Genomic DNA, 51,145 nt, shown 5'->3' on the forward strand with positions numbered 1-51,145 from the left:
GGGAAGTGTGTTCACATGGGTCAATTCTCAGTGACAATTTATGGGGCTACCGGGTCAGTTCTCAGTGACAATCAACAACCAAGAGCGAAGCGATACTCTCGCCAAACAACAAGCGCTATTTGACACCTCATTTGAGGCTTTTAAGAAATCGGCTGGAAGCGCCAAAAAAGACATTCACGCAAAGCAGGAAGCTATTCGAAAGTTGCATGATTTGGTGACTGATGAAACGGTCACGGGTGGATACCATAAGAGCGCAAAGGATGAAGGAAGGGCTGCAAACTTTTGGCGGATTACTTCCATCGGGTGCCTTGTGATTACGGCAGTATGGCTCGGGATCAAGATTAAGTCTGGGTTTGTCCCTTTAGCGGATGGTGGGGTGAATTGGCCCGACGTAATTTCTGCGTCTTCGCTCACAGCCATCTTTCTCTATGCAGCGGGATATACGTCCCGCCAATCGAAAATGCACCGCGACAACGAAACGTTGCTTCGGTCTTACGCACTTGAAACGCAAGCCTTGGACCCGTTCATTGCAAGCTTGGCTTCAAAGGAACAGCAGGCGATCAAAGCAGAACTGGTGCGGCGCATGTTTGGACAACAGAATGCGAAGGGCACTGTAGAGCCAACAAAGTTGGACGATGGGACAGTAAAGACATTAGTGGATAAAGTTTCGGATACCGTCAGTGATGTAGTGGGTAAGGTCGTCGATAAAGGATGATTTATGTGGGTGTAGGTTACCTACACCCTTCAACTTTCTTAGGAACAACCCTCTAACCCAAAAGGGGGTTTGAAGAATTTTTCAAAGATCGCCCGCTGGAACGCAAAGGCCGCGTCATGCACATTGCTGACAGTTGTGCGGCTTGCATTATTGGCCGATGAGGGCTCTAACCGGAACTACGCCGCGCATGGGACGGACGGCAGTATTCAGTTCAAGCGAAGCGGCTCCGTCACAAATGCGGCGGAGCCAACTATTATCAACATTTACAGCATGAGCTGGCCCCCGGCCGACGGGGGTTTCGACTGAAGTTTCAATCAAAAAATAAACCCGCCCACGCATTTGAAAGGCGGTGGCGGGTTTATAGTGGTCACAGTTGCAATCTAAGCTGGTCGAGTTGCAAACTGTTGTTGGTTTTCACAACACACACTTCATAAGGCGCATTTAATCACCCACACTTACTATGCCCGCAGCTCCCGCAGGTCATGCAGCCCTCGACCATCCGCATGTCGAACTGACCGCAAGACGGGCAGGATTTGCCGCGCGGGGCGTCGAGGCCGACGACCTTCGCCTGCGGGTCGGTCTTCAGCCCCATGCCCTCGCCCGCGATGAAGCCGGTGGCGATCATGTGGCGCTCGATCACGCCGCCGATGGCCGCGAGGATCGAGGGGATGTATTTACCCTGCATCCAAGCCCCGCCGCGCGGGTCGAAGACGGCTTTCAGTTCTTCCACCACGAAGGACACGTCACCGCCACGGCGGAACACGGCCGAGACCATGCGGGTCAGCGCCACGGTCCAGGCGAAATGCTCCATGTTCTTGGAGTTGATGAAGACCTCGAAGGGGCGACGATGGCCGTTCAGCACGATGTCGTTGATGGTGATGTAGAGCGCGTGCTCGCTATCCGGCCATTTGACCTTATAGGTGTTGCCCTCCAACTCGGCGGGGCGGTCCAGCGGGTCGGACATATAGACGATCTCGCCGCCTTCGCTGACCTGATCGGGGCTGTCGGCGGGGGCCTTGTCGCTCTTCTCGGAAGAGACGCTCAGAACCGAACCGGTCACATCGTTGGGGCGATAGGTGGTGCAGCCTTTGCAGCCCGTGTCCCACGCCTGCATGTAGACGTCCTTAAAGGCATCAAAGGAGATGTCCTCGGGGCAGTTGATGGTCTTGGAGATCGAACTGTCGATCCATTTCTGCGCCGCAGCCTGCATCTTGACGTGATCGGCGGGCGGCAGGGTCTGGGCGTTGACGAAATAGTCGGGCAGCGGTGCATCGCCCTTCAGCTCGCGCCACATCTGCACGGCGTAGTCGACGACCTCTTCCTCGGTCCGGCTGCCGTCTTTTTGCAGCACCTTGCGGGTGTAGGCATAGGCAAAGACCGGCTCGATCCCCGAGGACACGTTGCCCGCGTAGAGGCTGATCGTCCCGGTCGGCGCGATGGAGGTCAAAAGCGCGTTGCGGATACCGTGTTCGCGGATCGCTTCGCGCACGTCATCGTCCATCTGCTGCATGGTGCCGGAGGCGAGGAATTTCTCAGCATCGAACAGCGGGAAGGCCCCCTTCTCTTTCGCCAGGTCCACGCTCGCCAGATAGGAGGCGCGGGCGATGGCTTTGAGCCATGCCTCGGTCTGCGCCGCCGCCTCGTCAGAGCCGTAGCGCAAGCCGACCATCAACAGCGCATCGGCAAGGCCGGTGACGCCCAGACCGATGCGGCGCTTGTTCTGCGCCTCGGCAGCCTGCTCGGGCAGCGGGAAGTTCGACACGTCGACCACGTTGTCCATCATGCGAACGGCGGTGGCGACCAACTCGCTCATCGCGTCTTGGTCGAGATGGGCGTCGTCCGCGAAAGGCTGGGCGACCAGACGGGCAAGGTTGATCGAGCCCAGAAGGCAGGCGCCATAGGGCGGCAGGGGCTGCTCGCCACAGGGGTTGGTGGCGGCGATGGTCTCGCAATAGTTCAGGTTGTTCGCGGCGTTGATGCGGTCGATGAAGATCACGCCCGGCTCGGCGTAATCATAGGTCGCCTGCATGATCTTGTTCCACAGATCGCGCGCCTGCACGGTTTTATAGACCTTGTCGCCAAAGACGAGGTCCCAAGACCCGTCGGCCTTCACGGCCTCCATGAAGGGGTCGGTGACCAGCACGGACATGTTGAACATGCGCAGGCGCGCGGGGTCGGACTTGGCGGCGATGAAATCCTCCACATCCGGATGGTCGCAACGCATGGTCGCCATCATCGCGCCGCGGCGCGAGCCTGCGGACATGATGGTGCGGCACATGGCGTCCCAGACGTCCATGAAGGACAGCGGGCCGGAGGCATCCGCAGAGACGCCCAGCACATCCGCGCCGCGCGGGCGGATGGTGGAGAAGTCATAGCCGATTCCCCCGCCCTGCTGCATGGTGAGTGCCGCCTCCTTCAACATGTCGAAGATGCCGGACATGCTGTCGGGCACGGTGCCCATGACAAAGCAGTTGAACAGCGTCACGCGGCGCGCGGTGCCGGCGCCTGCGGTGATGCGGCCCGCGGGGAGGTATTTAAAATCCTCCAGCGCGTTGAAAAACTTGTCTTCCCAAACATCCGCCTTCGATTCGACCTGCGCGAGATCGCGGGCGATACGGCGCCATGTGTCCTCGACCGTGACGTCCTTCGGGGTGCCATCGGCCCCTTTAAAACGGTATTTCATATCCCAGATTTGTTCGGCGATCGGGGCGGTAAAGCGGGACATACAACGGTTCCTTTGAGTCGTGAGGGCGGCACGAATGCGACTTAAGAGTTGGCATCGATACAACAGGCCGGGCTGATTTCTCAACGCCGAAAATGCAGATCGGCCGGAATTTATTCTTCAGCCTACCACAATACCTTGCTAGCTCCGAAGGAGAAACTACTATATAAAGGCTCATTCTCAGGCAGCGCTCCGGGGGAACTTTTGGATAACTACATCAATCTAATCAAACTTTCGGTCGGCACCGAAGGCGTCGAAAGCCTTGCCAAATGGCAGGCGCGCAAGGACGTGCGCACGCATGACGGGCTGCCGCGCCATGTGACCCGCATGTGGCCCAAGCGCGAGGCCGAGATTCTCAACGGCGGCTCGATCTACTGGGTCATCAAGGGCGTGATCCAAGCCCGCCAGCGCATCGTCCGGCTGGAAGAGGTCACCCGCGCCGACGGCATCCGCCGCTGCGCCATCGTGCTGGACCCCGAGATCATCCGCACCCAGAACAGCCTGCGCCGGGCCTTCCAAGGCTGGCGCTACCTCAAGCCCGAGGATGCCCCGCCCGACCTGCCCGAGGGCCGCGAGGCCGAGGCGGAACTGCCCGTGGAATTGAACCGCGCGCTGGCCGAGATCGGCGTGCTCTGAGCCTCAGTCGGCGTAGAGCGCCTCGATCTGATCCCCATAGAGTTCGTAGACTTTGGCTCGGCGCACCTTCATCGTCGCGGTCACCTCGCCATCGTCGTGGTCGAGCTCCTTGCGCATCAGCCAGACCTTCTTGACCTGCTCGACTCGCGCCAGATCGCGGTTCTGCTTGGCCACCTCCGCGTCGATCAATTCCTGCACCTTGGGGTGCTCGGCGAGCGAACGGAAGGTCGTATAGGCGATCCCCTGCCCTTCGGCCCAGAGCCGGACCGTATCCATGTCGATCTGCACCAGTGCTGTCACATAGGGCCGCTTGTCGGCCACCGCGACGACCTCCTTGATGTAGGGACTGGCCTTGATGACATTCTCGATATGCGCAGGCGCGAGGTTCTTGCCCGCCGCGTTGATCATGATGTCCTTCTTGCGGTCGATCAGCGTGATCGAACCGTCGGCCTCCTCGCGGCCCACATCGCCGGTATGCAGCCAGCCGTCACGGAGCGTCTCGGCGGTGGCCTTGGGGTTCTTGTAGTACCCTTTGAAGATCGTCCCGCCCGAGAACAGCACCTCGCCATCCTCGGCGATCTTGGTGCGCACGCCGCTGACCGGAAAGCCGATGCGCCCGTTGCATTGGCCCCATGAGCGCTGGATCGTGCCCACGCCCGAGGTCTCGGACATGCCCCAAGCTTCGCGGATATTCACGCCGATCCCGCGCATGAACCCCAGAAGCTCGGCGCTGATCGGCGCGGCGGCGGAGATCGCGAAGGTAGTCCGACCGAGGCCCAGATAGCTACGGATATGGCGGTAGATCAGCGCGTCCCAGAAGGCGTGGGCCAGCCGGTCCCCGGCGCTCCACTTGTCGCGCCGGATCATGCCGCGCCGCTGCGCGCCCTTCAGCGCCATCAGCGTCATCGGCCCCTTGATGCGCCCGGCGGTCTGCGTCTGCACCAGCACGCCCGCCTGCATCTTTTCCCAGATCCGCGGCACGCCGAAGAACACCTGCGGCGCGACCTCCCGCAGGTCGAGCGTGATGGTCCGAAGGCTCTCGCCGAAGTTCATCACAAACTGCTGCGCCAGCCCGTTAATCACCGTCACCGCCTGTTCCGCGATATGGCACAGAGGCAGGTAGCTCAGCACGTCCGTCCCCGGCGGATAGGCCCCGAAAACACCGCGCGCCACGCCCACGCCGGCGTGGATGTTGCCATAGGAAATCTCTGCCGCCTTGGGCAGCCCGGTGGAGCCCGAGGTGAAGACCATCATGGCGGTGTCGTCAGGCTCAATCCCCGCCTGCCGCGCACGCAGATCATCGGCAAGATCCGCCAGCCGCGCCCGGCCCCGTTCCAGAAGCTCATCGAAGCTGATTAGCCCCAGCACGTCCTCGCCCCGCGTGCCCTTGGGGTTGAAGATCACCAACTGGCGCAGCTGCGGCACCCGGTCGCCCAATTCCTTGATCTTGTCGAGCTGTTCCTGATCCTCAATGAAGAGCACCGTGCTGTCCGAGGCGTTGATCAGATGCTCCAGCTCCGCCGCCGGGCTGGTGGGATACATGCCCACGACCACGCCCGCCGCCGCGTTGATGCCGAATTGCGCCTGCACCCATTCGCTGCGGTTCTCGCTCAGGATGCCGACGTGATCGCCTGCCTTCAGACCCAGATCGACAAGGCCTGCGGCGGCGGCCTGCATGATCTCCTGCAGCCCGGCCCAGGTGATCTCGTTCCAGATCCCGAATTCCTTTTGCCGCATCGCCACGCCGGTGGGGCGGTTCTTGGCATGGTTGTGCACCATGCGCACCAGCGGCGCGAAGTCGCCCTTGAACTCGTCGAATGCCATCACGGGCCTCCCTAGCTGAGCCAGCGTTTGCGGCGCTTGTAATGTTTCACGTCGCGGAAGGACTGCCGCGCGCCGCCCTCCTCGCCCATCCCGAGGTAGAAGGACTGGATGTCCTTGTCGCCGCGCAGCTTCTCCACATCGCCTTCCATGACGATCTGGCCGCTTTCCATGATATAGCCGTAGTCGGCGACCGAAAACGCCACCCCGGCGTTCTGCTCCACCAGCAGGATCGCGGTGCCGTCCTCTTGGTTCAGCCGCTTGATCGTGTCGAAGATCTCCGCCACCACCTTGGGCGCCAACCCCAGCGACGGCTCATCCATCAGGATGAGCTCGGGCCGCGCGATCATCGCCCGGCCAAAGGCCAGCATCTGCTGCTCCCCGCCCGACAGATAGCCCGCGATCTGCCGCCGCCGCTCCTTCAGCCGCGGGAAGAAGGCATAGACCTTGTCGTAATCCGCCTTCGCCTGCCGCCGGTCCAATGCGTATGAGGCGGCGATCAGATTGTCCTCCACCGTCATCTCGCTGAAGATCCGCCGCCCCTCACGCACGTGAAACAGCCCCTGCTGCACCAGACGGTCGGGCTGGATCGACATGATCGACTGGCCCTTGAACGAAATCCGCCCCTCGCCCACCTCGCCGTTCTCCAACGCCAGCAGGTTGCTCGCCGCCTTCAGCGTCGTGGTCTTGCCCGCGCCATTGGTGCCCAGAAGCGTGACGATCTTGCCGTCCGGCACCTCGAGCGACAGCCCGCGCAGCGCCTGCACCGTGTGGTGATAGGTCACTTCGATGTTCTCGATGGTCAGCACGCGAGGCCCTCTCTCTTTTTGGCCAAAAATACTTCGGGGGTCCGGGGGCCGCGCCCCCGAACCTGTTTCGCTTACACGGTGAACCAGTCCGATTTCGGCGTGAACAGCCCATCCTCGGGGTTATAGCCATAGACCCGGCCGGTCCCGATGGCGTTGTTCTCCATGCTCACTGGCCCGCCGAAGAAACCGCCCGAGTCCCAATCGGAAATTCCCGCCAGCTTCTCGGCGATGTTGTCGGGCGTCAGTTCGAGCCCCGCCTCGGCGGTGTCGCGGAAGGCCTTCATGGCAATCTCCAAACCGCACATGGTCTGGATCGCCCATGTCGACATGTAGTTCTCCAGAGGCGTGCCCGCGAACATCTGCTTGCTGAGTTCCGCATACTGCTGATAACGCGGCGCGTCCTCGCGGTCATAGAAATAGCGGTAGGGCATGACGCCCTCGTAGCCAGCAAGGAAGGGCCCGGCCTCGGCGGTGATCCGGTCGGCGATCAGCTTCTCCATGCCCCAGAAGGTGCCCTTGAACTTCACCGGCAGACCAAACTGCCGCGCGCCGCCGATGAGCTGCGGCCAGACGCCGGTGACATAGCCCTGCAGGATACAGTGATCCGCGCCTGACTGCGCCAGTTTGGTGACATGGGTCGGGATGTCGGCACCCTCGGCCTTGGTGCTTTCCTCCAACACGACCTCGAGGCCCAGTTCCTCGGCGGTCTTGCGGCCATGTTCGATGGGATCGCGCCCGAACTCGGTGTTGGAGAAGATGAAGGCCACCTTCTGCCCGCCCTCGTTCTTGATGTTCTGCAAAAGGATGTCGAATTGGCTCTGGTAGGTCGGGCCCGAGAGATACTGATAGGGATGGGTCGCCGGGTCGGCCAGTTCCGAGGCAAAGGAGGTCGAGCCCATGATGCGGGCGTTCTCGCCTTTGAGCTCGGGCGCGATCAGCTTCATCGCCCCGGTGCTGTCGGCGAAATAGCCGATCATGTTCTTGCCTTCCGAGGCCAGCGCGCGCTGGTAGTTGTTCAGCGCGTTCTGCGGCACATAGCCCGAATCCTCGGTGACGAAGCGGATCGGCACACCGGCCACGCCGCCCTCGTCGTTGAACAGTTTCGCGGCCATGGCGAAGGCAGGCGCGACCAATTGCCCCGCCGTGGCGAAGGGCCCGGTGAGCGGCAGCGAGGCGCCGAGCACATACTCCTTGGGCTGAGCGCGCAAGATCATCGGCGTGCCCATGGCCGCCGTCGCGGCGGCGGTGGTGGCGAGGAAGGATCGGCGGTTCATGGTCATCTGGTCTTCTCCCTGATGTGGCCTTGTGAATTCTTACCCGCGCGCAAACGGCCAACGGTTTGCGGCGCGCAGGATACGGTCAACGATCTGGTTGATGCCCAAGGATTCCTTGAGCAGGAACAACACCAGCAGCACGCCGAAGGCGATCTGCTGCAAGGGCGCGCGCAATTGCCCCGCGCCGGCGCTGTCACCGGCCAGCGCGCCAAAGAGCACTTTGATAAGTTCGGGCACCATCACCACGATGATGACCCCGAAAACCGGCCCCATCGTGCGCCCCATGCCACCGATGATCAGCGCCGCCACAAGATTCAGCGAGAGCGCCAGTTCGAACTGCTCGGGCAGGATACGGGCGTAGAAATAGGCGAAAAGCGCCCCCGCCAGCCCGCAATAGGCGGCCGAGAGGGCAAAGCTCATCAGCTTGTAGCGCAGCAGCGAGATGCCGAGGATCTCGGCCGAATAGTCCCGGTCGCGAATGGCGATGAAGGCGCGGCCCACCCGGGTGCGGATCAGGTTCTGCGCCGCCAGCAGCGAGACGAGGCCGACCACGGCGATCAGCCCGAACATCTCGCGCTTGGTATCAAGCTCCCAGCCCAGCAGGTTGGGCACGTTGGTGTTGATCCCGACCATCCCGCCGGTCCAGGGGGCAAAGAGGTCTTCTTCGATCAGGAAGATCACGATGAAATTCGCCGCCAGCGTCGCCACGGCGAGGTAGAGCCCCTTCACCCGCAGGCTCGGCAGCCCCACCAGCACGCCAACCGCCGCCGCCAGCGCCACCGCCAGCGGCACCGAGACGAAGGGCATCAGCCCCGCCGGGATCACCCCCGCCCCGAGGTTGCCGAAGATCGTCACCGCATAGGCGCCGATGGCGACGAAGGCGCCATGGCCCAGCGACACCAGACCGGTATAGCCCGTGAGGATGTTGATCCCCACCACGGCGATCAGCAGGATGCCCATCTGGCTCGCGATCAGAATGAGGTAATCGTTGCCGAACAGCGTGAACAGGACAAGCGCAAGGATCGAGCCGTAGACAAAGGCCTGTTTGTAGCGGTTGTTCAGCACCCGCTCGTCGGCGGCATAGCTGGACTTCAGGTTGGCGTTGATCATATCCGCTCGACCTCCTTCTGCCCCATCAGCCCGTGCGGGCGCCAGATCAGCACCACAAGCACGGTGACATAAGGCACGATTTCGGCCCAGCCGCCGCCCATCTGCCACTGGGTCATCGCTTCGAGCACGCCCACGACCATCGCCGCGATCAGCACGCCGACGTAGCTATCAAGCCCGCCCATCAGAACGATCGCCAGCACCGAGAAACCAAAAAGACCGAGGCTCGGCGAAATGCCGTTGCGCGTGGCGAGGATCGCGCCCGCGATGGCCCCGGTGGTGCTGGCCAGAACCCAGGCGCGGGAAAAGACTTTGGGCACCGAGATGCCCATGGAATAGGCGGTGGATTGGTCCTCGGCCGTGGCGCGGATGGCGATGCCGCCCTTGGTGAACTTCACGAAGGCGACGATGCCACCAAACAGCAGCAGCGCCACCACCATGTTCACCAAATCGGTGCCGAAGAGGAAGATCATGGTGCCGAACAGTTCGAACCGGATCGGCATGTTAGGCGCGATATAGGGCACGCTTGCGGCATCCGCCGTCCAGATCAACTGGGCCGCGCCCGACAGGATTGAGATTAGACCGACCGTCACCATGATCATGGCAAAGATCGACTGCCCCATCAGCGGGCGCATCAGCACCCGCTCGATCACCCGACCGAGGATCGCGTTGCAGACCAGCGCCCCAGCCAGCCCCAAGAGGATGCGCGGCAGGTTCGCCACCCAGTCGAGCACCGCCGCCACGGGCGAGAACATCGGCAAATCACCCCGCATCTCGACCATCCAGCCGGGCTGCCACGAGGCCAGCCAGCCGGGCGCCCAAGGCTGGCCGGGGACGATCACGGCGAAGGTGAAATAGAAATAGGCCCCGAACATGATCAGGTAGCCATGGGCGAAATTCACCACCTTGGTGGCCTTGTAGACGCTCACGATGCCCACGGCGATCAGCGCGTAGATCGCCCCGGCCATCAGCCCGTTGATCGCGAATTGCACGAACTGCCCCATCAAAGCGCCTCCCTGTCCTTACCCTCGGAATTTTTCAAAAATTCCGGCCCGATTTCTTTGAAAGAAATCGTCATGCCGCGGCCCCCAAATAGGCTTCGATCACCGCCGGGTTGTTCGAGACCTCCTCGGGCGAGCCGCTGGCGATCTGCTGACCGAAGTTCAGCACAACGATGCGGCTACAGATGTCCATCACCATGTGCATGTCATGTTCCACCAGCAGGATCGTGGTGCCGAACTGTTCCTGCACATCGAGGATGAAACGTGCCATGTCGGCGGTCTCCTCGCGGTTCATGCCCGCCACTGGCTCGTCCAGCAGCAGCACGCGCGGGCGCATCGCCAATGCGCGGCCCAGTTCGACCCGCTTTTGCAGACCGTAGGGCAGCATGGTAATGGGGTATTTGCGGATGTGGTCGATCTCGAGAAAATCGATCACCTGCTCTTCGATCTCGCGCCGCAGCTCCAGCTCGGCCTTCTGCGCCGCACCGAAATAGCGCAGCGCCTGCCAGACATTGGTTTTGAGCCGCGTGTGGCCGCCAAGTTTGATATTGTCGAGCACGGTCATGCCGCGAAACAGCGCGATGTTCTGAAAGGTCCGTGCGAGGCCAAGGCCCGCGCGCTTGTCGGGGCTGAGCGTGGTGATATCCTCTCCGTCAAAGGACACGCTGCCCCGGTCGGGCCTGTAAAACCCTGAAATCGCATTGAAAAGTGAGGTTTTGCCCGCGCCGTTGGGGCCGATCACCCCGGTGATCTCTCCGGCCTTGGCTTCGAAATTCACCCCCTGCAGCGCCTTGATGCCGCCAAAGGACAGATGCAAATCCTCAACCCTCAGCAATCGCCCACTCCCATGCGGCGACGGCTGCGGCCCCCCGCAAGGGGCGCGTGACATCCGATCATCGACGGATCCTCCCTATGTCCCGACCCCTGCCCCTTTTGGCGGTGCTTGTGGTATCGGCCTGTTGACCCTTTCACCCTATCCGAAGCGCGGCATCTCGCAAGTCTTTCGATAAGACGCGCGGCAAAGCGCCCCCGCGCCGGGAGCGGCTCGGAAGGTGCAATGCCATGGAAGGGAAGGGAAAAACCCGGGGCTGTGACGCTACGTCAGGTCAGCTGTGCGATCAGGGTTTTCAGCGCTTTGCGGCTGTGATCCTCTAGGGGCGCCATGCGCGAGCGCCAGAGCGTGGCCTGCGATTGCAGGATCAGCCCGTCGCTGAGGATCTTCAGGTGATTGGCGCGCAGGGTCTCCCCGCTGGAAGTGATATCGGCGATGGCCTCCGCGGTCTCGTTCAGCACCGTGCCCTCGGTCGCGCCTTGGCTGTCGACCAGCGCGTAGTCGGCCACGCCATGGGTGCGCAGGAATTCCCGTACCAGCCGGTGATACTTGGTGGCAATGCGCAGACGGAAGCCATGTTCGGCGCGGAAGGCGGCGGCGGCGGCGTCGAGATCGTCCAGCGTGTCGACATCGACCCAAGCCTGCGGCACGGCTATGATCAGGTCGGCATGGCCGAAGTTCAACTCTTCCAGCGGCTCGACCAGTTGATCCCAAAGCGCCAGCTTCTCTTGCACCAGATCGGTGCCGGTGACGCCCAGATGGATCCGCCCTGCCGAGAGTTCGCGCGGGATTTCACCCGCCGAAAGCAGCACGAGCGAGACATCCTCGATCCCCTCGACCTTGCCCGCATATTCGCGGTCGGACCCGGTGCGTTGCAGGCTGACGCCGCGCGCGCCGAACCATTCAAAGGTCTTCTCCATCAGCCGCCCCTTGGACGGCACACCCAGTTTCAGCGTCATTGCCCGGCCTCCAGTTCCAGCATCAGGCCGGGGCGCATCACACCGCCAACCGCCGGGATTTCATCGCCCTGCCCCAGTCGCCGGGTCAGCGCGTCATAGCGCCCGCCAGAGGCGATGCTCGGCAGATCGGGCCGCGAGGCGGCGCGGAAGGCAAAGACGAAACCGTCGTAATATTCCATCGAAGACCGGCCATGGCTGGCCTCGAAGAGCAGCGCGTCGGTGTCGATCCCGCGGGCGCGCATCGCATCGGCGCGGGCCGCGACACGGGCCACGGCATCGCCGATGGCGGGCATGTCGACAGCCAGATCGCGCAGACGGCTCAGCGCATTGGGCAGGGTTTCCCGCACCTCCAACAGCGCCTCGAAAAGGTCGACCTGCTGTGCAGAGATCGGCGGCGTCTGCGCATCCTCGCGCAGGGCCGCAACGCGGGCTTCAATTTCGGCGCGGGAGCGCAGCCCCACCATCGGCGCGTCGCATGTCACCTCGGTCTCGGCCAGCAACGCCTTGCGCCCCGCGGGCACCGGGCTGCGCCCGGCATAACGGTCAAGCAGCGCGCGAAAACGGCGCGGGCGCCAGATGTGACGCATCAACGCCTGTTTGCGCGCGGGGGATGTGCCCAGCCCCTGCACCGCCGCCATCAGCACGCCAATATCCCCGGTGACCGGGCGCACCGAAAGGCCCTGCATCGCCTCGGCAATCAGGGCGAAAACCTCGGCATCCGCCGCCGCCGGATCGGCACGGTCGAAGACCTCGAAACCCACCTGAATGTATTCGTTGGCGCGGTTCGGGTCATGTTCCTGACGGCGGAAAACCTCGCCTGAATAGGTATAGCGCGCGGGCTCGGCCCCATGGGCCATATGCATCTGCACTACGGGCACGGTGAAATCGGGGCGCAGCATCTGCTCCCCGCGCAGCGCGTCCGAGGTGACATAGGCCCGGGCGCGGATATCCTCCCCATAGAGATCCAGCAGCGTGTCCGCCGGTTGCAAGATCGGCGGCTCGACCAGAACGGCGCCCTGCCCCTCGAAAATCGCGCGCAGGGAGGCCGCGCGCGCCAGCGTTTCGGAACGTGTGGGCATCAGCTTGTCCGATCCAGAATATCGCGCACCGCTTTGATCAGATCGCCGCGCGGCACCTCATATTGGTTGGGGCGCTCTTTCCACTCGTCATGGCTGGCCTCTTGCGCCAGTTGCGCGCCCAGCACCATGTCCTTGATCTGCACCACGCCGCGGTCCTTCTCGTCACCGCCTTCGATGACGACCACGGGGCTTTGCCGCTTGTCGGCGTATTTCATCTGGTTGCCGAAGTTCTTCGGGTTGCCCAGATAAACCTCCGCCCGGATGCCCGCCTGCCGCAGCTCGGCCACCATGGCCTGATAATCGGCCATGCGGTCGCGGTCCATCACGGTGACGACGACGGGGCCTGTCGCTTCGGCCTCAAGCCGCCCTTTGGCGGCCAGCGCGGCGAGAAGACGGTCAACACCGATGGAGACGCCAGTCGCTGGCACTTCCTGCCCGGTGAAACGCTTCACCAGATCGTCGTAGCGTCCGCCGCCGGCGACCGAGCCGAAGTTCCGCGCGCGGCCCTTCTCGTCTTTGATCTCGAAGGTCAGTTCGGCCTCGAAGACCGGGCCGGTGTAATAGCCAAGGCCGCGCACGACCGAGGGGTCGATCTCCACCCGGTCGGGGCCATAGCGACCCGCTGCCAACAGGTCCGAGATAAGCTGCAACTCATCCACGCCCTGCACGCCGACCTCGGAGCCTGCCACCAAGTCGCGCAGCCGCGCCACGGTCTCGGCCCCGGTCTCGCGCTTGGCCTGCATGAATCCCATCACGACATCGGCCTGCGCCTCGCCCAGCCCCGCGCCCTTGGTGAAATCGCCACTGTCGTCCTTGCGGCCCTCACCCAAAAGCGCGCGCACACCGTCGGGCCCCAGCCGGTCGAGCTTGTCGATGGCGCGCAGCACGATGCCGCGCTCGGCTTCCTTGTCGTCGCCCGAAAGCCCGGCCACTTCGAGCACGCCGTTCAGCACCTTGCGGTTGTTCACCCGCACCACATAGTCGCCGCGCGCGATGCCCACTTCCTCAAGGCAGTCGGCCAGCATGGCGCAGATCTCGGCATCGGCCGCGACCGAGGGCGCGCCGACGGTATCAGCGTCGCACTGGTAGAACTGCCGAAACCGCCCCGGCCCGGGCTTCTCGTTGCGCCAGACCGGGCCCATGGCGTAGCGCCGATACGGCATCGGCAACTCGTTGCGGTGCTGGGCATAGACCCGCGCCAAGGGCGCGGTCAGGTCATAGCGCAGCGCCAGCCAGTCACCGGGCTTGTCGCCCTCGGCATCCTCTTGCCACGCAAAGACGCCCTCGTTCGGGCGGTCCACGTCGGGAAGGAACTTGCCAAGCGCCTCGACAGTCTCCACGCCCGAGCTTTCCAGCGCGTCGAAACCATAGCGGTGATAGACGGCGGCGATCTTGTTCAGCATCTCGGCCCGATGGGTCACCTCGGTCCCGAAATAATCGCGGAACCCTTTCGGGGTTTGCGCCTTGGGACGGGGGGTTTTCTTGGGCTTTGCCATGGCAAGGATCCTCGGTGCATCAATTGGCCTCGCGTCTAGCCCAAGCCCCCCGCAAGAGCAAGCAACGCGGCATCCCGCCCCTGTCCCGCGCCGCCGGTCCGTGCTAGATCGCGCAAAAAGGATGCGCGCCATGACTGACCAAAGCCCTGATCACACCCCAGACCAAACCGCCGAGCATATCAGCCGCCTTGAAGAGCAGATCGCCCATCTGACCCGCGCGGTCGACGATATGTCAGAGATTGTCACCCGTCAGGAGGCCGAGATCGTCACTCTCAACCGCCGCGTCCATATGCTGATGCAGCGCGAAGGAGAGCGGGACGCTTCGGGCGGCGGCGCGGTGCTTTTGGGCGATGAGCGCCCCCCGCATTACTGAGCGGCAGCGCCGCGCACCCGTCAATTGGCTGATTTCATTGCCACGGCGGCGACGGCCCCGTCATGCACCAGCAATTCGGACCAGCGCGCGGTCTGCCCCAAACGCTCATAGGCGCTGACGAAAAAGGTGGTCTTGTCGAGTTTGCCGATCTGCCGCCCGCAGGGTTTCCCGCGCCCCGCACCGCAGACGCGGGCCTTGATCGCCTCATAGGCCGCGTCGGTCTCGGCGGTGGGCAGGTTCTCTCCCCCCGGGCCATAGTGCAGTTGCTCGTAGACCGTGGGCGTGCCGAATAGCACATTGGCCGCCGTCAACTGACGCGCGCAATCGTCCGCAAAGCCGGTGATGTAGAAGCTGCGCGCCCCGGCACTGCCGGGCTGCGAATCGAACAACCGGTAGCCCCGCGCCGAAGGTTCCTCGACCAGTTGCCCCAATTCGCTCAACTCCAGATCGCAGACGCGGGCCACCTCGCCAAACGGCAGGACGGTGCCGAATGAAACCTCGGAGACCTGCGGGTTCGGCGCTGAGGGAGCCATGGCGCAGGCGGAGAGCAACGTCCCCATAATCAAAAGGCCGATGCGTCGTTTCATGCTCTGCTCCCCATAGCTTGGCAGGCAGGTAGCGCAGCCACCCGCCGCCGTCCACTGGATGCGGCAACGCGGGAGGCCGCCGAGGCGGCGGAGGTCAGATTTCCTCGACCTCCATCACCCCGTCGAGCGAGCGGATCGCGCCCTTGATCTGCGGTGTCACCGGGAATTCGCGCCCCAGATCGACCTCGACCTCACCGGGCAGGCTGGGATCCATCAGGCAGAATTGCACCGGCCCCTTGCCCGCCGCCTTCACCGCCTGCCGCGCCCCGGCAAGCACATCGGCCACCGATTGGATCGCCCCCGGCCCGTCGATGAAGACCCGCAGCCCCATGCTGCCCGCATCCGCCACCGCCGCGTCGATCGGCCCGATGCCGCGGGCCAAGAGCTTCAACTGGTCGCTTTCCATCGTGGCCTCCACGGTGACGACGACCTTGGAGCCGACCTCCAGATGATCGCGCGAGGCTTCGAGCACGTCGGAGAAGATCGTCACCTCGTAGCCGCCCGTGGGGTCCGAGAGTTGCGCAAAGGCAAAGCGGTTGCCCCGCGCCGACTTGCGCTCCTGACGGCCCGCCACGACGCCCGCGAGCCGCGCGTTCATCGCGCCGCGGGTGCTGACCTTCTCGTTGAGCTCATCAAGCGTGAGGAAAGGCAGACCGGTCTCCCGCGCCCATTTGCGCTTCAGAGGCGGCATGTAGTCGTCCAGCGGATGGCCCGAGAGGTAGAAGCCCACGGCCTTGAACTCCTCGGCCAGACGCTCCGCCGACTGCCAGTCGTCGCAGGGCAGCATCCGCGGCTCGGGCAGGTCGTCGCCCGCCTCGCCAAACAGCGAGACCTGATTGCTGGCCTTCTGCTCGTGGATCGCAGCCGAGTAGCTCACCAACCCGTCGAGCGATTGGAACACCCGCCGCCGGTTGCTGTCGAGCTGGTCGAACGCGCCAGAGCGCACCAGCATCTCCAGCGGGCGCTTGCCCACGCGCTTGAGGTCCACGCGCCGGGCGAGGTCGAAGAGCGTCGCAAAGGGCTTGTCGACGCCATCCACCTTGCGCCCCTCGGTCACCAGCCGCATCGCCTCCAGCCCGACGTTCTTCAACGCGCCCAGCGCATAGACCAGCGCGCCGTCGACCACTTTGAAAGTGGCATCAGAGCGGTTCACGCAGGGCGGCACCCAAGGCAGTTCGAGATGTTTGCGCACCTCCTCGAAATAGATCGCCAGCTTGTCGGTAAGGTGGATATCGCAGTTCATCACCCCGGCCATGAACTCGACGGGGTGGTTCGCCTTCAGCCATGCGGTCTGGTAGCTGACCACCGCATAGGCCGCGGCGTGGGACTTGTTGAAACCGTAGTTGGCGAATTTCTCCAGAAGGTCGAAGACCTCCGCCGCCTTCTTCTTATCGACGCCATTGGCCATCGCGCCTTTTTCGAACTTGGGACGTTCCTTGGCCATCTCCTCGGCGATCTTTTTACCCATGGCGCGGCGCAACAGGTCAGCGCCGCCGAGCGAATAGCCCGCCATGACCTGCGCGATCTGCATCACCTGTTCCTGATAAACGATGATGCCTTGGGTCTCTTCAAGGATGTAGTCGATGCTGGGATGCACCGATTCCAACTCGCGCTTGCCGTTCTTGACCTCGCAATAGACCGGGATGTTCTCCATCGGGCCGGGACGGTAGAGCGCCACGAGGGCGACGATATCCTCGATACAGGTCGGTTTCATGCGCTTGAGCGCATCCATCATGCCGCTGGATTCCACCTGAAAGACCGCGACGGTCTTGGCGCTGGAATAGAGATCGTAGGTCGCCTTGTCGTCGAGCGGGAGGGTGGCCACGTCGTCGACATGGCCCTCGGGCGGCTCGTAGATCTGGCGCCCGTCCGCGGCGATATGCAGATGCCGCCCGCCCGCCTTGATCTGGTCGAGCGCGTTTTGAATGACGGTCAGGGTCTTCAGACCCAGAAAGTCGAACTTCACCAGCCCGGCCTGTTCGACCCATTTCATGTTGAACTGCGTCGCCGGCATGTCCGAGCGCGGGTCCTGATAAAGCGGCACCAGATGATCCAGAGGCCGGTCGCCGATCACCACGCCCGCCGCGTGGGTCGAGGCGTTGCGCAAAAGCCCCTCGACCTGCTGGCCGTAAGTCAGCAAACGGTCGACGACCTCCTCGTTCTTGGCCTCCTCGCGCAGTCGTGGCTCGTCCGCCAGCGCCTTCTCGATGGAGACGGGTTTCACCCCCTCCACCGGGATCATCTTCGAGAGGCGATCCACCTGTCCGTAGGGCATCTGCAGGACGCGCCCGATGTCGCGCACCGCCGCCTTCGACAAGAGCGCACCGAAGGTGATGATCTGCCCCACCTTGTCGCGGCCGTATTTCTCCTGCACGTAGCGGATCACCTCCTCGCGGCGGTCCATGCAGAAGTCGATGTCGAAGTCGGGCATGGAGACCCGCTCGGGGTTGAGGAAGCGCTCGAAGAGCAGCGAATAGCGCAGCGGGTCGAGGTCGGTGATCGTGAGCGCATAGGCCACCAGCGACCCCGCGCCGGAGCCCCGCCCCGGCCCGACCGGGATGTCGTTGTCCTTGGCCCATTGGATGAAGTCGGCCACGATCAGGAAGTAGCCCGGGAACCCCATGCCTTCGATGATGCCCAGTTCGAAATCGAGCCGTTTTTGGTATTCCTCCACGCTCACCGCATGGGGGATCACCGCCAGACGCGCTTGCAGGCCTTCATTGGCCATGCGGCGCAGCTCGGCGACCTCATCGTCGGCGAACTTGGGCAGGATCGGATCGCGGCGGTAGGCCATGAAGGCGCAGCGCTTGGCAATTTCGACGGTATTGCTCAGCGCCTCGGGCAGGTCGGCAAAGAGGGTCGCCATCTCGGCCTGCGACTTAAAGTAATGCTGCGCGGTCAGACGGCGGCGCGGCTGGCTCTGGTCGACATAGGCGCCCTCGGCGATGCAGATCAGCGCGTCATGGGCCTCATACATGTCCGGCTTGGGGAAATAGACGTCGTTGGTCGCCACCAGCGGGATGTCCATCGCATAGGCCATCTCGACAAAGCCGCGCTCGGTCAGGCGCTCGGACTCGGGCTGGCCGCCGTCCTCCGGATGGCGCTGCAACTCGACGTAAAGCCGGTCGCCGAAGGCGCGGTGCAGCCGCGCCATCAATGCTTCCGCCGCCGGGCGCTGACCGCCCTGCAACAGCATCCCCACCGGCCCCGAAGGCCCGCCGGTGAGACAGATGAGATCGGCGCTCAGCGCCTCGAGTTCCGCCAGCGTTACCTCCGCCGCCGCCCCACCCTTGTCGAGATAGAGACAAGAGTTGAGCTTCATCAGGTTCTCGTAGCCCAATTCACTCTGCGCCAGCAGCACCACCGGCGCGGGCGGGCGCGGCTTCTCGCCCGGTTGGACCTCGACATAGGCGACATCGACCTGACAGCCGATGATCGGCTGCACGCCCGCCCCGGCCATGGCGACGGAGAATTCCAGCGCGGCGAACATATTGTTGGTATCGGTCAGCGCCAGCGCGGGCATTTCCGCGTCACGGCACATGCCGGGCAGCTTTTTCAGCCGCAGCGCGCCTTCCAGCAGGGAATACTCGGAATGGCTGCGCAGGTGAATGAATCGGGGAGCATCTGACATGGGCGCAAACTATGCCAGCCGCCTGCCCGGCACCAGCGTCGGATGCCGCGGTGCTGCATTTTTCGCCCAAGGTATTTTTTCTTGCCAAAACGCCCCCCGCCCCGCTAGCCTGACCTCTACCTCGCCCGCGCCCGGTTCTACGCCGCATCGAACCCCGCGCATGTTAACGGGCCACTTTGTACCGCGGCGGATGAGAACCAATGGACATCACTTTTCTTCTCAATGGAGAAGTCGTGTCACTCTCCAACGTGTCCCCGACCACCACCTTGCTTGACTGGCTGCGCGAAGAGCTTGGCCTGACGGGGACGAAAGAGGGCTGTAACGAGGGCGATTGCGGGGCCTGTTCGGTCATGATCAGCGATGAGAGCGGGCACCGCGCGCTCAATGGCTGTATCCTGTTCCTGCCCCAGATCAACGGCAAGGCCGTCACCACGGTCGAAGGCATGGCGGGCGCCGACGGCACCCTGCACCCGGTGCAAGAGACCATGGTGGAGCATCACGGCAGCCAATGCGGCTTCTGCACCCCGGGCTTTGTCGTCTCGATGGCGACGGCGCATCTTAACGGCGCGCGCGACCACGACGTGCAGCTTGCCGGCAACCTCTGCCGCTGCACCGGCTACGCGCCGATCATCCGCGCCGCCGAAGCCGCGGCGGACAAGCCGGTGCCGGAGCATCTGCTGGGTCTCAAATCGAAGCTCAAACAGGACATCCCCGCCCCCGCCAAAGCCGAGGGCGCGCCCCATGTGCAACCCGAGAGCAGCGACGCGTTGGCCGCGTGGTACCTCGACCACCCCGACGCGACGCTGATCGCCGGGGCGACGGACGTGGGCCTTTGGGTCACCAAGGGCTTCCGCGATCTGGGCGCCGTGGCCTTCCTTAACCGCTGCGCCGATCTGCGCGGTATCACCGAGGACGAGACCGGCCTGCGCATCGGCGCCATGACGACCCTGACCGAGGTGGAGGCGAAGCTTTCCCCGCTGTTCCCCAGCCTGGGCGTGATGCTGCGGCGCTACGGCTCGACGCAGGTGCGCAACGCGGCGACGCTGGGCGGCAATATCGCCAACGGCTCGCCCATCGGTGACGGCCCGCCCGCGCTGATCGCGCTTGGTGCCACGCTGCACCTGCGCCGCGGCGACGCGCGGCGCGAACTGCCGCTGGAGGACTTCTTCCTCGACTACGGCAAGCAAGACCGCGCGCCGGGCGAATTTGTCGAGGCGATCACCGTGCCGCGCCAGCACGACACCCTGCGCTGCTACAAGCTGTCGAAGCGTTTCGATCAGGACATCTCGGCGGTCTGCGGCTGTATCTCGATCACCGGCAATGGCTCTGAAATCCTCACCGCCCGCGTGGCCTTCGGCGGCATGGCCGCCACCCCGAAACGCGCCGCCGCGGCGGAGGCCGCCCTTGTCGGCCAGCCATGGAACGAAGAGACCATCCACAAGGCGATGGAGGCGATGCGCGACGACTTCACCCCGCTGTCGGACATGCGCGCCTCGGCTGGCTACCGGATGCAGGCGGCGGAGAACATGCTGCTGCGTTATTTCCACGACGCCAATGGCACCCCCACCAATCTGCTGGAGGTCTCGGCATGAGCGTTGCAAAGCCCCTTCCCCATGATGCTGCGAAACTCCATGTCACCGGTGCCGCGCGCTACGTCGACGACATCCCCACCCCGCGCGGCACGCTGCATCTGGCTTTTGGCCTCAGCCCCGTCGCGGCGGGCGATCTGGAGGGTCTCGACCTGTCTGCCGTGCGCGAAGCGCCCGGCGTCGTTGCGGTGCTGACCGCGGCGGATCTGGAGCACGATTGCGACACCTCTCCCTCGAACCATGATGAGCCGCTCCTAGCGACCGATCAGGTGCATTACGCGGGCCAGCCGCTTTACCTCGTCGTGGCCACCAGCCACCTCGCCGCGCGCCGGGCCGCGCAACTGGGCAAACCGCAGATCACCCCGCGCGATCCGATCCTGACGGTGGAACAGGCGCTCGACGCCAACAGCCGTTTCGAGGACGGCCCCCGCATCTACCAGAAGGGAGATGCCGAGGCCGCGCTGGCGAAGGCCGGCCGCCGCCTCTCGGGCCAGATCGAGATGGGCGGGCAGGAGCATTTCTACCTCGAAGGTCAGGCCGCTATGGCGCTGCCGCAGGACAATGGCGACATGCTGGTGCATTCCTCGACCCAGCACCCGACCGAAATTCAGCATAAAGTCGCCCATGCCATTGGCCGCCCCATGCACGCCGTGCGGGTCGAGACCCGGCGCATGGGCGGCGGTTTCGGCGGCAAGGAAAGCCAGGGCAACGCGCTGGCCATCGCCTGTTCCGTGGCCGCATCGCTGACCGGCAAGCCCTGCAAGATGCGCTATGACCGCGACGACGACATGATCGTCACCGGCAAGCGGCATGATTTTCGTGTCGCGTATGACGTGGGCTTCGACGAGACGGGCCGCATCACCGCGCTGGACGTGACCCATTACACCCGCTGCGGCTGGTCGATGGACCTGTCGCTGCCCGTGGCCGATCGTGCCATGCTGCATGCCGACAACGCCTATCACTTGCGCGACATCCGCATCACCTCGCACCGCCTGCGGACCAATACCGCCAGCGCCACGGCCTTCCGCGGCTTCGGCGGGCCGCAGGGGATCGTCGGCATCGAACGGGTGATGGACCATATCGCCCATGAGCTGGGCCTCGATCCGCTCGCCGTGCGCCGGGCGAATTACTACAGCGACAACGCCCACCGCCCGACCGAGGTGGAGAACACCGGCACCGCGATCGACAACCGCACCCCGCCGGATGCCGAGGCCGATCTGTCATCACGCGGCGCGCCCCCTGCGCCCGGCGCGCAACCGTCGATCCCGGCCACCCCCTCGGACGTGCAGACCACGCCCTACCAGCAGCCGGTCACCGACTGCATCGTCAACGCGCTGACCGACCGGCTGGTCGAAAGCTGCGATTACGACGCGCGTCGCGCCGCCATTGCCGAGTGGAACGCGAAAAGCCCGCTGATGAAGCGCGGCATCGCGATCACCCCGGTGAAATTCGGCATCTCCTTCACGCTCACTCACCTCAATCAGGCGGGCGCGCTGGTGCATGTCTACCAAGACGGCTCGATCCACCTGAACCACGGCGGCACCGAGATGGGCCAAGGGCTGTTCCAGAAGGTGGCGCAGGTCGCCGCCGCGCGCTTCGGCGTCTCGCCCGAGGTGGTCAAGATCACCGCCACCGACACCGCCAAGGTGCCCAATACCTCGGCCACAGCGGCCTCCTCGGGATCGGACCTCAACGGCATGGCGGCGCAGAACGCCTGCGACACGATCCGCGACCGGATGGCCGCGCATCTGGCCGAACGCTACCAGACCACCCCCGATCAGGTGGTATTCGCCGACGGCATGGTGCGCATCGACGGAGAGGAGATCACCTTCGCCGCCGCCGCCGCCTCGGCCTATGAGAACCGCGTGAGCCTTTCCGCCACCGGCTATTACAAGACGCCCGAGATCGAATGGGACCGGATCGCCGGACGCGGGCGGCCGTTCTACTATTTCGCCTATGGCGCGGCCTGCACCGAGGTGGTGATCGACACGCTAACCGGCGAAAACCGCATCCTGCGCACCGATATCCTGCATGACGCCGGGGCCTCGCTGAACCCCGCGCTCGACATCGGCCAGATCGAGGGCGGCTACGTGCAGGGCGCGGGCTGGCTCACGACCGAGGAACTGGTCTGGGACGAGAGTGGCACCCTGCGCACCCATGCGCCCTCGACCTACAAGATCCCCGCCTGTTCGGACCGCCCGCCAGTCTTCAACGTGGCGCTCTGGGACCAGCCGAACCCGGCGCAAACGGTCTACCGCTCCAAGGCCGTGGGCGAGCCGCCCTTCATGCTCGGCATCTCGGCCTTCATGGCGCTGTCGGATGCGGTGGCGGCCTGCGGCCCGCATTACGGCGACCTGCAAGCCCCGGCCACCGCCGAGGCCGTGCTCACCGCCGTTGGACGGGCGCGGAAATGACCGCGATCTTCATCGAGGTCACCGCCACGCGCGGATCGGCCCCGCGGGATGCGGGCACGGCGATGAAGGTCACGTCTGACGCGATCGCGGGCACTATCGGGGGCGGGGCGCTGGAACATCAGGCCATCGCCCACGCCCGCCAGATGCTGGCCGAGGGCCGGTGCGAAGACACCCAGACCCTGCCGCTCGGCCCCGGTCTGGGCCAATGCTGCGGCGGCGCGGTGAGCTTGCGCTACACCACGACGCCGCGCCCGCTGGACGCGGCCACCCCCCTGCCCCTGCCGGATGTACAAAGCGACGTGCCGCTATGGCTCTGGGGCGCAGGGCATGTGGGCCGGGCGGTGGTGGCCGCCTGCCCGCCCCGGGCCTTCGATCTGACATGGATCGACAGCGCCCGCGACCGTTTCCCCGACCAGATCCTGCCCCATGTCACCGTCACCCCCGCCGCCGACATGCCGCGGTTGGCCGCCCATGCGCCGCGCGAGGCGCATCACCTGATCTTCACCTATTCCCATGACATCGACCTCGCACTCTGTGCCGCGCTGCTCAATCGCGGCGCCGCGAGCGTCGGGCTGATCGGCTCTGACACAAAAAAGTCACGGTTTTCCCGCCGCTTGCGTGACATGGGGTTGGATCCCTCTGGCATCACCTGTCCAATTGGCGATAAATCGCTGGGCAAGCTGCCTGCGCAAATTGCCCATGGTGCGCTGATCGCCCTCATCGCCCGGACCCAGACAAAGGTTTCCGCATGACTGATTCACTTCTCGACCTCACCGGGTTGACCAAGGCCTACCCCGGCGTCGTCGCGAACGATGACGTTTCCCTGCGGATCGCTCCGGGCGAGGTTCACGCCCTGCTGGGCGAGAACGGCGCGGGCAAATCCACTTTGGTTAAAATGATCTACGGGCTGGTCAAACCAGACGCGGGCCAGATGCTAATGCGGGGGGAGAGCTTTGCCCCCACCGACCCGCACGCCGCGCGGCAGGCGGGCGTGGGCATGGTGTTTCAACATTTCTCGCTTTTCGATGCGCTCAGCGTGGCGGAAAACATCGCGCTCGGCATGGAAAACCCGCCGCGGATGCGCGAGCTTAGCCAACAGATCCGCGATGTGTCGGACACCTACGGCCTGCCGCTTGCGCCGGACCGCACCGTCGGCGACCTCTCGGCGGGGGAACGTCAGCGGGTGGAGATCATCCGCTGCCTGCTGCAAGAGCCCAAACTGCTGATCATGGACGAGCCGACATCGGTTCTGACCCCGCAAGAGGTTGAAATCCTGTTCAAAACCCTGCGCAAGCTCAGCGCAGAGGGCACCGCGATCCTTTATATCTCGCACAAGCTCGAAGAAATCCGCAGCCTTTGCGACAGCGCGACGATCCTGCGCTTGGGCAAGGTCGTCGGCCATTGCACCCCGCGTGAGACCTCGGCGCGCGACATGGCAGAGATGATGGTGGGCTCCGCGCTGAAAACGCCGACCCGCGACAGCAAGGAACCGGGCGAAGTGGCGCTGACGCTGAACAATCTTTCGGCCCGGTCTGCCCATGCCTTTGGCATGCCGCTGCGCGATATTTCCGTCGAGGTGCGGCGCGGGGAGGTGCTGGGCATCGGCGGCGTCGCGGGCAATGGGCAGGACGAATTGCTCAACGCGCTCTCGGGCGAAACACTGGTCGGCGCGGGGATGATCACCTTTGACGGGCGCGACATTGGGCTGCTCGGCCCCACCGCCCGCCGCGCGCTTGGCGTCTTGACCGCCCCCGAGGAGCGGCTGGGCCACGCCGCCGTGCCGGACATGTCGCTGACGGAAAACGCCATGCTGACCGGGGCCGCCCGTGAGGGGCTGGAGCGCGGCGGCATGCTCGACTGGGGCAAGGCGCGCAGCTTTGCCGAGAAGATCATCAAGACCTTCGACGTGCGCACCCCCGGCCCCGCCAATGCCGCGCGCTCGCTCTCAGGCGGCAACCTGCAAAAATTCGTCATCGGGCGCGAGGTGCTGCAACGGCCCGAGCTGCTGGTCGTGAACCAACCGACATGGGGCGTCGATGCCTCTGCCGCCGCCGCGATCCGGCAGGCGCTTTTGGACCTCGCCTCAAACGGGACCGCCGTGATCGTCATCAGCCAAGACCTTGATGAGCTGATGGAGATTTCCGACAATTTCGCCGCCCTGAACGAAGGCCGCCTGTCGCCCTCTCGCCCCGCGCAGGGGCTGACCGTCGAAGAGATCGGCCTGATGATGGGCGGGGCACATGGCATGGAGGTGGCGCATGTCTAAGCCGAGCCTCTCATCTTTCACTCTGACCATTGGGGGTGATCTGTGATCCGCCTTGAAAAGCGTCCGCAGCCCAGCCGGGCCCTCTCGCTGTCGACACCGATCATGGCGGTGCTGGCGACATTCATCTTCGGCGGGCTGCTGTTCGCGGCCTTGGGCAAAGACCCGATCGAGGCGCTGCAAACGATCTTTTGGCAGCCCCTGTTTGGCGATTACGCCTTTTACTACCGCCCGCAACTGCTAATCAAAGGCGCACCCTTGGTGCTGATCGCCATCGGCCTCAGCCTTGGGTTCAAGGCGGGCATCTGGAACATCGGGGCCGAGGGGCAGTATATCATGGGCGCCCTCTTTGGCGCGGGCGTGGGGCTGGCTTTCTACCCGCTTGAGGCCTGGTATATCTTCCCGCTGATGGTCCTCGCCGGGGCGCTCGGCGGATGGCTCTGGGCGATGATCCCGGCCCTTCTCAAGGTGCGGTTTGGCACCAATGAAATCCTCGTCTCGCTGATGCTGGTCTATGTGGCGGAACAGTTCCTTGCCTCCATGTCACTCGGATTGCTGAAAAATCCCGAAGGCTACGGCTTTCCCGGCTCGCGCAACCTGCAACAATACGCCTCGGCCCATAACGCCGAACTCTTCGCAGGCTCTGGCATGCACTGGGGCGTGGTCGCAGCACTGATCGCGGTGATCTTTGCCTATGTCCTGCTCGCACGGCACCGTCTGGGCTTTGCCATCCGCGTCACCGGGGAGGCCCCCCGCGCGGCGCGCTTTTCCGGCGTGAACCCGGCGCGGCTGGTGCTGTTTTGCCTCGGCACCTCTGGCCTGCTCGCCGGTCTTGCGGGCATGTTCGAGGTCGCTGGCCCCTCGGGTCAGGTCACCATCGACTTTAACGTGGGCTATGGCTTTACGGCGATCATCGTGGCCTTCCTTGGCCGGTTGCACCCGATCGGCATTCTGCTCGCCGGGGCGCTGATGGCGCTGACCTATATCGGCGGGGACATCGCGCAGTCCAACCTCGGCCTGCCCGCCGCCGCCATTCAGGTGTTCCAAGGCATGCTCCTGTTCTTCCTGCTCGCGCTGGACGTTTTCACTCATTACCGGCTGCGCTTTGGCGCGGCGGAGGCTGCCTGATGGATCTTTCCGCAATCAACCCGCTTTTGTTCGTCGCAGGTTTCCTCGTGGCCGCGACGCCGCTGATCTTCGCCGCCATCGGAGAACTCGTGGTCGAGAAATCCGGCGTGCTAAACCTCGGCGTCGAAGGCATGATGATCACCGGCGCGATCTGCGGCTTTGCCACGGCGGTCGAGACCGGATCGCCGCTTTTGGGCTTCGCCGCCGCCGCCGCGGGCGGTGCCGTGCTCAGCCTGCTCTTCGCCTTCCTAACCCAAGTGGCACTGGCCAATCAGGTCGCCTCGGGCCTGTCGCTCACGCTCTTCGGCCTCGGCCTCTCGGCCCTGATCGGGCAGAGCTACGTCGGGATCAAGCCGCCGCGGCTGGGTGACATCGACTTCGGCCCGCTGGTCGATATCCCCGTGATCGGGCCAATCCTCTTCACCCATGACATCATCCTCTACCTCGGCATCGCGCTGGTTGCCGGGGTCTGGGCGGTGCTGAAATTCACCCGCGCGGGCCTGATCCTGCGCGCTGTAGGAGAGAGCCACGACGCAGCCCATGCGCTCGGCTACAAGGTCAAGCGCATCCGCACTGCGGCAATCCTCTTTGGCGGCGCCTGCGCGGGCCTGGGCGGGGCTTACATCAGCCTCATTCGCGTGCCGCAATGGACCGAAGGCATGACCGCCGGCATCGGCTGGATCGCCCTTGCCCTTGTCGTCTTCGCCTCTTGGAAGCCATGGCGCGCGCTTTTGGGTGCCTATCTTTTCGGCGGCATCACCCAGTTGCAGTTGAACTTGCAAGGCGCGGGCGTTGCCATTCCGGTAGAGTATCTGGCAATGTCGCCGTATATCATCACCATCATCGTTCTGGTGGTGCTGTCGGCGGACAAAAGCGCCGCGCCGGCCTCGCTGGGCCGTACCTTCCACGCCTCGAACTAGGGGCACCACGTCACGCGGCATCGCCCGCACATCAAGCCCCGGCAAAGGGGCACGCAAACAGGGGAAACCTCATGAAACTAACCACCCTTATGACCAGCGCGGCCCTTGCGCTCGGCCTTGCTTCGGGCGCTGTGGCCCAAGACAAGACCAAGGTCGGCTTTGTCTTTGTCGGCCCCGTGGGCGACGGCGGCTGGACCTATGAGCATAACGAAGGCCGTTTGGCCGTCGAAGAAGAGTTCGGCGACAAGGTCGAAACCGTCTTCGTTGAAAGCGTGGCCGAGGGCCCCGATTCCGAACGTGTGATGACGCAGATGGCGCTCGACGGTGCCGATCTGATCTTCACCACCTCCTTTGGCTACATGGACCCCACCATCAACGTGGCCAAGAAATTCCCCGATGTGAAATTCGAGCACGCCACCGGCTACAAACGCGCCGACAACGTCTCGACCTATTCCGCGCGTTTCTACGAAGGCCGCGCCATTCAGGGCCACATCGCGGGCTCCATGACTGAGAGCAACATCATCGGCTACATCGGCTCCTTCCCGATCCCGGAAGTGATCCGCGGCATCAACTCCGCCTATATCCACGCCAAGAAGGTAAACCCCGACGTTCAGTTCAAAATCGTCTGGGCCTACACGTGGTTTGACCCGGCCAAAGAAGCCGACGCCGCCAAGGTGCTGATCGAACAGGGCGCCGACGTGGTGCTGCAACACACCGATTCCACCGCGCCGCAGGCCGCTGCGCAGGAAGCGGGCAACGTGATCACCTTTGGCCAAGCCTCCGACATGGCGCAATATGCACCCAAGCCGCGCGTGTCCTCGATCATCGACAACTGGGCGCCCTATTACATCGACCGCGTCAAAGCGGTCATGGACGGCACATGGGAAAGCCAAGACACATGGGACGGCATCGGGCCGGGCATGGTCGGCATTGGTGAGATCACCGACGCCGTACCCGCAGATGTGAAAGCCGAAGCGCTGGAACTGAAAGAGAAAATTGCATCGGGCGAGTACCACCCCTTCACCGGTCCGATCAACAAACAGGACGGTTCCGCATGGCTGGCCGAAGGCGAGACCGCAGATGACGGCACGCTGGCGGGCATGAACTTCTATGTCGAAGGCATCGAAGGCACCATTCCTGAGTAAGCCGAACCGGCTGACCGACAACAGGGGCGCACGGTCAACCGCGCGCCCCTTTTTCGTCGCCGCCCCGGTCGGGGCCCCATGCGTGCGGTCCCCAAGCGCGCCGCCGCCTGCCCCTGCGTAAACCCATTGCGCGCGGGCAGCGCACATGCCACCAATCTGGCATGATACAGATGCTCACCAGCCTTGATGGCACCCCCGCCAGCCGCCTCGCCTTCGGCACCATGCAGTTCGGCGGGCGCGCCGATGCGGCAGCCTCCCGCGCGATGTTCGACGCCTGTATCGAGGCCGGGATCACCCATTTCGACACGGCCCATGTCTATACCGACGGGGCGTCAGAGCGGCTGTTGGGCCAGTTCGTCCAAGACCGCCGCGAAAGCCTGATCGTCGCCACCAAAGCCGCCTATACCGGGGGCGCGGGCCGGGCCAATATCCTCGCCTCTGCCGAGACATCCCGCCAGCGGATGCAGCTTGATACGCTCGATGTGCTCTACCTCCACCGCTTCGATCCCGGCACCCCGCTGACCGAAAGCTTCGCCGCGCTGGCCGACCTGCAACAACAGGGCCATATCCGCCAAGTGGGCCTGTCGAACTTCGCCGCATGGCAGGTCGTAAAAGCCGCCCATATCGCCGCCGACTTCGGGCTTGAGATCGCGGTGATCCAACCAATGTACAACCTCGTCAAACGTCAGGCCGAGGTCGAGATCCTGCCGATGGCCCATGACCTCGACATATTGGTCGCCCCCTACTCCCCGCTGGGCGGTGGGCTGTTGACCGGGAAATACGCTGAGGGCGGCACTGGCCGCCTCAGCGAGGATGACCGCTATGCCGCCCGCTACGGGCAAGAGGGGATGCACGGCGCCGCTGCCGGTCTTGCCGCCCTCGCGCGGGATCTCGGCACCCATCCCGCAACACTCGCCGTGGCTTGGGCAGCGGCCCATCCCACGAAGCCGACGCCGATCATCTCGGCCCGCTCCTTGGCCCAACTAGAGCCGTCGCTCGCCGCGCTGACCTACCTGATGACGCCGCAGACCTACGCTGCCATCTCGGCCCTGTCGCCCACACCGCCCCCGGCCACCGACCGGCTGGAAGAGCAGGCATGAGCCGCCTGCCCCCCAACGCCAGCGTCGCCGAAGACGCAGGCGGCGACCGCCTCTTCGCCCCTGCCGCCGCGCGCAATCTCGACGCGCTTTGCGACCTGCTGGCCACCCACGCCCCGCCCCGGGGCCGTGCGCTGGAAATCGCCAGCGGCACCGGCCAACATGTCGTGGGCTTCGCCAAACGCCTGCCGGGCCTTAGATGGCAACCCAGCGACATCGACACCGCCCGCCGCGCCAGCATTAACGCCTATGCAGCCGAGGCCGCTTCGCCCAATATCGCCCCCGCCCTGCCGCTCGACGCGACCGCGCCCGGCTGGGCGGGCGACCACGGCCCCTTCGACCTGATCATGCTGGCCAATTTGCTGCATCTGATCTCGCCCCCCGCCACCCGGTGCCTGATCGATGAGGCCGCCGCAGCCCTCGCCCCCGGCGGCACGCTGATCCTCTACGGCCCGTTCAAGCGCGACGGCCAAACCACCTCCCCCGGCGATACCCGCTTTGACGCCCAACTGCGCGCCGCCGACCCCGCGATTGGCTATAAAGACAATACCGAGATGGCCCGCTGGCTCAGCGATGCAGCCCTCAGCCCGATCGACGAAGTGGACATGCCCGCCAACAATCTCGCCTTCATCGCCAGAAAGCCCAGCCCATGATCCTCCGCCGCGCGCTGATCCTCTCGCTCCTCGCCCTCGCCGCCTGCGGCAACCCCGACAGCCCGCCCTCGGCCGCGCCCGGCGTGCTCTTTCCCGCCGCCTTCGGCGACAGCGACCCGGTGAGTTTCAAAGGCCGCACCCCCGCCGCCTACCCCGTGCACGGCATCGACGTGGCCCGTTTCCAAAACGATATCGACTGGAACACCGCCCGACGCGCCGGGGTGAACTTCGCCTTCATCAAGGCCACCGAAGGCGGCGACCTCAAAGACATCAACTTCGACAGCCACTGGCAAGGCGCGGGCCAAGCCGCCGTGAAACGCGGCGCCTATCATTTCTACTATTTCTGCACCCCTCCCGAGGATCAGGCCCGCTGGTTCATCCGCAACGTGCCCAAGACAGGCGGCATGCTGCCCCCGGTGCTTGATATGGAATGGAACCCCTTCTCCCCCACCTGCGCCCATGTCCGCCCGCCCGCCGCCGACGTCCGCGATCAAATGCGCCGCTGGCTGCGCGTGGTCGAGGCCCATTACGGCCAACGCCCGATCATCTACACCACACCCAAATTCTACCGTGAGAACGACCTTGGCCGCTTCCGGGGATACGACTTCTGGCTGCGCACCACCGCCAAAACCCCAGCCGAAGCCTACCCCGGCCAAACATGGCGCTTCTGGCAATACAGCGCTACGGGCATTGTCCCCGGCATCGGCGGCGACGTGGACCTCAACGCCTTCTCAGGCAGCCGCGCCGACTGGCAAAACTGGGTCGCCACCCGCGCCCTGCGCTAAAGCCAACGGGAGGGCGCCCTTCCCCCTCCTTCATCCTTTCTCAAATACCTCTGCGCCACCCCGCCGCAAAGGCGACGCGATCGGTTACTCCCAAACCAAACGCCTCCAACGAAAACGCCACCCCGCCCGCTTCATCCTTTCCCAAATACCTCTGCACAACGTCCACCCCAGACGCCACGCCAGCCTTCACCCCCGCGCATAATACCGCGCCACAACGAACAGCCCGCCCACCAACAAAAGCGGCAACAAGAATATCCGAAATATATGTACCCCCAGCACCGCCAACAGCGCGCCGATCAACTCATCCGCGCGGCTCCAAAGGTTGCTGGCAAGCTGCCGATACTCCGTCAAACCCGGTTCTTCCTCACCCAAAGCCTCGCTGCCGCCGACATGGGCGGTGATCTCCTCGATCACCTCCATGTTCCGCAGATAGACCCCTTCGGTGAGCGCCCCCGCCAGCGGCTCAGACACAACCAAGGCAAGCGGAAGCGCCAGCCCCAAAAACCCGCCATACCATGCCAACCGCCGGGGCAGCCCCGCATGACCGCGCTTGCTCAAGGTCCAAACTGCCAGTGCGACAGACAACAGCCCCAGCCCAATCGCACTCACCGGACCAAGCGCCACGGCGATCACCCCCGTGGCCACCATGACACCGAAAACCAGCCCCGCGATCCGCTCCACCGTGTCGTCAATCGGCTCCAACACCTTTAAAGGCCGCGCCGAGCCGGAGGCGATGAAGGACAGCCCCACCTCGATCTCCTGCGCGGTGGAGAGAAAGGCATTCAACGTGCGCAGCGTGACATAAGAGGCCGCCGCCGTGGTCGCCACATCCGCGGCATAGCCCTGCGCCGCGCCGACCACGGGATTGTCGCGCAGCAGCGCCGCCGTCAGCGCCAATACGCAAAAGAGTGCCAGCAGCCCGCGCCGGATCAACCGTCCGCCCGGATGCGCTGGTTCTTAGGATCATAGGGGCTGTCTTCGACCACCTCGGCCTCCCACAGTTGATCAAGCATCTTTACCTTCAGCCTCGTGCCTACCACCGCATCCTCGGGTTTGACATAGCCCATGCCGATGCTCTTGCCGAAGGCCACGGAATAGCCCCCCGAGGTCAGCCGCCCGGTCCGGCTCTCGCCATTGTAAAGCACCTCGCGGCCCCAAGGGTCGGCATCCTCTGGCCCGTCGATCAGCACGGTCACGCATTTCGCGCGGATGCCGTGATCGACCATCGCCTGCTTCCCGTGAAACTCTTTGTTCAGGTCCACGAAGCGCGGCAAATCCGCTTCCAAAGGCGTCGCATCCCGGCCCAACTCATGCCCAAAGGCGCGATAGCTCTTCTCCTGCCTCAGCCAGTTCTGCGCCCGCGCGCCGACCAGCTTCATCCCATGCGGCGTGCCTGCCTTCTCCAACTGGTCGAACAGATGGTTCTGCATCTCGATCGGGTGATGCAACTCCCAGCCAAGCTCCCCGGTATAGGCCACCCGGATCGCGCGCACCGGCACCATGCCCAACTCGATGTCGCGCATGGTGAGCCACGGAAACCGCTTGTTGCTGAGCACCGTCTCCGGCTCCGCATCCCGCACCAAAGCGCCCAGCACATCACGCGACTTCGGCCCGGCAATCGCGAAAACACCCCACTGCGTGGTCACGTCATGACATTCCACGTAGCCGACCTCAGGCATCTTATCGGCAATCGCCTTGCGCAGATAATCGCTGTCATAGGCCGTCCATGCCCCCGCCGAGACGAGGTAATATTCGTCCTGCGCCAAACGCACGATGGTATATTCCGTCCGCGTCGTCCCCGCCCCGGTCAAGGCATAGGTCAGGTTGATCCGCCCCACCGAAGGCAGCTTGTTGCAGGTGAACCAATTCAGAAACGCCGTCGCCCCCGGCCCGCGGACCAGATGTTTGGTAAAGGCCGTAGCATCGATCAGCCCGACCCCCTCACGGATCGCCCGCGCCTCATCGACCGCATATTGCCACCAGCCCCCGCGCCGGAACGAGCGGCTGTCGTGATCGCTAAACCCCTCGGGCGCAAAATAATTCGGCCGCTCCCAGCCATTCACCTGCCCGAACTGCGCCCCCCGCGCCGCCTGCCGGTCATAGGCGGGCGAGGTGCGCAGCGGACGGCACGCGGGCCGCTCCTCGTCAGGATGGTGCAGGATATAAACGTGGTCGTAGGCTTCCTCATTCTTGCGCGCGGCATATTCCGTGGTCATCCAATCGCCGTAGCGTTTGGGATCAAGGCTCGCCATATCGATCTCGGACTCGCCCTCCACCATCATCTGCGCCAGATAATAGCCGGTGCCGCCCGCCGCCGTGATCCCAAAGGAAAACCCTTCCGCCAGCCACATATTCCGCAGCCCCGGCGCTGGCCCCACCAAGGGGTTGCCATCGGGCGTATAGCAAATCGGCCCGTTGAAATCATCCTTCAGCCCGCAATCCTCGGCCGAGGGGATGCGGTGGTTCATCGCCATATATTGCTCTTCGATCCGCTCAAGATCGAGCTGAAACAGATCGGCCCGGAAACTGTCTGGCACCCCATATTCAAACCGCGCCGGCGCGCCCTTCTCATAAACCCCAAGGATCCAGCCACCACGCTCTTCGCGCACATAGCTCTGCGCATCGGCATCGCGGATCACCGGATGTTCCCCATGCCCCGCCGCCCGGTAATCGACCAAGGCCGGATCGCGGTCCATGACGATGAACTGATGTTCCACGGGAACCGCTGGCATCTTGATGCCCAGCATCCGCGCCGTGCGCTGCGCATGGTTGCCGCTCGCAGTCACCACATGTTCCGCCGTAATGACGATCTGCTCGTCCGACGGCACAAGGTTGCCGCCCTTCTCGACCATCTTGGTGCAGGTCACTTCCCAATGCGTTCCATTCCAATGGAACCCATCCGCCTGCCACTTGCGCTCGATCGCCACACCACGCTGCCGCGCGCCCTTGGCCATCGCCATGGTCACATCGGCGGGGTTAATATAGCCATCAGTCTGATGATAAAGCGCCCCCTTCAAATCCGATGTCTCGATCAGCGGCCACTTCGCCTTGATCTCATCGGGGGTAAGCCATTGATAGGGCACACCACAGGTCTCGGCGGTGGAAGCATAGAGCATATACTCATCCATCCGCGCATCCGTCTGGGCCATACGCAGATTGCCCACCACGGCAAAGCCCGCGTTCAACCCCGTCTCCGCCTCCAGCCTCTTATAAAACTCGACCGAATACTGATGAATATGAGTCGTCGCATAAGACATGTTGAACAAAGGCAAAAGCCCCGCCGCATGCCAAGTCGAGCCAGAGGTCAACTCGTCCCGCTCCAAGAGCATCACATCATCCCAACCGGCCTTCGCCAGATGATAGGCAATCGACGTGCCAACCGCGCCGCCCCCGACAACCAATGCTTTGACTTGCGTTTTCATCTGCCAATCCCCCTGCGCTAGGCCCACTCCCGTTGTACGCAGCAGCACCACGCCCCGCAGGCAGCAGCCGACCCAACATCGCCAAAAACCGACCTCACCCGCTCCCCCAAAGCGCCACCTCAGCCCCAGCGGGCCCCCTCACCTTCATCCTTTCTCAAATACCCTGCACCACCTCTCCTGCCGCACTACATCAAGGCAGACCACACCGCCCCTCCACCTTCATCCTTTCCCAAATACCCTGCACGACCCCTCCCGCCGCACAACATCAGGGAAAAACACCCAACTCACCCCGGCAAAATCTTCCCCGGGTTCATAATATTCTGCGGATCCAGCGCCGCCTTTAGGGTCGCCATCACATCCACCGCAGCCCCCAATTCCTTGCGCAGATAGGGCCGCTTGCCCTGCCCGATCCCATGTTCGCCGGTGCAGGTCCCGTCCATCGAAATCGCCAGTTCCGCCAACCAGCTGACGAAAGCCTCGCCGCGTGCGACTTCCTCGGGGTCGTCCATGTCGATCAACAAGGACGCATGGAAATTCCCGTCCCCTGCATGGCCCACGATGGGGGCGATCAACTGCAACTCTTCCGCCCGCGCTTGGGCCGCCACCACGGCATCGGCGAGGCGCGAGATCGGCACGCAGACATCCGTGGCCACCGCCTTGCAGCCCGGTCTCAGCGCCAGCACCGCCCAATAGCCGTCATGGCGGGCCTGCCATAGCTTGCTGCGCTCTTCGGGGGTCGTCGTCGCGGCATAGCCGCTGCCGCCGAACTCTTCCGAGAGCATGCCAAAGGTCTCGGCCTGTTCCACCACGCCCGCTTCGGAGCCGTGGAATTCCAGCAGCAAAAGCGGCGTTTCGGGCAGGGTCAGCTTGGAATAGGCGTTCACAGCCTTCACCACATCGGCGTCCAAAAGCTCGATCCGCGCCACCGGCAGGCCGTATTGGATGACCGCCATCACGGTCTCGCAGGCGGCCTGTACCGTCGGGAAGGAACAGCGGGCCGAGGACATCGCCTCGGGGATGCCTTGCAGGCGCAGGGTGATCTCGGTGATGATCCCCAGCGTCCCTTCCGAGCCCACGAAAAGCCGCGTCAAATCATAGCCCGCGGAAGATTTCCGCGCCCGCCCGCCGGTGCGGATCACCCGGCCATCGGCCAGAACCACCTCAAGGCTCAGGACGTTGTCCTTCATCGTGCCATAGCGCACCGCATTGGTACCGCTGGCCCGCGTCGCGGTCATCCCCCCGAGCGACGCATTGGCGCCGGGGTCGATCGGAAAGAACAGCCCCTGATCGCGCAGATGGGTGTTGAGCGCCTCGCGGGTCACGCCGGGCTGCACCCGGCAGTCCAGATCGCCGGCATTGACCTCAAGCACGCGGTCCATCTGCATGACATCTATGCAAACCCCGCCCGCCGGGGCGTTCACATGCCCCTCAAGCGAAGTGCCCGTGCCGAAGGGGATCACCGGCAGCCGATGGGCGGCGCAGATACGCACCGCCTGCGCCACCTCTTCGGTCGAGCGCGCCATGACCACCGCATCAGGCGCCTGCGTGTCGATCCATGTGGTGGTGTGGCCGTGCTGTTCGCGAATGGCTTGGCCGGTCAGCAGATTGTCCCCGAAGGCTTGTTGCAACTCGTCCAGCGCGGCGGTGATCCCCACCTCATTTCGCGGCAAATCTGCGATTTTCGTCACGTTTTATCTCCCAATAGCATCCTCACGCCGCAAAATCCTGCGGCGGCATCTTTGTAAATTAATCATCCGAAAGGCCCACGTTGCCGCAGCCGTCCGTGGGTCAAAGCATGGAGGGCACGACCTGATCCGGCGGGCGGTGGCCATCATCGAAGGTCTTGATATTGATCAGGACTTTCTCGCCCATCTCAATCCGCCCTTCCAATGTGGCGGAGCCCATATGCGGCAGCAGCACGACGTTCTTTAGCTCGCGCAGGCGCGGATTGATCTCACGACCATGTTCATAGACGTCCAGCCCCGCGCCCTTGATATCGCCAGATCGCAGCATCCGCGTCAGCGCGTTCTCGTCGATCACCTCCCCGCGCGAGGTGTTCACGATCACCGCGTCGGGCTTCATCAGGCCCAAGCGGCGGGCGTTCATCAGATGGAAGGTGCTGGGGGTATGGGGGCAGTTGATGCTGATCACGTCCATCCGGCTGACCATCTGATCAAGGCTCTCCCAATAGGTGGCCTCTAGCTCGCCCTCGATCTCTTCGCGCAGGCGTTTGCGGTTGTGGTAATGCACCTGCATGCCAAAGGCCCGCGCCCGGCGCGCCACGGCCTGACCGATCCGGCCCATGCCCAAAATGCCCAGCCGGCGCCCGCCAACGCGGCCCCCCAAGAGTGCCGTAGGCGCCCAGCCGTCCCAATTGCCCGATTGCATCACCGCCATGCCCTCGGGCATGCGGCGGGTCACGGCGAGGATCAGCGCCATGGTCATATCGGCGGTATCGTCGGTCAGCACGCCGGGGGTGTTCGACACCAGCACGCCGCGCTGGCGCGCGGTGGCCACATCAATGTGATCGACCCCGGCCCCGTAGTTGGCGATCAGCTTCAACCGCTCGCCCGCCTGCGTGATCAGCGGCGCGTCGATCTCATCTGTGATCGTGGGCACCAGCACATCGGCCTGACGCATCGCCGCGCCCAATTCCTCGCGGGTCATGGGCCTGTCATCTTCGCGCAGGGTCACGTCAAACAGCTCTGACAGCCGTGTTTCCACGGCCTCTGGCAACCGTCGCGTCACTACAACACTCAACCGCTTCTTTGACATGCCTGCTCTCCCGGTCTTGGCGTCGCCTCGTTTCGCGGGCATGGTGTCTCATGCAGCGACGAGGCACAAGAACTCGCGCCCGAAAAAGAGCAACAATAACCCGCAGATTTGCACAGCACCGACCCACAGCAGTGAACCGCATAGCAGGCAATTCAATGATAACCGCTTTCTTTCGCAGCGCCCTGATGGTGGGCGCGCTGCTTCTGGCACAGCCGACCTCCGGCGTCGCAGAAGAGGCGCGCGGTCAGGTCACGAACCTGCCCCTGCCCCGTTTCGTTTCGATGAAAGCCTCCGAAGGCAACGTGCGCCGCGGCCCGTCCCTGTCACACCGGATCGACTGGGTCTACAAACGCCGCGACCTGCCGCTGAGGATCACCGCCGAACATGGCCATTGGCGCCGGGTCGAAGACCGCGACGGTATGGGCGGCTGGGTCCACTACTCGCTTTTGTCCGGCACCCGCACGGTGCTGGTCGAACAGGACATGCTGCAACTGCGCATCAATCCCGACCCCAAAGCCGCCGTGGTGGCACGGTTGGAACTCGGCGTGGTGGCCCGTCTGGGCGAATGCACGCTGGAATGGTGCGAGCTGCGCTCGGGCGGCTTTACAGGCTGGGCGCCCAAGGTGCGGCTCTGGGGTGTTGGCCCCAAGGAGCTGCGCGAGTAACGCCCGCCCTCGCCACCGCAATTGCATGATCCCGGCGCATGCGCCACTCTGCCCGCGAAATTCAAGCCGGAGAGAGCGCCATGCAAGCCATCACCTATGACCAATTCGGAGCCGCCGCCGACGTGCTGCGTCTGTCGGAGGTCGACAGCCCCGCCCCGCAAGCCGGAGAGGTCTGCGTCGCGCTCAGCCATTCGGGCGTGAACCCGTCGGACGTGAAGGCCCGCGCGGGCACCCGCCCCGGCGTGACCAAACCGCCCTTCCCGCAGGTCATCCCCCATAGCGACGGCGCGGGAGAGATCGTCGCCGTGGGCGCGGGCGTCGATGCGAGCCGCGTGGGCCAGAAGGTCTGGATCTGGAACGGCCAGTGGCAACGCGGCTTTGGCACGGCCGCGCAGCAGATCACCCTGCCCGCCCATCAAGCCGTGCCCCTGCCCGATGGCGTCTCGTCCGAGGTCGGTGCGCAGCTTGGCATTCCGGGGCTGACCGCCTGCCACGCCGTCTTTGGCGGCGGCGGGGTGGCCGGGGAAACGGTGCTGATCCAAGGCGGCGCAGGCACGGTGGGCTATCTTGCAGTGCAACTGGCGAAATGGGGCGGGGCCAAGGTGATCGCCACCTGTAGCCCCCGCGACAACGATCTGCTGCGCGACGCAGGTGCCGATGCCGTATTCAACTACGCCGACCCCGATCTCGCCGCCGCCGTGCTTGATGCCAATGGCGGCAAGCCGGTCGACACCATCGTCGAGACGGAGTTCGGCCTGAACATCACCACCGACACCGAGGTCATCGCCCCCAATGGCCGCATCGCCGCCTATGGCTCGGCGGCGGAAATGTCGCCGGTGCTGCCCTTCTATCCGCTGCTGTTCAAAGCGGTCACCATCGACATCATCCTGATCTACCTGCTGCCCGCAGGCCCGCGCGAACAGGCAATCAACCGGTTGCACCACGCGCTGGAGGACGGCGCCCTCCGCTGCCCCGTCGACACGGTCCTGCCGCTTTCTGAGGCCGCCCGCGCCCATGAGTTGGTCGAGGCCGGACAGCGCAGCGGGGCGGTGCTGCTCGATTGTCAGGGGTAACGCGCTAATTGGCCAAGCTGCCGCCCCCGTCGCCTGGGGGCGGTGGCCCATCCCGCTGACGGAGTTCCCCCATGCGCCTCACCGCCGCCCTGCCCCGCCTGTTCCTGTGTCTGCTGCTGACCTTTGCGCTGCCGCTCGCCCCAGCCTTCGCGCAGACCAGCGACCAGCCCGAAGGAACCATCGCCGTCGAGGGCGACGCCACGGAGGACGCCGCCATCGCCAAGCGCATCCGCGCCATCCTGCGCGAGCTTGAGGGGTTCGAGAAGGTCCGCGTCTCTGTCGCCTCCGGCATCGTCACGCTGACCGGCACCACGCTCGACACCGCCAGCGCCGCGCGGCTGAACGATTTGGCGGGCCGTGTCGAAGGGGTGGTGGCGATCCGCAACGAGGTGCGCGAAAGCACCGATGTGGCCGAGCGCCTCAACCCCGCCGTGGCGCGTTTTCGCGACCGGATGGCGCAAGCCGTGGCCTTCCTCCCGCTGGCCTTAGTGGCGCTTGGCGTCTTTGGCCTGATCATCGTCGCCGGGCTGGCGCTGGCGCGGCTGCGCAACCCGTGGGATCGGCTCGCCCCCAACGCGTTCATCGCTGACATTTACCGCCAAATCATCCGGCTGGCCTTTGTCATCGCAGCCCTGGTGGTGGCGCTGGATATCCTCGGCGCCACGGCGCTGCTGTCGGGCATCCTTGGCGCGGCGGGGATTGTCGGCCTCGCCATCGGTTTCGCGGTGCGCGACACGGTCGAGAATTTCATCGCCTCCATCATGCTGTCGATCCGCCAGCCCTTTCGCCCCAACGACACGGTCGAGATCGACGGCGACACCGGCAAGGTGATCCGCCTGACGAGCCGCGCCACGATCCTGCTGACCTTTGACGGCAACCACCTGCGCATCCCCAATGCCACCGTTTTTAAAAGCCGGATTATCAACTATTCACGCAACGCCGAGCGGCGGTTCACCTTTACCCTCTCGGTCGCCAGCGACGCCGATCTGGCCCGCGCCCGTGATTTGGCGCTGGAGGTGCTGAACGGTTTGCCCTTCGTTCTGTCCAGCCCCGAAGCCGCCGCTTGGGTGGACGAGGTCGCCGATCACTGGATCAACATGCAATTCGCCGGTTGGATCAATCAAGAAAGCACCGATCTGGTCGCCGCCCGCAGCGAAGCGATTCGCCTAACCCTCTCAGCTTTCGATGCGGCGGGCCTCACCGCAGGGCCACCGGCCTATCAATTGCTCTCTCAAAGCGAATCGCCCTCCGACGGACCCGTCGATTCGCCGCAAACGGCAGCCGCGCCCACGAATCCCGCCGCTGTTCAGCCCGTCGAGCCCCAAACCGAGCGGGAATTGACCCGCATCGTCGCGCAGGAACGTGCCGAATTGCCCAGCAAAGACCTGCTCTCTGTTGATGCAGCCGAAGAATAGGCTAATTTCTTTAAAACGGGTCTTGCACCCGGGGCCAGAGAACTTTAGTTAGCGCCCTGTGTTGGGATGTAGCCAAGTGGTAAGGCAACTGTTTTTGGTACAGTGTACCGTAGGTTCGAATCCTACCATCCCAGCCAACACTTCCGAAAATATTTAGTTTTTCAGAGGCTTGGTCTTATCAGCTTCGTAGGGCTGAAGAGCAGGTTACACTGGCGTTTGGTCGCACAGACCGCGCGGGTAGTCCGTCACACCGTCCGGAGCGATGGCCGACTCGAAAGGCGGTCGTCATGGTCACTATCCCCTATCTCTGCACTAGACGCGGGCGCTTCTACGTCCGCCGGCGGATCCCGAAGTTTTCCACATATCATTTGCCCGTGATGGTCTCCTTGCGGACGACGGATCACTCGGCAGCGACTAGGTTATGCGTGCAACTGACCGCACACATGGACCGAATGCTCGACAACGACCTTCATATCGACTTGCCCACGGCAGAAGTCTCAGCCTTCTTTAAGGCTGAGCTCACCCGTTGGGTGGCATCGGCGCATCGCGTGCGGATGGTCGAGCGTATGGATGGCAGCCTGACGGCTAGATACGCCCACCGGGCCCACAATCGTCTGCCTTGTGGCGATCCTCTTTGCGCTGTCGGCGCTTGCGAGGCGTCGCTGAGCGACACCTCGCCTTAGAGCTGGGATACGCTCCCGGCCCTGATTATTCCGCCGATGTCGTCAAGCAGCCTCAGGGGCGCGGCGCCAGCCGGGGAAGGGGTCTGGCAGATCTTCCCACTGGTGGGGCACGAAGGTGCTCTCGTCGCCGACGAGGGCGGCATTGAGGGCGGCCGTAATCGCCGTCTTGTCCATGCCTGCGCCGATGAACACCAACTCCTGCCGGCGGTCGCCGTAGGGTTCCTGCCAGTGCTGCGCGAGATAGGCGCGGGCCTGCGGGTGATCGGGCCAGCGTTCGCGCGGCACCGTCGCCCACCAGTTGCCCATTGGCTTGACATTGCTAAGCGCGCCAGCGAGCGAGAACTCCGCCAGCCAGTCCGGACGTGTTGCAATCCAGAAATGGCCCTTCGCGCGGATGACGCCCGGTAGATCGCCAGTGAGGACATCATGGATCTTTTGCGGGTGGAACGGACGCCGCGCCCGGTAGACGAAAGAGGACACGCCGTATTCCTCGGTCTCCGGCACGTGATCGGCAAAGCCGTAAAGCTCCTTCGCCCACATCGGGTGCAGATGCGCCTTGTCAAAGTCGAACAGGCCGGTGCTCATGATACGGTCGGCCGGAACCTTGCTCTGGTCGGTTTCGATAATCTGCGCATCGGGATTTAGCGAGGTGATGATCTTGCGCGCGGCGTCGAGCTTCTCAGGCCCGGCGTCGGAGACCTTGTTGAGCACCACGACATCGGCAAATTCGATCTGGTCGACCAGCAGATCGACCAACGTGCGGTCGTCCGCATCGCCCAGGCTCTCGCCGCGGTCCCGCAGGAAGTCATGGCTGGAATAATCGTTCAGCAGGTTCACCGTATCGACCACGGTGACCATCGTGTCGAGGCGCGCGGCGTCTGATAGGCTCTCGCCGTTTTCGTCGCGGAAATCGAAGGTCGCGGCCACGGGCAGCGGCTCGGATATGCCGGTGCTTTCGATCAGCAGGTAGTCGAAGCGCCCCTCTTCGGCGAGGCGACGCACTTCGACCAGCAGGTCGTCGCGCAGGGTGCAGCAGATGCAGCCGTTGGTCATCTCGACAAGCTTTTCCTCGGTCTGGCTCAGGTCGGCGCCGCCGTCGCGCACGAGATCGGCGTCGATGTTCACCTCCGACATGTCGTTGACGATCACGGCGACGCGGCGCCCCTCGCGATTGTTGAGAACGTCGTTAAGAAGCGTGGTCTTCCCGGCGCCGAGAAAGCCCGACAGGACGGTGACAGGCAGGCGCTTATCGCTGGCTGGCATGGGGGGTCTCCATTAGCAAGTGGTATGTTATATCATAACATTAAGTGCGCGAAGGACTGACTGCAACCCGGTTTGCGGCGTCCGCTGACGATGAGGAATGACGGTGGCGTGAAGTCACTGCAGAGCAACTTCACAGACGGTCGCCGCGATCAGTGGATATAGATCGTGTCGTCATCCTGCTCGGGGTCGGTGACCGGGTCCAGCACTAGCAGCAGACGCGTCTCCCCGGTCCCCGCGATCGGAGGCGAGCGGTGCAGCAGGCCCACCGGCGGGCTTTCCGGCCAGCGCGTTCCGCGCAGGAAGATCGGAGAGCCTGTCGGCACAGTGAGGATCTCGGCGGGCTCCTTGCCCCTTTCGGAGATGCCGTATTGCGTGCCGGTCCCGCGATAGGTGCAGACCAGCCGCGCGGTTACCGCGTCGATGTGGAACTTGCTGCAGGCATTGGTGTCGACAACGTCGAGACGGAGTTGAACATGGTCGCAGCGCATCAGGTCGCCGAAGATCAGCGCCAGCGCCGCGGCGTCTTCGATCAGCATGTTGCGCTCGGCGCCCTTCGGCATCTTGTGAAAATCCGCGATCTCGATCAGCGCGTCGCAGACCGCCTCGGCCCGCAGAATGACGCGCGCGCGGGGCAGCTGGCTGGGCGGCAGGGCGTCGATCCAGGCCTGGAAACCCGGCAGCGGCGCGCGCTCCCAGACTGTCGCGGCGGTGCCGGGCTCACGGATAGAGGACAGGCCCGCGGGGCTGGTGCAGCGTTGCAGTGGCGCGGTGGTGTCGACGATCATGAGCCTGCCTCCGACGGCTGATAGGGCAAAGAGGAATGGTGCAGGACGATGCGCAGGGTGCCGGCCGCGTCTTTCTTGTAGCCGAAGCTCTTGTCGACCGTGGTGACGGAGCCGTCCTTGTTGGTCAGCGAGACCCAGCCCATCCACATCGCGATATCGCCTTGGATGAAGCTGGCCGAGGTGATGCTTTCGGAGGCGACCCAGCCCATGATGGCAAAGCCGTTGTCCAGCGGGTATTCCTCGGAATGGCCGCAGAAATAGGCAAGGGCCCCGGCCTTGGTCGGGCGGAAGGTCTGCGCGCCGCTGGCCATGGTTGGTTTGAACAGAACCGGGCCGAGGTCAAAACCGTAGTAGCTGTCGATATTGGCCGAGGCGACCTTGCGCGCGGCTTCGATCCCGCCCTCTTCGAACGCCTTGGAGATGGCGATCTTGCCTTCGCCCCAGGTTTTCAGTGCCTGATCGATTTCGTCTTGGGTGATTTGCATGGGGTGTCCTTCTGTCCTGTCTGTCAGTCTGCGTCGTCTTTCCCGAGCCCAGAAACCCCGGCAACAAGGTGACGGGAACGCGTGTATCCTCGGCCGTCATGGGGTCTCCTTTCCGTGGGATATCTGCTTTTTGTTCCGATTTGTAATGATATAACATACCTTTCCGCAAGAGAACTGAAAGGACCAAGATGCGCGCATTGAACTTTGACCCCCGCCGCTCCGTGGATCAGGTCGAGGAAAGCACCGATCTTGCACCCAAGTTCGGGCCGGATGGCTTGATGCCCTGCATCACCACCGATGCCGCCACGGGGGAGGTCCTGATGCTGGGCTGGATGAACGCCGAGGCTTTCCGCTTGACCATAGAGACCGGAGAGGCGCATTACTTCAGCCGGGCGCGGCAGGTCTTGTGGCACAAGGGCGCGACCTCCAGTCTGGTTCAGAAGTTGGTCGAAGCGCGGATCGACGACGATCAGGATGCGCTGTGGCTGCGTGTCGCCGTCACTGGCTCAGGCGCATCCTGCCATGTCGGCTACCGCTCCTGCTTTTACCGCGGCGTCCCGCATGGGGTAGATGCCGGCGCGCCGCTGGTCTTTGTCGAGGATGACAAGACATTCGACCCCATGGCCGTCTACGGCGACGTGCCGAACCCAACCCAACTCTGATCCGGTCCTAGGAGGGGGACGGCGAAGCTGCGCCCGCGAATGGACGCCGCCGAAGCTCTTTAGATGCCGACCCCTGCGCCGCGGTCGATCGGCTGAGAGGATAGACTTTCAGCGCTGACCGCATTTTCGTGTCGAAACGGGACATGCGGTAGGACTTTAAATACAATAGGTCGCAGCTGGACATTCGCCGAGCCAGTCCTGCCGAAATGCCGAGGGATCCCGCCCTTACCGAAACCGGAGCATATCCGGCGTGAGGCTTGAGGAAATGTATCGTCAGCGCTCCATGCTCAAACGTTCAGTTCTACCCGAAGACATCGCGGAAGCGGCTTATTTCTTCGCTTCGGAACAATCGGCAAAATCGTAAACGTCGACGCTGGCAACGTGCAGGCCTTTACCCGCTGAGCGAGGGCAAAGACATCACCCCACGGTCCAATCTGCGCGCCCGCTTTGAAAAGAGGGCCGGGCGCGCGGTTTTCATCGGAGAAAATCATGATCAATACCACCATCATCGAGGCCCAGAACGCGACGCGCTACACAGACCTGAAAAATGACTACGACGCTTTGGGCGAGAAATTGTCCCGCGGTGGAATCGATATTGACGCCCTCAAAGACCGCGCAAAAGGCTTTTCGGTAGCTGTGCCGAGTTGGGGTACGGGGACCGGTGGCACGCGCTTTGCTCGGTTCCCCGGTGAGGGCGAGCCACGCGACATTTTCGACAAGCTCGACGATTGTGATGTGATCCATATCCAAACGCCCTACATTAGGCATAGCCGACACGTAGAAATTACATTCACGCGAGCACATCGGAGCATCGGTCAAGACGGGCCGAAACCGAACCTTTGCCTTGTCACGGAAGCTCCGAAAGCCGCAGGGGCGGGCCGACAAATTCCTTTCTCACCCCAGATAAATCTGCCCCGCCGGATATTTCACCTTTGGAACGCTGCGCGTGGCGAGGAAGAACCCGATTGCCAAGGGCCCGACCCGCCCGACGAACATAATCATCATGATGATGAAGCGTCCGATACCATCTAGTTCCGCCGTGATACCACGCGACAGGCCGACCGTTCCGAAAGCGGATGTAACCTCAAAGGCAATATCGGTGAACTGGCCGTCGTGGTTGATCGTCATTACGAATACCCCCGTCAGCACCAGCAACATTGAGATCGTGGTTAGAGCCAAGACCTTCATCACTTCATCCAGCCCCAAGGACCGCCCGAAGGCATGTAGCGTCGTCTGACGCCGAAAGAACGCGATCGTGGCAAGCAGCAGGACAAAGAGCGTGGTCACCTTGATCCCGCCCGCCGTCGAAGTGCTGCCACCCCCCACCAGCATCAGCGTCATCGTCAGCAGGGACGTGCTGTCGTGCATCCCGCTGGTGTTGATCGTGTTGAAACCGGCGGTCCTTGGCGTGGTGCCCTGAAACCAACTCGCCCAAAATTTTTCAACGACGTTCAAGGAGCCGAGCGTTTCAGGGTTGCCCCATTCCAGCAGCCCAAACATGACACTGCCCCAAGTGATCAGCAGCGTCGTGCCAACCAGCATCAGCTTGGAATGTAGGGTCAGTTTGCGCCAATCCCGCGCGCGGTACACATCGCCCACGACGATAAACCCGAGCCCGCCAAGGATGAAAAGCGCGGGGATCACCAGATTGATGATCGGGTTCCCCACCCATTTCGACAGGCTGTCGGGATGCAGGGCAAACCCGGCATTATTAAAGGCTGAAATCGAGTGAAAGATCGCCTCCCACAGCCCGGCCCAGCCGAACTCAGGCACAAAGACCAGGGCCAAGAGCGCTGCCCCCACCGCCTCGCAAGCAACCGCGATAATCAGGATCATACGGGCAATATAAGACAGGTTCGACAGTGATGTTTGGTTCAGATCCTCGCGCAGGATCAACCGCTGCGGCATGCCAATAGGGATGCCAAGCGCGCCCAGTAACAGCACTGCAAACGTCATCAGGCCGAGGCCACCAAGCTGAATCAGACCCGCGATGACCGCTTGCCCAAATCCCGTAAAGGCCGCCCCGGTATCGGCAAGCACCAGCCCAGTGACCGTCACCGCAGAGGTCGAGGTGAAAAGCGCCTCGCCCAAACCTATATCACCGTGATGCGAAATCGGCAGCCACAGCAGAATGCCCCCCAGAACGATAAAGGCCAAATAGTAGAGCGACAAAAGCGCGGGCGGCGGCATTCGCAGGGTCTTTTTCCGCCGTAGAAGGGACCGAAAAGACAGGTTCATTATCAGAGGCTGGCCGCAAAGCTGTGCAGGTCTTTGCGCTGACCCAACAACAAGAGCAGATCATCGCGCTGCAACTGGCATTCGTCTCCATCCTGCCCGATGAACTCGCTCCCCCGCATGACACCGATGCAGCGCAGATTATAGGTTTTCCCATGCGGCAACTCGGTTAGCCGCTTGCCCTCTAAGCTCTCGGGGATGCGAAAGTTAACCACATGGTAACCGTTGCCGAGGCTGACATAGTCCCGCAAAAGCGGATTGTGCAGGATCTGCGCGATATGCTGGCCGATTTCGACCTCGGGATGCACGATTCTGTCCACGCCGAGCTTCTTCAGGATCCTGTGGTGGGTTCTGGTGGTTGCCTTGGCCCAGACGACCTGAACGCCCACAAGTTTGAGATTCATCGCCGATAGGATGCTGGCCTCTAAGTCCGACCCCATGGCCACCACGGCTGTATCACAGTCAGCAAACCCGGCATCACGCAACGCTGCATCGTCACGGGCATCCACAATCATGGCTTGAGACAGCGTATCTGCGAGGTTAGCGACACGCGCTTCAGATATATCGATGCCAATGACGTGGTTGCCGAAACGTTGCAATTCCTTCGCAACAGAGCTTCCGAAATTGCCTAAACCAACGACACCGAAGGTGCGCTTCTTGATTTTTGTCACGTTGCTGTCCATCCGAACTGACCGTCCCGGAACATTGCCGCAACGCAGAATGATGTCAATCGAAGGGGCGTTTCGAGATTTCGCATTTACGCGCGCGGTGAAGGCGCTTCAGCTTTACCGACCGATCACGGTAAGGTTTCCTCAGACCGGTCTGTCGCGGGCGTTGGTTTGGGGCTAAACCGCGCAATCTCGTCGTAGATGCCTTCTGACAGGTCAAAAGTCATCGCATCGAGCGACGGTTGCAGCTGTTCCACATTCCGGCCTGAAATGAGTGTTGAGGTTACCGCCGAATTCCAAGCCACCCAAGCCACGGCGAGCGTTGTTGGCGCAATCCCCATACGCTGCGAAAGCGCTGCCAAATCACGGGCGGTCTCATGCATCCATGGCTGCCCATAGCGGTTGGCATAGACCTTGTCCTCCTGCAAACGCCCCTCGGCGCCGCTGGTGTATTTCCCAGTAAGCAAGCCGCCCCCCAAGGGCGAGAAAGGACAGACAGAAATATCTTGGTCCGCACAGGCCGGGAGAATCTCTACCTCTACCTGCCGCTTCACAAGGTTATACATCGGCTGGCAGGCATCAATCTGGGTGTCGATAACCTTACACACCGCTTGCGCCTTCATGATCTGCCAAGCCGCAAAATTTGACACGCCGATGTAGCGGATCGCGCCTTGCGACTGCATCTCGGCCAGGGTGCCAAATGTCTCTTCAAAAGGCGTCTCTGCGTCGAAGCGGTGCAAGTAGTAGATGTCTACCGCGTCAATCCCCAACCGTTTGCGGCTTTCGTCTAAGGCGGCGCGCAGGTTGTCCGCAGTGGCGGGCCGGTCATTCGGTGCTTTGGTCCCGATGATCAGATCATCCCCCCTCGCCCCTAAGAACTGCCCCAACATATGCTCAGACGCGCCACCGTTGTAGCTATAAGCCGTATCAAAGTGATTGATCCCCGCCGCGACGCAGGCCTCGAACATCTTTTGCGCGCTGCGGGCATCCGCCGTGCGACCAAATTGCATGGCGCCAAATCCCAAGCGTGAGATAGGGGTTCCATTCTTGGTTTGAATGCGGCTCATCAGCATACTTTCATTGGCAGGAGGCTAGGCTACCTTAGTCAAACCGGCGGCAGGTTCGGCCCACGATCCAGCCGCACAATGTGATCCGCCTTGTCACGTGGGAAGGACGACATAACCAATGGGTCATGTCCGGGAACGATCAGCTCGGGCTGACTGGCGAGTCGCTCAATCGTTGTGAACCCTTCCAGCATGTCCTGCATATCGACCACGATAGGAAAGGGCTTGCGGCTTTGGAAGTTCTCATAAAAATGCGCTGCATCAGAGGCGAGTACGAGCCAGCCCGCCGATGTGAACACCCGTACCGCTTGCAGCCCCCGGCTATGCCCTCCGATGCGGTGGACCGTTACTCCCTCCGCGACCTCGGCATCACCGTCATGGAAAATCACCTTGCCGGAATAGAGCCGCTTCACCGTCTCGCAAATATGACCTGCCGAAAAGGGCATCCGTAGCGTGTCATGACACATACACGGCCCCGTGGCGTAGGCCATCTCAGCCGCTTGAATATGCAATTTCGCGTTGGGGAAAAGATGCAGCCCGCCAGCGTGGTCGTAATGAAGATGGGTGACGATAACGGTCTCGACCGCTTCAGGAGCGATGCCCAAGGGGGCCAAGGCGCTGCGCGGATCAAGCCGGATCGGTCGGCCACGCGCGTCAGCTTCAGCCGCGTCATAGCCCGTATCTACAAGGATCACCCGCTCTCCTTGGCGTAAGACCCAGATGAAATAGTCCATCGGGTGAGCCACATCGTGGCGGTCATCAAAAACGAAACTATCGCCTCTTACACGCGCGTTGCGATCTGCGTATTTGACCGCGTTGACCTCCCATTCGCTCATGATGCTACCGTGCTCCAGCTTGTGATATCTTTACCTGCCACCATATCAGCCGTGGCCGCAGTAAACGCTTTGAAATGGGCACTGTCGCAATGTGCGTCAAAAGCTGCGCTGTCTATATAGAGTTCATAGAGAAACACCTGCCCAGGCTTATCGGCATCTGTAAGCACATCAAAACGATGGCAACCTGCTTCCAGGGTTTTGGATGCCGCAGCGTTTTCGAGCATCAGGGGCATGAATGCCTCCATCTGATCGGTTTTGATGCGAAAGGTGACGCAGATAGCAAACATTATCTTTTCCTCATTTTTGCGAATGCCCGGCGGACCACGGGCATCTGCCCGGCAATCAGCGCCACGTTCAGCGCCAGCAGAACCGCCGCGGTTGGGCGCGTGAAAAAGCCGGACAGGTCGCCATCGCTCAAGAGCAAAGAGCGGCGGAAGGTTTCATCGAATAGTCCGCCCAGGATGACGCCGATGACCAGCGGCGCAATCGGATATCGCATCAGGTTCATAAAGTAGGCCAGCGCACCTACCCCGAGCATGAGATAGAGATCATTGATCCCGCCTCCCACGCTGAAACTACCAATGGTGGTCAAGATAAGTACGACAGGCAGAAAGACGGTCTGCGGCAGGCGCAGGATCTGGATGAATACGCGTGCGGTGAACAGGCCCATGATGAACATGGTAAGCGACGCCAGCACCATGATCGCGCAGACCCGGAGGATGATCGAAGGGTCAATCGTCGGACCAGGAATGATATTGTTGAGCTTGAACGCACCCATCAGTGCCGCTGCAGGAGGCGAACCGGGAATACCCAAGACCAGCAAGGGGATCAGCGCCCCCCCGATGCAGGCGTTGTTCGCCGTCTCAGACGACAGCAGCCCTTCGATTGATCCTTTACCAAAGTTCTTGCCATCATGACTGGCCGACTTGCCAACGCCGTAGCTGACCCAACCGGCCACATCCTCGCCCACGCCCGGCAAAGCGCCCACCCCGGTACCAATTACGCCGGAACGTGCAATCGTGGGCATATGCCGTCGCACGGCTGCAAGGTTGGGCAAGATACGCCCCTTTAGCGCGATGACTTTGCCCGGATCAACTTGGCGGAGGCCCTCGATGATTTGAGGGATTGCAAAGGCCCCCATAAGCACCGGTACGACCTGAAAGCCTGACATCAGATAAGACCAGCCGAAGGTGTAGCGCGGCTCGCTCAACAGCGGGTCGAGCCCAACCATCGCCATTGCCAACCCCGCAAGCCCCGCGATCCAGCCCTTAACGACAAGGTCTTCGGACATGAGCGTTCCGGACAGTAAGATCCCGAAGAGCGCAAGCAAGGCCTTTTCAGGACTGGCGATGGATTGAGAGATCAGCAAGAGCGCCCAAACGAAGACCAATAGAGCAGCCGTCCCGATGAGCGTGCCGACGAAACTACCCGTGGTGGTCAGACCCAGGGCCTCGGCCCCGCGCCCCTGTTTAGCAAGTGGATGGCCATCCATCGCCGTGGCCGCGCTGGCTGCCGTGCCGGGAATATTAAGCAGGATCGAAGGGTAAGACCCACCGTAGATTGCGCCGACATAGGCGCCCAACAGGGCAATCAGCGCATAATCGAGCGGAATCTTATTCCCGAAAAAGCCCGTGAGGATCGTAACTGCCAAGGTCGCCGTCAGTCCCGGTAATGCGCCAAAGACAATGCCCAAGAAAACCGAGATGACAATATAGGGATAGGTAATTGGATCCGTGACAAGGGCAGAGAAAGCCCCTCCGAACCCTTGCAGTTGCGACAGGAAAAATTCCATCAGTCTCTCCAAAGCGGCCGAAGGGTGACGTAGTAGTGATACTCAATCTGTGAAAACAGCAGCCCGCCCCGGTTCGGCACATTTTGCCGAAAGCCAAAAGCCATTGCGGTCACGAGTATCAAAGGTGTCAGCAACGCAATCCAAGGGGTAGACCGTGCAATGCGGCTGCGATCATGCACTAACATCCAGACGCTCAGCAGCATCCATGCCTGTTGATTGTCACTGAGAACTGACCCGGTAGCCCCATAAATTGTCACTGAGAATTGACCCATGTGAACACACTTCC

At 63.2% G+C, this 51,145-nt stretch carries 43 protein-coding genes, 1 tRNA gene and 1 pseudogene; 18 read left to right on the forward strand and 27 right to left on the reverse strand.

The window, feature by feature from the left end; genetic code table 11:
- Positions 1 to 64 precede the first annotated feature (64 nt).
- Positions 65 to 715: a hypothetical protein gene (locus ACGYK2_RS16295; RefSeq protein WP_394374347.1), complete on the forward strand. Its 651-nt coding sequence runs from the start codon at positions 65 to 67 to the stop codon at positions 713 to 715.
- Between the two features lie 445 nt (positions 716 to 1,160).
- Here the strand turns inward: ACGYK2_RS16295 and ACGYK2_RS16300 are convergent, their stop codons facing one another.
- Positions 1,161 to 3,440 (reverse strand): adenosylcobalamin-dependent ribonucleoside-diphosphate reductase, encoded by a 2,280-nt coding sequence (locus ACGYK2_RS16300; RefSeq protein ID WP_271689108.1) that lies wholly within the window; start codon positions 3,438 to 3,440, stop codon positions 1,161 to 1,163.
- A 201-nt stretch (positions 3,441 to 3,641) separates the two neighbouring features.
- Between ACGYK2_RS16300 and ACGYK2_RS16305 the strand changes: the two genes are divergently transcribed.
- Positions 3,642 to 4,073 (forward strand): DUF1489 family protein, encoded by a 432-nt coding sequence (locus ACGYK2_RS16305; RefSeq protein ID WP_209217204.1) that lies wholly within the window; start codon positions 3,642 to 3,644, stop codon positions 4,071 to 4,073.
- Positions 4,074 to 4,076: 3 nt separating this feature from the next.
- Here ACGYK2_RS16305 and ACGYK2_RS16310 read toward each other — a convergent pair whose 3' ends face one another.
- The 9 genes from ACGYK2_RS16310 to hisS all read right to left on the reverse strand — a co-directional run bounded on the left by ACGYK2_RS16310 (position 4,077) and on the right by hisS (position 14,451).
- The gene (locus tag ACGYK2_RS16310; RefSeq protein ID WP_271689107.1) at positions 4,077 to 5,897 is read right to left on the reverse strand and encodes a long-chain fatty acid--CoA ligase; all 1,821 of its coding nucleotides are present in this window, start codon (positions 5,895 to 5,897) and stop codon (positions 4,077 to 4,079) included.
- An 11-nt stretch (positions 5,898 to 5,908) separates the two neighbouring features.
- Positions 5,909 to 6,703 (reverse strand): ABC transporter ATP-binding protein, encoded by a 795-nt coding sequence (locus ACGYK2_RS16315; RefSeq protein ID WP_271689106.1) that lies wholly within the window; start codon positions 6,701 to 6,703, stop codon positions 5,909 to 5,911.
- A 71-nt stretch (positions 6,704 to 6,774) separates the two neighbouring features.
- Positions 6,775 to 7,983 carry an ABC transporter substrate-binding protein gene (locus tag ACGYK2_RS16320; RefSeq protein WP_271689105.1) on the reverse strand — a complete coding sequence of 403 codons (1,209 nt, stop codon included), beginning with the start codon at positions 7,981 to 7,983 and terminating at the stop codon, positions 6,775 to 6,777.
- A 33-nt stretch (positions 7,984 to 8,016) separates the two neighbouring features.
- On the reverse strand, positions 8,017 to 9,087 hold the full coding sequence (locus tag ACGYK2_RS16325; RefSeq protein WP_271689103.1) for a branched-chain amino acid ABC transporter permease: 1,071 nt from the start codon (positions 9,085 to 9,087) through the stop codon (positions 8,017 to 8,019).
- Positions 9,084 to 10,088 carry a branched-chain amino acid ABC transporter permease gene (locus ACGYK2_RS16330; protein ID WP_271689102.1) on the reverse strand — a complete coding sequence of 335 codons (1,005 nt, stop codon included), beginning with the start codon at positions 10,086 to 10,088 and terminating at the stop codon, positions 9,084 to 9,086. The genes ACGYK2_RS16325 and ACGYK2_RS16330 overlap by 4 nt, the downstream gene beginning before the upstream one ends.
- A 70-nt stretch (positions 10,089 to 10,158) precedes the next feature.
- Positions 10,159 to 10,974, reverse strand: coding sequence for an ABC transporter ATP-binding protein (locus ACGYK2_RS16335; protein ID WP_271689101.1), 816 nt, complete (start codon positions 10,972 to 10,974; stop codon positions 10,159 to 10,161).
- Positions 10,975 to 11,186: 212 nt separating this feature from the next.
- A complete protein-coding gene (gene hisG / locus ACGYK2_RS16340; RefSeq protein ID WP_067624598.1) occupies positions 11,187 to 11,876 on the reverse strand; it encodes an ATP phosphoribosyltransferase in 690 nt (229 codons plus the stop codon).
- The gene (locus ACGYK2_RS16345) at positions 11,873 to 12,955 is read right to left on the reverse strand and encodes an ATP phosphoribosyltransferase regulatory subunit (RefSeq protein WP_271689100.1); all 1,083 of its coding nucleotides are present in this window, start codon (positions 12,953 to 12,955) and stop codon (positions 11,873 to 11,875) included. Before ACGYK2_RS16345 ends, hisG begins: the two co-directional genes overlap by 4 nt.
- On the reverse strand, positions 12,955 to 14,451 hold the full coding sequence (hisS, locus tag ACGYK2_RS16350; RefSeq protein ID WP_271689099.1) for a histidine--tRNA ligase: 1,497 nt from the start codon (positions 14,449 to 14,451) through the stop codon (positions 12,955 to 12,957). The genes ACGYK2_RS16345 and hisS overlap by 1 nt, the downstream gene beginning before the upstream one ends.
- Positions 14,452 to 14,629: 178 nt before the next feature.
- Here hisS and ACGYK2_RS16355 point away from each other — a divergent pair, with 178 nt between their 5' ends.
- On the forward strand, positions 14,630 to 14,824 hold the full coding sequence (locus ACGYK2_RS16355) for a SlyX family protein (protein ID WP_082851915.1): 195 nt from the start codon (positions 14,630 to 14,632) through the stop codon (positions 14,822 to 14,824).
- Positions 14,825 to 14,844: 20 nt separating this feature from the next.
- On the opposite strand, the gene ACGYK2_RS16360 is transcribed toward ACGYK2_RS16355, so the two are convergent.
- On the reverse strand, positions 14,845 to 15,411 hold the full coding sequence (locus ACGYK2_RS16360; RefSeq protein ID WP_271689098.1) for a hypothetical protein: 567 nt from the start codon (positions 15,409 to 15,411) through the stop codon (positions 14,845 to 14,847).
- A gap of 94 nt (positions 15,412 to 15,505) precedes the next feature.
- The gene (gene dnaE, locus ACGYK2_RS16365; RefSeq protein ID WP_271689097.1) at positions 15,506 to 19,042 is read right to left on the reverse strand and encodes a DNA polymerase III subunit alpha; all 3,537 of its coding nucleotides are present in this window, start codon (positions 19,040 to 19,042) and stop codon (positions 15,506 to 15,508) included.
- A gap of 200 nt (positions 19,043 to 19,242) precedes the next feature.
- Here dnaE and xdhA point away from each other — a divergent pair, with 200 nt between their 5' ends.
- From xdhA to ACGYK2_RS16415, 10 genes are all read left to right on the forward strand, one after another.
- Positions 19,243 to 20,634, forward strand: a complete 1,392-nt coding sequence (gene xdhA, locus ACGYK2_RS16370) for a xanthine dehydrogenase small subunit (RefSeq protein WP_271689096.1) — start codon at positions 19,243 to 19,245, stop codon at positions 20,632 to 20,634.
- A complete protein-coding gene (gene xdhB, locus ACGYK2_RS16375) occupies positions 20,631 to 23,045 on the forward strand; it encodes a xanthine dehydrogenase molybdopterin binding subunit (protein ID WP_271689095.1) in 2,415 nt (804 codons plus the stop codon). Before xdhA ends, xdhB begins: the two co-directional genes overlap by 4 nt.
- Positions 23,042 to 23,797: a xanthine dehydrogenase accessory protein XdhC gene (gene xdhC, locus ACGYK2_RS16380; RefSeq protein WP_271689094.1), complete on the forward strand. Its 756-nt coding sequence runs from the start codon at positions 23,042 to 23,044 to the stop codon at positions 23,795 to 23,797. The genes xdhB and xdhC overlap by 4 nt, the downstream gene beginning before the upstream one ends.
- Positions 23,794 to 25,311, forward strand: coding sequence for an ABC transporter ATP-binding protein (locus ACGYK2_RS16385; protein WP_271689093.1), 1,518 nt, complete (start codon positions 23,794 to 23,796; stop codon positions 25,309 to 25,311). Before xdhC ends, ACGYK2_RS16385 begins: the two co-directional genes overlap by 4 nt.
- Before the next feature lie 42 nt (positions 25,312 to 25,353).
- Entirely contained in the window at positions 25,354 to 26,436 is a 1,083-nt protein-coding gene (locus ACGYK2_RS16390; RefSeq protein ID WP_209217190.1) for an ABC transporter permease, read from the forward strand.
- Positions 26,436 to 27,356, forward strand: a complete 921-nt coding sequence (locus ACGYK2_RS16395; protein WP_271689092.1) for an ABC transporter permease — start codon at positions 26,436 to 26,438, stop codon at positions 27,354 to 27,356. The genes ACGYK2_RS16390 and ACGYK2_RS16395 overlap by 1 nt, the downstream gene beginning before the upstream one ends.
- A gap of 71 nt (positions 27,357 to 27,427) precedes the next feature.
- Positions 27,428 to 28,501 carry a BMP family ABC transporter substrate-binding protein gene (locus tag ACGYK2_RS16400; protein WP_271689091.1) on the forward strand — a complete coding sequence of 358 codons (1,074 nt, stop codon included), beginning with the start codon at positions 27,428 to 27,430 and terminating at the stop codon, positions 28,499 to 28,501.
- A gap of 161 nt (positions 28,502 to 28,662) precedes the next feature.
- A complete protein-coding gene (locus tag ACGYK2_RS16405; RefSeq protein ID WP_271689090.1) occupies positions 28,663 to 29,601 on the forward strand; it encodes an aldo/keto reductase in 939 nt (312 codons plus the stop codon).
- On the forward strand, positions 29,598 to 30,251 hold the full coding sequence (locus ACGYK2_RS16410) for a DUF938 domain-containing protein (RefSeq protein ID WP_271689089.1): 654 nt from the start codon (positions 29,598 to 29,600) through the stop codon (positions 30,249 to 30,251). Before ACGYK2_RS16405 ends, ACGYK2_RS16410 begins: the two co-directional genes overlap by 4 nt.
- Positions 30,248 to 31,036 (forward strand): GH25 family lysozyme, encoded by a 789-nt coding sequence (locus ACGYK2_RS16415; RefSeq protein ID WP_271689088.1) that lies wholly within the window; start codon positions 30,248 to 30,250, stop codon positions 31,034 to 31,036. Before ACGYK2_RS16410 ends, ACGYK2_RS16415 begins: the two co-directional genes overlap by 4 nt.
- A gap of 186 nt (positions 31,037 to 31,222) precedes the next feature.
- Here ACGYK2_RS16415 and ACGYK2_RS16420 read toward each other — a convergent pair whose 3' ends face one another.
- The 4 genes from ACGYK2_RS16420 to ACGYK2_RS16435 form a co-directional block, all read right to left on the reverse strand.
- Positions 31,223 to 31,969: a hypothetical protein gene (locus ACGYK2_RS16420; protein ID WP_271689087.1), complete on the reverse strand. Its 747-nt coding sequence runs from the start codon at positions 31,967 to 31,969 to the stop codon at positions 31,223 to 31,225.
- Entirely contained in the window at positions 31,966 to 34,458 is a 2,493-nt protein-coding gene (locus ACGYK2_RS16425) for an FAD-dependent oxidoreductase (protein WP_271689086.1), read from the reverse strand. Before ACGYK2_RS16425 ends, ACGYK2_RS16420 begins: the two co-directional genes overlap by 4 nt.
- 284 nt (positions 34,459 to 34,742) lie before the next feature.
- Complete coding sequence (locus ACGYK2_RS16430; protein ID WP_271689085.1) at positions 34,743 to 36,146, reverse strand: FAD-binding oxidoreductase; 1,404 nt, start codon at positions 36,144 to 36,146, stop codon at positions 34,743 to 34,745.
- A gap of 100 nt (positions 36,147 to 36,246) precedes the next feature.
- Positions 36,247 to 37,233 (reverse strand): D-glycerate dehydrogenase, encoded by a 987-nt coding sequence (locus ACGYK2_RS16435; RefSeq protein ID WP_067262987.1) that lies wholly within the window; start codon positions 37,231 to 37,233, stop codon positions 36,247 to 36,249.
- A 185-nt stretch (positions 37,234 to 37,418) separates the two neighbouring features.
- Here ACGYK2_RS16435 and ACGYK2_RS16440 point away from each other — a divergent pair, with 185 nt between their 5' ends.
- The 4 genes from ACGYK2_RS16440 (at position 37,419) to ACGYK2_RS16455 (ending at position 40,523) form a co-directional block, all read left to right on the forward strand.
- Positions 37,419 to 37,898 (forward strand): SH3 domain-containing protein, encoded by a 480-nt coding sequence (locus tag ACGYK2_RS16440; protein ID WP_271689927.1) that lies wholly within the window; start codon positions 37,419 to 37,421, stop codon positions 37,896 to 37,898.
- Positions 37,899 to 37,978: 80 nt separating this feature from the next.
- Complete coding sequence (locus ACGYK2_RS16445; protein ID WP_271689926.1) at positions 37,979 to 38,971, forward strand: NADPH:quinone reductase; 993 nt, start codon at positions 37,979 to 37,981, stop codon at positions 38,969 to 38,971.
- Positions 38,972 to 39,042: 71 nt separating this feature from the next.
- Positions 39,043 to 40,386 (forward strand): mechanosensitive ion channel family protein, encoded by a 1,344-nt coding sequence (locus tag ACGYK2_RS16450; protein ID WP_271689084.1) that lies wholly within the window; start codon positions 39,043 to 39,045, stop codon positions 40,384 to 40,386.
- 62 nt (positions 40,387 to 40,448) lie between these two features.
- A tRNA-Gln gene (locus ACGYK2_RS16455) sits at positions 40,449 to 40,523 on the forward strand.
- A 588-nt stretch (positions 40,524 to 41,111) separates the two neighbouring features.
- Here ACGYK2_RS16455 and zigA read toward each other — a convergent pair.
- The 3 genes from zigA to ACGYK2_RS16470 form a co-directional block, all read right to left on the reverse strand.
- A complete protein-coding gene (zigA, locus tag ACGYK2_RS16460) occupies positions 41,112 to 42,332 on the reverse strand; it encodes a zinc metallochaperone GTPase ZigA (protein ID WP_276154633.1) in 1,221 nt (406 codons plus the stop codon).
- A gap of 149 nt (positions 42,333 to 42,481) precedes the next feature.
- The gene (locus ACGYK2_RS16465) at positions 42,482 to 43,117 is read right to left on the reverse strand and encodes a DUF1826 domain-containing protein (RefSeq protein WP_271689081.1); all 636 of its coding nucleotides are present in this window, start codon (positions 43,115 to 43,117) and stop codon (positions 42,482 to 42,484) included.
- Complete coding sequence (locus tag ACGYK2_RS16470; protein ID WP_168613398.1) at positions 43,114 to 43,602, reverse strand: phosphoribosyl-AMP cyclohydrolase; 489 nt, start codon at positions 43,600 to 43,602, stop codon at positions 43,114 to 43,116. Before ACGYK2_RS16470 ends, ACGYK2_RS16465 begins: the two co-directional genes overlap by 4 nt.
- Before the next feature lie 188 nt (positions 43,603 to 43,790).
- Here ACGYK2_RS16470 and hisI point away from each other — a divergent pair, with 188 nt between their 5' ends.
- The gene (hisI, locus tag ACGYK2_RS16475) at positions 43,791 to 44,264 is read left to right on the forward strand and encodes a phosphoribosyl-AMP cyclohydrolase (RefSeq protein ID WP_271689080.1); all 474 of its coding nucleotides are present in this window, start codon (positions 43,791 to 43,793) and stop codon (positions 44,262 to 44,264) included.
- A gap of 474 nt (positions 44,265 to 44,738) precedes the next feature.
- Here hisI and ACGYK2_RS16480 read toward each other — a convergent pair whose 3' ends face one another.
- The 8 genes and pseudogenes from ACGYK2_RS16480 to ACGYK2_RS16515 form a co-directional block, all read right to left on the reverse strand.
- Entirely contained in the window at positions 44,739 to 45,008 is a 270-nt protein-coding gene (locus ACGYK2_RS16480) for a hypothetical protein (RefSeq protein ID WP_271689079.1), read from the reverse strand.
- A 150-nt stretch (positions 45,009 to 45,158) separates the two neighbouring features.
- Entirely contained in the window at positions 45,159 to 46,454 is a 1,296-nt protein-coding gene (locus ACGYK2_RS16485; RefSeq protein ID WP_271689078.1) for a TrkH family potassium uptake protein, read from the reverse strand.
- A gap of 50 nt (positions 46,455 to 46,504) precedes the next feature.
- Positions 46,505 to 47,233 (reverse strand): annotated as a pseudogene (locus ACGYK2_RS16490) (potassium channel family protein); the annotation flags it as partial.
- A gap of 62 nt (positions 47,234 to 47,295) precedes the next feature.
- Positions 47,296 to 48,240 (reverse strand): aldo/keto reductase, encoded by a 945-nt coding sequence (locus ACGYK2_RS16495; RefSeq protein ID WP_331619049.1) that lies wholly within the window; start codon positions 48,238 to 48,240, stop codon positions 47,296 to 47,298.
- A gap of 32 nt (positions 48,241 to 48,272) precedes the next feature.
- The gene (locus tag ACGYK2_RS16500; RefSeq protein WP_276154631.1) at positions 48,273 to 49,067 is read right to left on the reverse strand and encodes an N-acyl homoserine lactonase family protein; all 795 of its coding nucleotides are present in this window, start codon (positions 49,065 to 49,067) and stop codon (positions 48,273 to 48,275) included.
- A complete protein-coding gene (locus ACGYK2_RS16505; RefSeq protein WP_271689075.1) occupies positions 49,064 to 49,354 on the reverse strand; it encodes a putative quinol monooxygenase in 291 nt (96 codons plus the stop codon). Before ACGYK2_RS16505 ends, ACGYK2_RS16500 begins: the two co-directional genes overlap by 4 nt.
- Entirely contained in the window at positions 49,354 to 50,859 is a 1,506-nt protein-coding gene (locus ACGYK2_RS16510) for a tripartite tricarboxylate transporter permease (RefSeq protein ID WP_271689074.1), read from the reverse strand. Before ACGYK2_RS16510 ends, ACGYK2_RS16505 begins: the two co-directional genes overlap by 1 nt.
- Positions 50,859 to 51,145 (reverse strand): hypothetical protein (locus ACGYK2_RS16515; protein WP_394374348.1); only part of this gene is annotated, 287 nt, incomplete at its 5' end. The genes ACGYK2_RS16510 and ACGYK2_RS16515, both read right to left, overlap by 1 nt.

It is taken from the genome of Sulfitobacter sp. 1A10359 (assembly GCF_043558145.1).
GTDB lineage: Bacteria > Pseudomonadota > Alphaproteobacteria > Rhodobacterales > Rhodobacteraceae > Sulfitobacter > Sulfitobacter faviae.

Excerpts from the sequence above, each read along its gene's own strand:
- hisS (WP_271689099.1), bottom strand. The coding sequence starts at position 14,451 with ATGGCAAAGCCCAAGAAAACCCCCCGTCCCAAGGCGCAAACCCCGAAA.
- xdhB (WP_271689095.1), top strand. The coding sequence starts at position 20,631 with ATGAGCGTTGCAAAGCCCCTTCCCCATGATGCTGCGAAACTCCATGTC.
- ACGYK2_RS16510 (WP_271689074.1), bottom strand. The coding sequence starts at position 50,859 with ATGGAATTTTTCCTGTCGCAACTGCAAGGGTTCGGAGGGGCTTTCTCT.
- ACGYK2_RS16495 (WP_331619049.1), bottom strand. The coding sequence starts at position 48,240 with ATGCTGATGAGCCGCATTCAAACCAAGAATGGAACCCCTATCTCACGC.
- ACGYK2_RS16335 (WP_271689101.1), bottom strand. The coding sequence starts at position 10,974 with ATGTCACGCGCCCCTTGCGGGGGGCCGCAGCCGTCGCCGCATGGGAGT.
- ACGYK2_RS16480 (WP_271689079.1), bottom strand. The coding sequence starts at position 45,008 with ATGGATCACATCACAATCGTCGAGCTTGTCGAAAATGTCGCGTGGCTC.
- ACGYK2_RS16300 (WP_271689108.1), bottom strand. The coding sequence starts at position 3,440 with ATGTCCCGCTTTACCGCCCCGATCGCCGAACAAATCTGGGATATGAAA.
- hisI (WP_271689080.1), top strand. The coding sequence starts at position 43,791 with ATGCGCGCATTGAACTTTGACCCCCGCCGCTCCGTGGATCAGGTCGAG.
- xdhC (WP_271689094.1), top strand. The coding sequence starts at position 23,042 with ATGACCGCGATCTTCATCGAGGTCACCGCCACGCGCGGATCGGCCCCG.
- ACGYK2_RS16415 (WP_271689088.1), top strand. The coding sequence starts at position 30,248 with ATGATCCTCCGCCGCGCGCTGATCCTCTCGCTCCTCGCCCTCGCCGCC.
- ACGYK2_RS16440 (WP_271689927.1), top strand. The coding sequence starts at position 37,419 with ATGGTGGGCGCGCTGCTTCTGGCACAGCCGACCTCCGGCGTCGCAGAA.
- dnaE (WP_271689097.1), bottom strand. The coding sequence starts at position 19,042 with ATGTCAGATGCTCCCCGATTCATTCACCTGCGCAGCCATTCCGAGTAT.
- xdhA (WP_271689096.1), top strand. The coding sequence starts at position 19,243 with ATGGACATCACTTTTCTTCTCAATGGAGAAGTCGTGTCACTCTCCAAC.
- ACGYK2_RS16330 (WP_271689102.1), bottom strand. The coding sequence starts at position 10,088 with ATGGGGCAGTTCGTGCAATTCGCGATCAACGGGCTGATGGCCGGGGCG.
- ACGYK2_RS16425 (WP_271689086.1), bottom strand. The coding sequence starts at position 34,458 with ATGAAAACGCAAGTCAAAGCATTGGTTGTCGGGGGCGGCGCGGTTGGC.
- ACGYK2_RS16410 (WP_271689089.1), top strand. The coding sequence starts at position 29,598 with ATGAGCCGCCTGCCCCCCAACGCCAGCGTCGCCGAAGACGCAGGCGGC.
- ACGYK2_RS16385 (WP_271689093.1), top strand. The coding sequence starts at position 23,794 with ATGACTGATTCACTTCTCGACCTCACCGGGTTGACCAAGGCCTACCCC.
- ACGYK2_RS16395 (WP_271689092.1), top strand. The coding sequence starts at position 26,436 with ATGGATCTTTCCGCAATCAACCCGCTTTTGTTCGTCGCAGGTTTCCTC.
- ACGYK2_RS16325 (WP_271689103.1), bottom strand. The coding sequence starts at position 9,087 with ATGATCAACGCCAACCTGAAGTCCAGCTATGCCGCCGACGAGCGGGTG.
- ACGYK2_RS16500 (WP_276154631.1), bottom strand. The coding sequence starts at position 49,067 with ATGAGCGAATGGGAGGTCAACGCGGTCAAATACGCAGATCGCAACGCG.
- ACGYK2_RS16435 (WP_067262987.1), bottom strand. The coding sequence starts at position 37,233 with ATGTCAAAGAAGCGGTTGAGTGTTGTAGTGACGCGACGGTTGCCAGAG.
- ACGYK2_RS16310 (WP_271689107.1), bottom strand. The coding sequence starts at position 5,897 with ATGGCATTCGACGAGTTCAAGGGCGACTTCGCGCCGCTGGTGCGCATG.
- ACGYK2_RS16360 (WP_271689098.1), bottom strand. The coding sequence starts at position 15,411 with ATGAAACGACGCATCGGCCTTTTGATTATGGGGACGTTGCTCTCCGCC.
- ACGYK2_RS16445 (WP_271689926.1), top strand. The coding sequence starts at position 37,979 with ATGCAAGCCATCACCTATGACCAATTCGGAGCCGCCGCCGACGTGCTG.
- ACGYK2_RS16320 (WP_271689105.1), bottom strand. The coding sequence starts at position 7,983 with ATGACCATGAACCGCCGATCCTTCCTCGCCACCACCGCCGCCGCGACG.
- ACGYK2_RS16345 (WP_271689100.1), bottom strand. The coding sequence starts at position 12,955 with ATGCCCACACGTTCCGAAACGCTGGCGCGCGCGGCCTCCCTGCGCGCG.
- ACGYK2_RS16405 (WP_271689090.1), top strand. The coding sequence starts at position 28,663 with ATGATACAGATGCTCACCAGCCTTGATGGCACCCCCGCCAGCCGCCTC.
- hisG (WP_067624598.1), bottom strand. The coding sequence starts at position 11,876 with ATGACGCTGAAACTGGGTGTGCCGTCCAAGGGGCGGCTGATGGAGAAG.
- ACGYK2_RS16450 (WP_271689084.1), top strand. The coding sequence starts at position 39,043 with ATGCGCCTCACCGCCGCCCTGCCCCGCCTGTTCCTGTGTCTGCTGCTG.
- ACGYK2_RS16400 (WP_271689091.1), top strand. The coding sequence starts at position 27,428 with ATGAAACTAACCACCCTTATGACCAGCGCGGCCCTTGCGCTCGGCCTT.
- ACGYK2_RS16470 (WP_168613398.1), bottom strand. The coding sequence starts at position 43,602 with ATGCAAATCACCCAAGACGAAATCGATCAGGCACTGAAAACCTGGGGC.
- ACGYK2_RS16465 (WP_271689081.1), bottom strand. The coding sequence starts at position 43,117 with ATGATCGTCGACACCACCGCGCCACTGCAACGCTGCACCAGCCCCGCG.
- ACGYK2_RS16505 (WP_271689075.1), bottom strand. The coding sequence starts at position 49,354 with ATGTTTGCTATCTGCGTCACCTTTCGCATCAAAACCGATCAGATGGAG.
- zigA (WP_276154633.1), bottom strand. The coding sequence starts at position 42,332 with ATGCCAGCCAGCGATAAGCGCCTGCCTGTCACCGTCCTGTCGGGCTTT.
- ACGYK2_RS16485 (WP_271689078.1), bottom strand. The coding sequence starts at position 46,454 with ATGCCGCCGCCCGCGCTTTTGTCGCTCTACTATTTGGCCTTTATCGTT.